Source organism: Nocardia sp. NPDC004604, assembly GCF_040609795.1.
In the GTDB taxonomy this organism is placed as follows: Bacteria; Actinomycetota; Actinomycetes; order Mycobacteriales; family Mycobacteriaceae; genus Nocardia.
Genome location: NZ_JBEXLC010000057.1, coordinates 1 through 53,504 on the forward strand (window position 1 = coordinate 1; position 53,504 = coordinate 53,504).

The window sequence follows — 53,504 nt, forward strand, 5'->3', positions numbered from 1 at the left end:
ATGAAAAAAAATGACGTAACAGAAGAAAACTTATTTTACATTTTAGATTTATTCGAAAACTTAGAAGTCACTTATTGGTTAGACGGTGGTTGGGGCGCCTGCTCATCGACGACGGCAAGGTCGGCGTCACGGTCACCCGGGTCGAGGGCAACGACGTCGTCTGCCGGGTGACCGAGGGCGGTCCGGTCAGCAATAACAAGGGCGTCTCGCTGCCCGGCATGGACGTCTCGGTGCCCGCGCTCTCCGAGAAGGACATCGAGGATCTCGAATTCGCGCTCAAGCTCGGCGTCGACTTCATCGCGCTGTCCTTCGTGCGCTCGCCCTCGGACGTCGAGCTGGTACACGACGTGATGGATCGCGTCGGGCGCCGCGTCCCGGTGATCGGCAAGTTGGAGAAGCCCGAGGCCATCGACAACCTCGAGGCCATCGTGCTCGCCTTCGACGCGGTCATGGTGGCCCGCGGTGACCTCGGTGTCGAACTGCCGCTCGAACAGGTGCCGCTCGTGCAGAAGCGCGCCATCCAAATGGCTCGGGAGAATGCCAAGCCGGTCATCGTCGCCACCCAGATGCTGGAGTCGATGATCGAGAACTCCCGCCCGACCCGCGCCGAGGCCTCCGATGTGGCCAATGCGGTGCTCGACGGTGCGGATGCGGTGATGCTCTCCGGTGAGACCTCGGTCGGCGCGTACCCGATCGAAACGGTGCGCACCATGGCCCGGATCGTGCACGCCGTGGAGACCGAATCCACCCGGGTACCACCGCTGACCCATGTGCCGCGCACCAAGCGCGGTGTCATCTCCTATGCCGCCCGCGATATCGGCGAGCGGCTCAATGCCAAGGCGCTGGTCGCCTTCACCCAGTCCGGCGATACGGTTCGCCGCCTGGCCCGTTTGCACACCCCGCTGCCGTTGCTGGCGTTTACCCCTCTTCCCGAGGTGCGCAGCCAGCTGTCGCTCACTTGGGGCACCGAAACCTTCATTGTCCCGACGGTGGACAGCACCGATGCGATGATCCACCAGGTGGATGTAGCACTGCTGTCCATGGAGCGATACCAAAAAGGTGATCTGGTGGTAATCGTGGCAGGCTCCCCGCCCGGTACTGTCGGCTCCACCAATCTGATCCATGTGCACCGTATCGGTGAGGAGGACCATTAGGTGAGTGCTTCGCTAGGTGGCGCCGTCGGCCTTGGTGCCGCAACGGCGGGTTCCGACCTGGATGTGCTGCTCGAACTGCTGGATCTGGAACAGGTCGACGAGGACGTCTTCGTCGGCCAGCATCCGGAGAAGGTCTGGAGCCGCACATTCGGCGGTCAGCTCGTATCGCAGGCGATCATGGCGGCCGGACGTACGGTCGACGGCGACCGGCCGCTGCACGTGGTCAATGCGCATTTCGTGCGCGGCGGCGATGTGAAGAAGCCGATCGAATACCGGGTCGACCGCCATCGTGACGGGCGTTCCCTGGCCAACCGCACCGTCACCGCGACCCAGGACGATCAGGAGCTGTTCGTCATGCTCGCCGCGTTCCAGGATTGGGGCAAGGGGCTCGAGCACGCGCACGCCCAGCCGGAGGTGCCTGATCCGGAGACGCTGCCGCGCGTCGAGGAGAGCTTCGAAGGCTTGGAGGACAAGCTGGAGATGTTCATCAAGGCGCCGCGTCCGATCGATATGCGCTACACCAATGACCCCGCCTGGATCCTGAAGGGCACGGGGGAGCGGCTCAACCACAACCGCGTATGGATGCGCACCGATGGCAGGCTGCCCGATGATCCGCTGATCCACGTTGCGGCGCTCGGCTATTCGTCCGACACCACAGTGCTGGATTCGATCATCACCACTCATGGCCTGTCCTGGGGTCTGGACCGCATCGTGGCCGCGACGATCAACCATTCGATCTGGTTCCACCGCCCGTTCCGCTTCGATGACTGGGCGCTCTACGCCACCGAATCCCCGGTGGCCGCCGGTTCACGTGGCCTGGCAACCGGCCGATTCTTCTCGCGCAGTGGCGAATTGCTCGCCACCACCGTGCAGGAAGGTGTCATCCGGCACTTCCCATCCCGCGGATGAGGCTGGTGCCCATGTGTTCGCGGACAGTGCCAACTGATTTCGCGAGCACATGGGTAACAATCGGGTACGCCCGAAACGCATGACCCAAAACGTATGACGCAGAGCCGGAATGGAACTGCGTGTCGTCCGACTTCTGCGTTCTAAGGCCCGGGTAGGCGGAATCGTTCGCGCTCGGTTTCGAAGTCGAAGCTGTCGCGGCGCTGCACCCGGATGGTTCGTGGTATCTCCAGATCCGTTGGGCAGCTTGCGGTTTCCAACATCAGTCGCTTTTCCAGCGCGGCCAGGCTCGGCGCGGTCAGATCGCGCGGGGCACCGACCAGGCTGAGTGCGATCTCATAGGTGTGCCGAGTACTGGGCTCCTGGCCGGGATGGTCTACCCGCCACTGGGTTTCGAGCAGGATGTGCTCGGGCGCATCGGGCTCGACGGGGAGGGTGAAGCGCCAGGCGAAGACATCGCGGTCCTGGAGGTGGTCGTCCACCACCTCGCGTACCGAATCGACGACGCGATCGAGGGTTTCCGGTGTGACATAAACATGGAGCGAAACATCCGAAATTCGTTTCGGCATGTCTGATTCCTGTCGTGTGTCGAACCATCAACGGCGGAAGCTATCCGTGGAAGCGGGCGCATGCGCGCAGGGGGAGTGTAGTCCCTCTCGCTATCACTTGGACACTGCGCCCTGCGTGTCACCTGATCCGCTGGGCGGCAAGAAAGGCTGCCAGCGGCGCGGGCGCCGACCCGGGTTGTACGACGAGGCCGCCGCGCTCGTCTTCGACCGGCCTGGCCTGCTCGTGCGGAGCCAACGCCAGCAGCAGTGGCACCAGCGCATCGGCGATCTGGTCACCAACTTGGCAGAACGCGGATTCCGACAGGCCGACCGGATCGGCGATGTTCTCCCGGCCGACCAGCGCGAGATCGTGGCGGGCGCGGTGCAGATCCGCGATCGTATCCGCCCCGGTCACCTTGGCGATGCGGTGCGCCTCCAGCAGTGTGAAAGTCCGTGACCCCGCGCCGAAGCCCATCCCCGCCGCCTGATCCCGGATCTGTTCGGTCATGGCGAGTACCAGGTCCGCACGGTCGATCAGCTCCGGCTTGAGCTTGCGCGCCCGGAAATTGTCGGCATTGGCCCCGAGTCCCTCGATGGCGCGTGCCGCGAGCGGTTCCACCGGAAATCCCACCAGCGCACGGGTTCCCGCGCTCTCGGCGGTGAGTCCGGGCAGATCGTATTCGACCGCTACGGCGCGGGTGAGCCGCTCGGCGATCACCGAACGGCAGACATTGCCGTTGCAGACGAACAGGACGTGCATGCCGATACGGTAAGCCGCGCGAGCGCCGACCAGAAGGCCGTCGACGCGGAATCACAGCCCGACGAGCACTTATTCATCTGCTGGTCAATTGCCGTACACGAAGTACGCCCCGGTATTCAGAGAGACGCTCGATGCGCGTTGCCGGTAGTCGGCCGATCGGTAATCGAGGTCTGGGCGTCGTGCTGAAGTTACCCCGGCACAACCGATTTCAACCATCACGGTATCGCCACGTTTGGGAACCGATTCGGCCCGTCTCAGTCGGACTCCGCTGAGTAGTAGGTGGATTCGGCAACCACCGGCGCCGCCTTGGCGTCTTCGTTGTTCACCCGCCCCCGGGTCGAGAACCTCCTGCCGCGCGAGGCGACGACGGGCGCGAATCGCGGCAGCCCCGAGGTTCCCGTCATATCGTCGTACATCGCATCGATCCCGCCGCGCATGAAGTAGGCCTCGTGCCAGAACCCGGTCCCACCGGAGTCGTGCAGGAACTTCTGCCACCAATCCCGGTGCGGCGCTGAGCGTGTCCAGCGTTCCAGCGAATCCAGGTCCCGCCAATACTGCCGCGCCCCCCAATGCGGCGGGAACAGCGACCAGATCACGTCCTCGTGCGATAACAGCCCATCCGGGCGATCCTGGTGCGACCGATAGAGTTTCGGGCCGAGGCCGAGCAATCGCAGCATGCCGCGTGGCTTGCGCACCCGCATCCCGAGATAGATGACGACCAGATCCGGATACCCGGACAGGTCGACGGTGGTCCTGTTCACCCGCATGTCGCAACCTCCGCAACCAGGGCGCCTACTTGCAACCCTATGCAGGAACAACGGCCCAGGCGAAGCTTCGGTTCGACGACCACCCCCGGGTAGCGGCCATGACCACCGCCAAAGAGAACGGCCCATGCTCCCTATGGGCATGGGCCGTTCTCGAGTTGGTGCCGATTGTGGGACTCGAACCCACACGTCCTTTCGGACAACGGTTTTTGAGACCGTCGCGTCTGCCAGTTCCGCCAAATCGGCGCACGGTGAGAAAGCATAGCGGGTGACTGTCGAAAAACACGAATGGGTTGGCTCGAGAGTGATCGTCGCCCCGTTTGCGCAGGGTATATGGGTTGTATGCGGAACTGAAAGGTAGTCTTTACAGCACTCGATAGCGACGGTGGGTCGATGGACCGGTACGACCACGGCCACCTTTTCGCGTGTCGGGGACACGGCATCGGAACCAGAGGGGTCTACCTATGAGCAACACAGCAGGGGGCGCCGGCACGAAGCGGGACGCCGGGGCCAAGCGGGTCGTCGTCGCGGAGGACGAGGCGCTCATCCGTATGGATCTGGTGGAGATGCTGACCGAAGAGGGCTATCAGGTTGTCGGTGAGGCGGGCGACGGCCAGCAGGCGGTCGATCTGGCGGTGGAGCACCGGCCGGATCTGGTCATCATGGATGTGAAGATGCCGCGCCGCGACGGTATCGACGCGGCGGCCGAGATCGCCTCGAAACGCGTTGCGCCGGTGGTGATTCTGACCGCGTTCAGTCAGCGTGACCTGGTCGAGCGGGCCCGCGATGCCGGTGCGATGGCCTATCTGGTCAAGCCGTTCACAAAATCGGATCTGGTGCCCGCCATCGAACTGGCGGCCAGTCGCTTCCACGAGATCACCGCTCTCGAGAGCGAGGTCGCCAATCTGGCCGAACGCCTGGAGACGCGCAAGCTCGTCGAGCGGGCCAAGGGCGTGCTCATGCAGACCCAGGGATTATCAGAACCGCAGGCGTTCAAGTGGATTCAGCGCACGGCGATGGACCGCCGCACTACCATGAAGGCGGTAGCCGAGGTAGTGCTGGAAAATCTCGCCCCGAAGTAGGACGGTCCGTGCGCCCCGGCCGATCAAGGTCGGAAATTTTACTTCCCGGAAACCGGATCGCGATGAAAAATTCGAAACGATGTCGATCGGATGACCCGAATGTGATGCGGAGCTAACGTACCAACGCTATGTTCTGACCGGGCTGACGTGGTCGGCCTCCTCGGAGAGAGCCCGGGGGAGCACAGGACGTAGAGGTGAAACGTGCTTAGTTCGACATGGCGCAGTCGTTCGATGCGGGGCGCATTGGCCATAGGAGCCGCCGCCGCGCTCGTGCTGACGGGGTGCAGCGATAAATCGACCGACAGCGGCTCGGGCGGCACCTCCGGCGCTGGTGGCGCCGGTGGTTTGAAGATTCAGCCGGTCATGCAGATCGACGCCAACGGCAAGCAGGTGCCGAAGTCGGACAGCTCCGCTGCCGCCGACCCGGCCGGTGATGGCAAGGCCACCTGTCCGGCCGGCACATCGATCGCCATGGCGGGCGCGCTGACCGGTCCGGACGCGGCCCTCGGCATCAACATTGTCGATGGCGTCAAGCTCGCGCTGGACAAGCACAACAAGGCCAACCCGGGCTGCAAGATCGAACTCAAGCAGTTCGACACCGAGGGCGACCCGCAGAAGGCCACCCAGGTCATCCCGCAGATCGTCAACGACAAGTCGGTCATCGGTCTGGTCGGTCCGGCGTTCTCCGGTGAGACCAAGGCGACCGGCAAGATCCTCAGCGACGCGGGCCTGGTCTCCACGACCTCATCGGCCACCAACGAGACGCTGACCCAGAACGGCTGGACCAGCTTCTTCCGCGGTCTGGCCAATGACGGCGTGCAGGGTCCGTCCGTCGGTAAGTACCTGGTCAACACCGCGGGCTACAAGAAGGTCTGCGTCATCCAGGACAACACCGACTACGGCACCGGTCTGGCCAAGTCGATCGTCGAGGGCCTCGGCTCCGCGAACGACGCGTCCTGCAATGCCAGCATCAAGAAGGGCGATAAGGACTTCTCCGCCACGGTCACCAAGATCGCGAGCGCCGCGCCCGACGCGGTCTTCTACTCCGGCTACTACTCCGAGGGTGCGCCCCTGGCCCAGCAGCTGAAGTCCGGTGGCGTGAAGGCGGTCTTCGTCTCCGCCGACGGCACCAACGACCCGCAGTTCGTCGCGCAGGCCGGTAGCTCGTCCAAGGGTGCGGTGCTCTCGTGCCCGTGTGGTCCGGCGCCGGACAAGTTCGCCGCGGACTACCAGGCCCTCAACGGTCAGGAGCCGGGTGTCTACTCGGTCGAGGGCTACGACCTGACCACGATCCTTGCCAAGGGCATCGACGGCGGTAAGCTGACCCGTCCCGACCTGCTGGAATACGTGCGGTCCTATGACGGCAACGGTCTGGCGCGTCAGTACAAGTGGAATCCGACCGGCGAATTGTCCAACGCGCTGATCTGGATCTACGAGGTCAAGTAGCCCCACAACCTGGACAGCGGCACGTACGAGGGTCGTGAACCCCCGTGTGTGCCGCTGTCCGGTGGGCGAATGAAGTATGAGGGCACAAGACGAATGAAATCAACGGCATTGGCTGGCGCTGTACAACTCGCCAGCGGATCGATCGACTTCAACTACCACGGGGTGATCGATAACTTCTGGCGACTGACCGTCGACGGGGTGACCTACGGCTCAATTTATGCCTTGGTCGCCGTGGGCTATACATTGGTCTACGGCGTATTGCGGCTGATCAATTTCGCCCATTCGGAAATATTCATGCTCGGCATGTTCGGTCAATTGATCGGGCTCATGCTGTTCGGCTTCGTGGCGAATCCCGACGTGTACACCCAGGGCATAGTCCTGACCGTCGTCTATCTCGCGCTCGCGATGATCATCGGCATGTTGGTATCCGGTGGCGCCGCAGTCGGATTGGAGCGCGTGGCCTATCGGCCGTTGCGTAAACGCGGGGCCAAACCGCTCAGCTTCCTGATCACCGCGATCGGCATGTCGTTCGTGATCCAGGAGTTCGTGCACTTCATCCTGCCGAAGATCAATCCCAAACTCGGTGGCACCAACGCACAGCAGCCGGTCAAATTGGTCGAGCCGAGCGTGCAGTTCAGCTTCTTCGGTGCCGACATCGACAACATCAAGGTGCTCATCGTGCTGGCCGCGATCGCGCTGGCGATTGTGACCGAGGTGTTGATCAACCGGACCAAATTCGGGCGCGGCATTCGCGCCGTCGCGCAGGATCCTGATACCGCAACGCTGATGGGCGTTTCGCGGGAGCGGGTCATCATGCTGACGTTCTTCATCGGCGGCGTGCTCGCGGGTGCGGCCGCGCTGCTCTACGCGATCAAGATTCCGCAGGGCATCATCTACTCCGGCGGATTCATCCTCGGCATCAAGGCATTCAGCGCCGCGGTGCTCGGTGGCATCGGCAATCTGCGCGGTGCGCTGCTCGGCGGCATCCTGCTCGGTGTGGTGGAACAGTACGGCCAATCGCTGCTCGGCTCGGAATGGCGAGATGTCGTCGCCTTCGTTGTGCTGGTGCTGGTGCTGATGGTGCGCCCGACCGGCATCCTCGGTGAGAGCCTCGGGAGGGCCCGCGCATGACCGACCTGACCAAGACACCCGATGCTCCGTCGCCGGAGACGCCGGAGCAGCCGAAGGCGGCAGCGCCGAGACATGGTGTCGGCGATTCGATTCGGACCTGGTGGGACGGCCTGAGCCGCCCCGCGCAATGGGGCGTCGGCGTGCCGATTCTCATTCTGCTCGCATTGCTTCCGCTGTTCCCGCCGCCGCTGCTCGATACGCCCGGCTATAACTTCGGCCTGGTCATGGCGCAGGTCGCGATGTACGCGCTGATCGCCATCGGCCTGAATGTCGTCGTCGGACAGGCGGGTCTGCTCGACCTCGGCTACGTCGGCTTCTACGCCATCGGCGCCTATACCGTCGGCCTGCTCACCAGTCCCAACAGTCCGTGGAATCAGACCGATGGCGGCTGGCTGAATCCGACCTGGGCCTGGATGGCCTGTCTGCCGATCGCGGTCGCGGTGACGGCCATCTCCGGCATCATCCTCGGCACCCCGACGCTGCGGCTGCGCGGTGACTATCTGGCGATCGTCACCCTGGGCTTCGGTGAGATCGTCCGGTTGCTCGCCGACAATCTCTCCGACATCACCAATGGCAGCCTTGGTCTGTCCGGTGTCGCCTTCCCGCACTTCGGCGAATCCGACAGCAAGCCGGAGGGCGTCTTCTCCGGCGGTAACAGCGGCAATGCCGATAGCGCGAATCTGCTGGACCGGGCCAGCTATGGCACCTGGTGGTACTGGTTCGCGATGGTGCTGGTGATCATCGTGCTGCTGATCGTCGGCAATCTGGAACGCAGCCGGGTCGGCCGCGCCTGGGTGGCCATCCGCGAGGACGAGGATGCCGCCGAGATCATGGGCGTGCCGACCTTCAAGTTCAAGCTGTGGGCCTTTTTGATCGGTGCCGCGGTCGGCGGCATGTCCGGTGCGATCTACGCCGGACAGGTTCAGTTCATCAGCCCGACCGGGTTCAACATCATCAACTCGATGCTGTTCCTGTGCGCGGTCGTCATCGGTGGTCAGGGCAATAAGCTCGGCGTCATCTTCGGCGCGTTCATCATCGCCTATCTGCCGGCGCGGCTGCAGTCGGTGAAATTGGTGAGCAATGAGTCCACCGGATACATCCTGTTGGCGATCGATGTGCTGGTCTTCGTCGGGTTGGTCGTCGTCTGGAAATACAAGAGCGACGATCTGAGCCCGTGGCCGCGGCGCGGCTGTATCGCGGGCATGGTGGTCACCGGCGTCATGGGAGCGCTGCTGCTCGGCAGCGTATTGCTGTTCCGCGTCGGCGGTGCGCAGTCCCTCGGTGACCTCAAGTACATGTACTTCGGAATTACCTTGGTGGTCATGATGATTCTGCGGCCACAGGGTCTGTTCCCGGTGCGGCAGAAGCTGCTCACCTTCGGTAGGCAGGTGTATCAGGCCGTGCGCAAACCGGCCGAGCGTGAATTGATCGGAGCAGGACAATGACCGGGCCCGGCGCGGGTGACGCCCTGTTCGACAATGAGGATATGGCGGCCGGCTATGCGGCTCCGCCGGAGGTCGAGAGCGCGGGTGAGGTCGATGTCACCGCCGTGATCCCGGTGCTCGCCGATGCCGAGGTCGTCGCGGATGTGGTTGCGCCACACCGCGAAATCGAAACCGCGGTGGGTGCGCCTCTGCTGCGCACCGATGAGCTCACGGTGAAGTTCGGCGGTCTGACCGCATTGGACAAGGTCAGCTTCGAGATCCGCCGCGGCGAAATCCTCGGACTGATCGGACCCAATGGCGCGGGCAAGACGACCTGCTTCAACGCCATTACCGGTGTCTACAAACCGGCCTCGGGGCTGGTGTATTTCGACGGCAAACCGCTGACGAAGACCAAGCGCAATGAGATCACCCGGCTCGGAATCGCGCGCACCTTCCAGAATGTGCGGCTCTTCGGTGAGATGACCGCGCTGGAAAATGTGGTGGTCGGCACCGACGCCAGGCATAAGACCTCGGTGCCCGGTGCCATCTTCCGCACCCCGCGGCATCGCAGCGAGGAGAAGGACGCGATCGAGCGCGGCATGGCCCTGCTCGAATTCGTCGGTATCGCACCGCGTGCGGTGGAGAAGGCACGCAATCTCTCCTATGGCGATCAGCGCCGACTGGAGATCGCCCGCGCGCTGGCCACCGAGCCGAAACTGCTCTGCCTGGACGAGCCCGCCGCCGGGTTCAATCCGAGCGAGAAGTCGGCGCTGATGGATCTGATCCGCAAGATCCGTGACGACGGGTTCACCGTGCTGCTGATCGAGCACGATATGCGCCTGGTCATGGGTGTCACGGATCGAATCGTGGTGCTGGAGTTCGGTCGCAAGATCGCCGATGGGCTGCCCGCGGAGATCCGCGACAACCCGGATGTGATCGCGGCCTACCTCGGTGTCCCCGATACCGAGGGTGCCGCGGCCGAAAAGGTCACCGCCACAACCGAAGTGGTCGAACCGGAACCGCCCGCCGCCGAACCGGCCGCACCCGTCGAGCCCGCGGCCCGTGACTTCAGCCAAGCGCCGCCGCTGCTCGAGGTCGACGATATGGTGGTCAACTACGGCAGAATTCAAGCGCTGCACGGGGTTTCGCTGCGTGTGGCGGAGGGTGAGCTGGTCACGCTGCTCGGTGCGAATGGTGCGGGCAAGACCACCACCATGCGTGCGCTGTCGGGTCTGCTGCCGCTGACTCGCGGCAAGATCAAGTTCGAGGGCCGCGATATCACCCAGATGAAGGCGCACGAGCGGGTCACGCACGGGTTGATCCAGGCACCGGAGGGCCGGGGTGTCTTCCCCGGTATGACGGTCCAGGAGAACCTCGATATGGGTTGCTACGGTAGGGCTTTCAAGCAGAAGGTGGAATACGGTCAAACGCTGGAATGGGTCTTCGAACTGTTCCCGCGGCTGTCGGAGCGGCGCAAGCAGGTCGGCGGCACGCTCTCCGGCGGTGAGCAGCAGATGCTGGCCATCGGCCGCTCGCTCATGGCCCGCCCGCGCCTGCTGCTGCTCGATGAACCGTCGATGGGCCTGGCGCCCATGGTGATTCAGCAGATCTTCCGGATCATCAGCGAGATCAACCAGCAGGGCACCACCGTACTGCTGGTGGAGCAGAACGCCCAGCAGGCGCTGACCCGTAGCGATCGCGCCTACATCCTGGAGACCGGTGGGGTCACCAAGAGTGGTATCGGCGGGGAGCTGCTCACCGATCCCGCGGTGAAGTCGGCCTACCTGGGCGTGGGATAAGAGTCGGCGACAAGTCGGGCCCGTCCATGGACGCCTCGAGGCATGATGGCGATCATGGACGGGCACGACGAACTCACGAATCTGGCCGACCGCTACTGGGACAGCGTGCTGGCGGCCGCGCCGAGCACGGCTACTCTGCTCGGCGACCACCGCTTCGATGACCGCATCGAGGACTTGTCGTCCGAGGCCCAGCAGCGGCTGCTGACGACCCTGCGCGAGCTGCGCGATCAGGTCGTCGGCCTCGATGGCGAAAGGCTGAGCGGTGACGACCGGGTCACCCGCAGCCTGCTGCGGACCGAATTGGATACGGCCATCGATAATTTGGCGTGGCGGCCGACCGAACTGGCCTCGGACCAGATGGACGGCGTGCACGCCGGAATGCTCATGATGGCCCCCCAGACCAACGCGCCGCAGCCGGAAAACGCGCTCGCCCTGGTGCAGCGGTATCGGCGATTCGGCACGATGTTCGACCAGGCGGTCCAGCAGTTCCGCAACGGCCTGGCCGCGGGCCGCGCACCCGCGCGCATCACCATCGAGCGCTCACTCAATCAGCTCGACGGCTACCTCGCCTCCGATCTCGCCACCGACCCGTTCACCACCTTCGCCGGACCGGCGGATTGGCCTTGGGAGGCGGCCTGGCGCGCCGAACTCACCGAGGTCGCCCGCGATGTGATTCGCCCTGCCTTCCAACGTTATCGGGACGTACTGGCCGACGAACTGCGTCCGGCCGCCCGTTCCGATGACAAATGCGGTCTGTGCTGGCTCGGTGCCGACGGCGAGGATATCTACCAGCGACAGTTGCGCCGCCACACCACCCTGCCCGACCTGGGCGCGGAGGAGATCCACGAACTCGGCTTATCCGAATTGGTGATGCTGCGTGAGGAATACGCCGCCGTGGGCACCCGGTTGTTCGGCACCACCGATACCACCGAGATCTTCACCCGGCTGCGCCGGGATCCGGAGCTGCGTTACGTCAGTGGCGAGGAGATCATGGCCGATGCGCGACGCGCGCTCGGTGCCGCGGTCGCGGAGATGGGCAACTGGTTCGGCCGCCTGCCCAAGGAAACCTGCGATATCGTCGCGGTGCCGGACTTCCTGGCCGCGGATGCGCCCGCGGCGTACTACTTTCCGCCCGCCGCGGACGGCTCCCGGCCCGGCACCTACTTCGTCAACCAGCACGAACCCACCGGCCGCAGCCGCTACGAGACGGCGGCGGTGGCCTACCACGAGGCGATTCCGGGACATCATCTGCAGCTGACCATCGCCAATGAGCTCGATCACCTGCCGCGCTTCCAACGGCAGTCCTTCGCCAATACCGCCTTCGTCGAAGGCTGGGCGCTCTACACCGAACGTCTGGCCGACGAAATGGGCTTGTACGCCAACGATTTGGATCGTGTCGGGATGCTCGCGGCCGACTCATGGCGCTCGTGCCGACTCGTCGTCGACACCGGCATCCACGCCAAGGGCTGGAGCCGTCAGCAGGCCATCGACTTCATGGTCGCCAACGCGCCGGTCGGGCTGGCCGAGATCGAGGTCGAGGTCGACCGGTATATCGCCATGCCGGGGCAGGCCGTCGCGTACAAGGTCGGCCAGCTCGAGATTCGCGGTCAGCGCCGCGAGGCCGCCGAGCGGCTCGGTGCTGCCTTCGATATCAAGGCATTCCACGATGTGGTGCTCGGCTCCGGGTCGGTCAGCCTGCCGGTGCTGCGTGAACTTGTGGCCACACTGTGACCCGCTGACCCCGTTCCCGAGTTGCGTGCGCGGTGGGGCGGGGTTCCAATGAAGGTGCGGTGATCGAGCTCCACAGGGGAATCATGAACAGCACGTTCAGCTCTCGGCTCGGTCCGTTGCGCGGCAGGCGGCTGGTGCTCGCCTGGGTGGTATTCGGTGTGGTCGGCGCGCTGACGGCCGTAACACTGCTCGTGGTGCACGGACGGGCCGCCGACGCCGGTGAAATGCGTACGGCGCGTGTGATTTCCGATAATTCGATGATGCCGGGATTCGCCGGTGCACTGCCCGGGTCGGCGAATCCGGTGGGCGACGGCGCGCCGCCGGTCGCTGCGGCACCGCTGGCCGGAGCGGCCCCGGCCGGGATGCCGGTGGCGTCGAGTCGCCCGGTGCAGGCGCTTGCCGACCATCCGCTCTTCGCCCAGCATGCGGGCCTCGGCAGGGTCGATTGCAAATTGCCCGCCTGGCGCGACGATCCGGAGGCGGCGCGGGCGTTCTATCGGGCCGCGATCGCCTGCCTCGACGCATCCTGGGAACCGACACTGCGCGGCGCCGGACTGCCGTTCCATCCGCCGCGGCTACTCGCCCCCACACAATCCCGTGACGTCACCAGTCAGTGTGTGCAGCGGCTGCGCAACGGCCCGACGACCTTCTACTGCGCCCTCGACGAAACTTTGGTCCTGCCGTACGACGCGATGCGCCCGCTGGCCAGCGGCTCGCGCCGCGGTGCCCAATTGGCCGTACTCACCACCGAATACGGACACCATGTGCAGAACTTGATCGGCGTCATGCAGGCCTACACCGAAAAACGGTCGACCCTCGGCAAGGACAGCTCTGCGGGCCAGGAACAAAGCCGTCGCATGGAACTGCAGGCCCGCTGCTTCTCCGGAATGTTCCTCGGCACCAACTTCGGTCGCGCCGATATCGACGAACAAACCTGGAACGAGGCCTCCCATACCGTCCGCAGCACCGGCGAGACCGGCAATCCGCGCATGCAGGGCACCGAGGAAAACGTGTGGGGCTGGTGGAAATGGGGCTCCGACAAGGGCGACACCTGGGAGTGCAACACCTGGTACAGCTCCCCGGCCCACGTCGAATAGCCGCGCTGCTGAGCGGCGGATTCGACTACTGCGCTGCGGGTCGATCCTCGGTCAGCACCTCGAGTACGGCCGCGGTATCCAGATAGAACGGCCGGATCTCGGTGATCAGACCGTCGCGGAAGGTCATCAGCTGCATTACCGAGGTCTCCAGCATCCGGCCCGTGGCGCGGGCCAGCAGTCGGCCGCGGTTGTAGATGACCACCGTCTCGCCGTCGACCACGAACCGCTGCTCGATGAATTCCAACGACCCCCAGGTCCGGCTCATTGCCGCCATGAACTTCTCGATGCCATCGGGGCCGTGCCATTCGCCGCCATAGGGGAGATGGTCGGCCTGGTACATGACGACATCGGGGGCCAAGCAGGCGGCCATCGCATCGAAGTTCGCGCCCTCGGTGATGTAGGCGGCTTCGGCGGCGAAGAAGTTCTGCAGTGCTGCGCGGGTTGTGGTCACCGGGAAATCATGGCCGCCGAGCCGAACCGCTTCTGGCGGAAATCAGACGGCTCGCTGGACTCGCATCACTAAGGGGTGCCGCAGCTGTGGATTGTCGGTGGGGCTCCCTAGACTCTTGCACGTGACCCCAGCGACTACTGATCAGCGTTCCAGTGCCCCAAAGGCGGCGGGTACAGCCGTGGCAGCCGGTGAGCAGCCGACGTTGTTGCTGTTGGATGGGCATTCGATTGCCTATCGCGCATTCTTCGCATTGCCCGCGGAGAACTTCAAGACGGTCACCGGGCAGACCACGAATGCGGTGTACGGATTCACCGCAATGCTGATCAACCTGTTGCGGGACGAGAAGCCGACGCATATCGCGGCGGCCTTCGATGTCAGTCGCAAGACTTTCCGTACCGAGGCATATCCGGAGTACAAGGCGGGGCGCAGTGCCACGCCCGATGAGTTCCGCGGTCAGGTCGAACTCACCAAGGATGTGCTCGGCGCCATGGGCATCCCGGTGATGGCGATCGACGGCTTCGAGGCCGACGATCTGATCGCCACCATCGCCACCCAGGCGGTGTCCGAGGGGTTCCGCGTCCTCATCGTCTCTGGTGACCGCGACGCCATCCAACTCGTCAGCGATGACGTCACCCTGCTGTACCCACGCAAGGGCGTCTCCGATCTCACTCGCTTCACCCCCGATGAGGTGATGGCCAAATATCAGCTCACCCCGGCCCAGTACCCGGACTACGCGGCGCTGCGCGGCGACCCGAGCGATAACCTGCCCGGCATTCCCGGGGTCGGGGAGAAGACGGCCGCCAAGTGGATTCGCGAATACGGCGACCTTGCCACCCTTGTCGACAAGGTGGACGAGGTGAAGGGCAAGGTCGGCGACGCGCTGCGCGCCAATCTCAGCAGTGTGGTGCTCAACCGCCAGCTCACCGAGATGGTCCGCGATGTCTCGCTGCCCTACACCCCCGAACAACTGGCCCAGCAGCCGTGGGATCGCAATAAGATCCACCAGCTCTTCGACGATCTGGAGTTCCGGGTACTGCGCGACCGGCTCTTCGAAACCCTCGCCCCGCCGGAGCCCGAGGCCGAATCCGGCTTCGAGATCAGCGGTGGCGCGCTCGAAGTCGGTGCGGTCGCCGCCTGGCTTGCAGAGCATGCGAAAGCCGGTGTCCGCCATGGTATTTCGGTCGTCGGCACCAGCGCGCCGGGCAACGGTGACGTGCGTGCGCTCGCCATTGCGGGCGCGGACGGTGAAAGCGGCTATATCGACGTCGCCGTGCTGACCCCGGAAGACGAAGCCGCCCTTGGCGCCTGGCTCGCCGATGTCGCCGTGCCGAAGGCGCTGCACGAGGCCAAAGCCGCGATGCACGCGCTGCGCGGGCGCGGCTGGACCCTGGCCGGTCTCACCAGCGACACCGCCCTGGCCGCCTACCTGGTCCGCCCGGGCCAGCGCAGCTTCAACCTCGACGATCTGTCACTGCGCTATCTGCACCGCGAACTGCGCGCCGAGACCGACGAAACCCCGCAGCTGTCGCTGCTCGACGATGCGGACACCGTCGACGTCGAGGCCGCGCGGACCGAAATGCTACGTGCCAGGGCGGTGCTCGACCTCGCCGATGCGCTCGACGGCGAACTGCGCCAGATCGAATCCAGCGCGCTGCTCGACGATATGGAGCTGCCTCTGCTCGGTGTGCTCGCCGAACTGGAGAATGCGGGCATCGCGGTCGATATCGACCAGCTCGAGACCCTGCAGCGGCAATTCGCCGACAAGGTCAGCGATGCGGCCAATGCCGCCTATGGGGTGATCGGCAAGCAGATCAACCTCGGCTCGCCCAAGCAGCTGCAGGTGGTGCTGTTCGACGAACTCGATATGCCGAAGACCAAGCGCACCAAGACCGGCTACACCACCGACGCCGATGCACTGGAATCGCTGTTCGAGAAGACCGAGCATCCATTCCTGCGGCATCTGCTCGAACACCGTGATGCCACCCGGCTCAAGGTCACCGTCGATGGTCTGCTCAAATCCGTCGCCGACGACGGTCGCATCCACACCACCTTCAACCAGACCATCGCCGCGACGGGACGACTGTCCTCGACCGAACCGAATCTGCAGAACATCCCGATCCGCACCGACACCGGCCGCCAGATCCGCGACACCTTCGTCGTCGGCCCCGGCTACCAGTCGCTGATGACCGCGGACTACAGCCAGATCGAAATGCGCATCATGGCCCACCTCTCCGGCGACGAGGGTCTGATCGAGGCCTTCAACTCCGGTGAGGATCTGCACACCTTCGTCGCGTCCAAGGCGTTCGATATTCCGCTGTCCGAGGTCAATCCGGAGATGCGCCGCCGCATCAAGGCGATGTCCTACGGTCTCGCCTACGGTCTGAGCTCCTACGGCCTGTCCACCCAGCTGAAGATCAGCACGCAGGAGGCCAAGGAGCAGATGGACGTCTACTTCGATCGCTTCGGCGGCATCCGCGACTACCTCTACGAGGTCGTCGAACAGGCCCGCAAGGTCGGCTACACCGAAACCCTCTTCGGCCGCCGCCGCTACCTGCCCGATCTGGACTCCAGTAACCGCCAGCGCCGCGAGGCCGCCGAACGCATGGCCCTCAACGCACCCATCCAGGGCACCGCCGCCGACATCATCAAGGTAGCGATGATCAACGTGCACAAGGCGATTCGGGAGGCGGGCCTGCGCTCGCGGATGCTGCTGCAGATCCACGACGAGTTGGTTTTCGAGGTCGCCGAGGGGGAGAAGGACACCCTGGACACATTGGCTCGCGAACAGATGTCCTCGGCGATCACCCTGTCGGTCCCATTGGATGTGTCCGTCGGTACCGGCCGCAGCTGGGACGCCGCCGCCCACTGAGTGCGGTTGTGCGGCACACCGGATATTCGGTGTGCCGCACCGCGTTTCACGATCGAATGGTCACCGCTCGCGCCGCACCAGCTTCGCCGAGCCCGCACCGAGATCGATCTCGTCGCGCGGCGGCGCGCCATCGGATTTGTCCTCTTTGTGCATCAACGCCGTCTGCCGCTGCTCGAACTCGTAGTGCTTGGAGCCCTGGAAGACCGCTGTCACTTGTTCGAAGCCGGTCATAGCGACCGGTGTGTGCTTGCGGTGGCGGAACCACGGCAGGATCCGGCTTCCGGTGAGCCGATTCCACAGCACCTCGACGAACGCGAGGCCGATCAGCAGAATTGACAACCCGGGGATGGTCATGGCGACAAGGGCACCCATGTGACCGAAGGTACCTTCGCCGCTGCCGCCCGCCATCCTCGCTGTAGATGACACCTCTGAGCTGCGAAAATGATACTGGCGAGTAGACAATACGGGGTGCCAAATGTGGTTGCTATTGCGTCAAGATGGACATATTCTGGTCCGCGTGCCGAATCCCGCCGACCGCCACAGCGCAGCGCTGAATGTCGCAGACCGCGACAGCGTTGTGCTAATTCCGCTTACCGCGATGGTGGCAGCCCGGCGACTTCTCGTAGTAACCCGCCGTAGCGGGGTCTGATTCGGACCGGCCCCCTCGCTGCGGGCTACTGATTACTTACTGCTGGTCCCCTCTGTCAATTGAGAAGACAATCCTCGGGAAGACCTACGCGCAATGACCATGCTGACTCTCGACACCAAGACGTTCATCGCCGCCGCGCCCAAGGCGCTGCGCGCCGAATGCGCCGATCTGACACCTGCGCAGTTCCACGACCGCTATTGCGAGCTCACCGGCCCGATCCGGGTCGGTGACTGGTCGCCCGCGGGCAAGCGGAGCGCGGAGTTCACCGCGACCCTCGAGTTCGCCGACCACCTGCGCACGGTGATCGCCACCGGCAGTCCGGTCGCGGCGGTGACCTCCGCTCTCTACGACGAGGGCTATCCGGTCGAAATCCTGCAATTCCACCAGCGCCGCACCGAGGCGGGCACCGCCACCTTCGTGCAATGCGAATGCAACGGCAGGCGGGGCTGGGGCGCGGCGCTGGCCGACGACAGCGCCGAATCCACCCTCCGCGCCATGATCGCGGGCGTGAACCAGCTGGGCGCCTGAACCGAATACTGAGACCGAAACACAACGGGCCGTTCACATTTCGAAAGAATGTGAACGGCCCGTCGGTTCAGTTGTCCGAGCGGGGGAGCTACTTCTCGGCCTGCTGCTCGGCGAGCTGCTTGCGCACCTCGTCCATATCCAGCGCCTTCACCTGGGTGACCAGATCCTCCAACGCGGCGGGCGGCAATGCGCCCGGCTGCGCGAAGACCAGCACGCCCTCGCGGAACGCCATGATGGTCGGGATGGAGCGGATATTGGCGGCGGCGGCCAGGCCCTGTTCGGCCTCGGTGTCGACCTTGCCGTGCACGACATCGGGATGCTTGTCCGAGGATGCCTCGTACGTGGGCGCGAAGCTCTTGCACGGACCGCACCAGTCGGCCCAGAAATCGACGAGTACCACGTCGCTTCCGGTGACTACCTCATCGAAATTCTGCTGGTTCAGCGTCTGGGTGGCCATGACGTCCTCTCGTGTCGTATGTCGCCAGCTGTAACGCCCGGCGCTGCGCTTATCTTCCCCGGGCGACCGGCCACTCGCGGCGCTGATCGCCATCCCAACGCCGGATACCCACCACGGTCGCCGGGAAATCGCGGTCCCTGGCGACCGCGTGGATCGCTTCCCCGAGATGGTGCGTCGGCACCCGCCTGGCCAGTGTGACATGGGGCGTCCACTCGTCGGGCTGCAGATTCGCCGGAACCCCGGGACACGGCGATACCGCGTTGAAAATGCGCCGTTGTAGAGCGAGCAGCTGCTCCGAGGGCACCACCAGCCGGACCAGGATCGGATGGCGCGCACCGAAGACCAGCAGTCCGCCCAGCCGCACCGGAATCGGCCGGAAGGTCAGCTGCTCGAGCGCGTGATCGATACGCGGCCAGATCTGCCTGGCCACCGCGACGGTGATATGCGGCCGGTTGGTCTCGGTTTGCTTCCCGGCCAAACTCGGGATGCCGGCATCCGCGAGCAATTGCCACTGCCGCCGGATCTCCGCATCGGCCGCGTCGTCCAACAACAATTCGACCGACTGCACCATGTTCACGAGAGGTTAGCCGTCCTTGCCGCGCCGTGCGCGGCGAAACGCGCATAGCCTCGGCCCGGATGACGGCCTATGAACCATGTCGCGGGAAGATGACCCAGTGACTGCTGCGAGGGAACGTGACACGTCGTCCGTGCGACTCGGCCTTATCGAGGGCGATGGCATCGGCCCCGAGGTGGTCGAGGCCACTCGGGTCGTGGTCGACGAAGCGCTCGCCGCGGCGGGCGTGGGCGCCGTCGAATGGGTTTGCCTGCCGATGGGACACCGTGCCATCGAGGAATTCGGTGCTCCGCTTCCCGAGCAAACTCTCGCGGCTCTCGACGATCTCGACGCCTGGATCCTCGGCCCGCACGACAACGCCTCCTACCCGGCCGAGCACCGTATCGCTCCCGGCGGGGCCATCCGCAAACGCTTCGGTCTCTACGCCAATATCCGCCCGGCCCGTGCCTTCGGCGGAATCAAGGCGAGCGCCCCTGATATCGACTTGGTGATCGTCCGCGAGAACAGCGAGGGCTTCTACGCCGACCGGAATATGTTCGCGGGATCCGGTGAGTTCCGGCCGACCTCCGATATCGCGATGGCGGTCGGCGTGATCACCCGGCAGGCCTGCGAGCGGATCGCGCACGAGGCCTTCCGGCTCGCGGCCGGGCGACGCAAGCGGGTGACGATCGTGCACAAGGCCAATGTGCTGCCCATGACCATGGGTCTGTTCCGCGACGTCTGCTATGACGTCGCACGGGCCTATCCGGGCGTCGAGGTCGATGACGAGCACGTCGACGCGACGGCAGCCCATCTGGTCCGCGCCGCCCACGACTACGACGTGCTGGTGACCGAGAACCTCTTCGGCGATATCCTCTCCGATCTCGCGGGGGAGCTGAGCGGATCGCTCGGCATGGCCGCATCGCTGAACTGCTCGGCGACCAAGGCGATGGCCCAGGCGGTACACGGCGCTGCACCCGCCCTGGCCGGACACAACCGCGCAAATCCGGCGGCGCTACAGCTCTCGGCCGCAATGTTGTTGCACTGGTTGGGAATTCGCCACAACAACCACGCCCTGGTGAGCGCAGGCGAACGCATCGAACGCGCCATTGCGGCCACCTTCGCCGCCGGAATCGCCACCGCCGACCTAGGCGGTCTCGCCTCGACGAGCGAATTCACCGAACAGGTCCGCGCGCGCGTGCATCGCCGCTGAGGTCGGTGTCGTAGGTTGCGCACGGTGGCGGCGCGCCAACCGCAGTGAGGCATCGCGAGGAACTGAGGTGTCGCGCCGACGGAGATCTGTCATGCGGTCAACGGCACCGTAACGGTGCGGTTCTTACGCGTGGTGCCGAAGCCCTTGTCGGCGAAGGTCCGCTCGCGCGGCACCGCGAGCGTGAGCTTTTTTCGACGCTGGTAGGGCTCAGGCCGGTCGTCGTTGCACGGCGTCGGAGATGACCGCTGCCACGAACTTTTCGACTGCTGATGTAGTCGGTGGGCCGGCGTCGCGGTCTGTGAACAACAGGTGCCCGCCACCGACCAGGGAGAGGGTGAGTGAGTCGATGTCGGCGTCGGCTGCGATGCGGCCCAGTTCACGCTCGTCGGTCAGGTAAGTGGAGATCGCGGTTGTCGCCTCGGCCAGGATCGCCATGCCGCCGCCGGGCCTGGCCTGCCGCAGTCGTGCGCGCAGCTCGTCACGGAAGGTGATGAGCGGGATGATCGCCACCGGAACCGGCCCGAACAGAATGGTCAGCGCGCTGGTCAGATTGGCGGCCACCGTGTCGGCGCCAGCGGCGGCGCGCAGCGCACTCGCCTGCGCTTCGAGCTGCGCGGCCCGGTCGAGCACCAGGTCGGTGAGGAAGGTGTCGAAGTCGGTGAAGTGCCGATGCAGAACGCCTTTGGCACAGCCCGCCTCGTCGGTGACAGCCCGGCTGGTCAGCCCGTTCGGTCCGTCCCGCAGCAGCACACGGTCGGCAGCGTCGAACAGTTGCTGCCGCGCGTCGCGAAGGTGCACCCCAGTCGGCACTCACAGATCCTTTCGTGCGTCGATCCAACGGCATTATTGCTCAGTGGGCACGTGCCCACTAAAGTGGGCGCATGACCATTATGTCGCGAGAGCAACCGGAACCCTCCCCAGCGCAGTCGGGGCAATTCCAGCGGATGGCCGTGTCGTTCGGCGTGGACACGCAGCGCTACGACCAGGCCCGGCCCGGCTACCCCGACGCATTGGTGACGCGGATCCTCGCCGAGACTCCCGGGACGGATGTGCTCGACGTGGGTTGCGGTACCGGCATCGCGGCCCGCCAGTTCCAGGCCGCGGGGTGCACAGTGCTCGGCGTCGAACCCGATGCGCGGATGGCCGACTTCGCGCGAGCCCGCGGCCTGCCGGTCGAGGTGGCAACCTTCGAGGCGTGGCAGCCGGGTGACCAGACGTTCGATACGGTCATCGCCGCTCAGTCGTGGCATTGGGTGGACCCGGTGGCCGGCACCGCGAAGGCGGCCGGCGTGCTGCGTCCAGGGGGACGGCTGGCGATCTTCGGTCACGTGTACGAGCCACCCGCCGAGGTGGCAGAACCATTCGCCGCCGCCTACCAGCGGGTGGCGCCGGACTCCCCGCTCAGCGGCCAACCTGCTCGGCGTCCCCTCGAGCTCTACCAAGCGGGATACGCGAAAATCGCCGACCAGATCCGCGAGACCGAACAATTCGGAGATCCCGAACAGTGGCGATTCGACTGGCAGCAGTCCTATACACGCGACCAATGGGTCGAGTTGCTCCCCACCACAGGTGGCCTCACCCGACTCCGCCCTGATCAGCTGGCCGAGATACTGGACGCGGTCGGCAACGCCATCGACTCGCTGGGCGGATCCTTCACGATGGACTACACCACCCTGGCCGCGACCGCCGCACGCGCAGGCAATTCCTGACGGCCGCGCCCGGCACCAAAGCCGGTCCAGGGCGGTGGTGGCCGAGCGCCGCCCCGACCGGCCGGTACCGCCGATGGCCGGTACCGCCGCGGTCGGGGCGGATGTGCATCTGCTGGCCACCGCCATCGAGGAGGGCGCGGACCTGTCCTCGATGAGCGGCATCCTGGCCGACAGCTCCTATCGTCTGCTGCCGGCCTGACGGCCGGGCCTCACTTCAGGTGCCGGGCGAAGAACCGGTTCCCGTCCTCTCCTGCGTACTGCGGGACGCCGGTGTGCCCGCCCATATTGGCGTGCAACGTCTTCTCCTTGGAGCCGAAGGCGTCGAACAGGTCCAGGGCCATCTGCCGGTCGTTTCCTTCGTCGTCCCACTGCAGCAGGACATGCAGCGGAATGGTGACCTGCCGGGCCTCCTCGAGTATGGCGCGGGGCACGAAACTACCGGCGAACAGAACGGCGGCCACGATGCGCGGCTCGACCACCGCCAGCCGAGTGCCGATGGAGATCACCCCGCCCGAGTAGCCGACCGGGCCGCCGATCTCGGGCAGCGCGAGCAGGGCGTCCAGGGTGACCCGCCATTCCGGGGCCGCCTTGTCGACCAGCGGGAGGATGAGCCGGTCGACGATCTCGTTGTCGACCGGCCCGCCAGCCGCCAGCGCCCGGTGCAGGTCAGTGAGGGCCTGATCGGCGGCGGCCGAACGGGGCCGGTCACCGCTCCAGGGGAGCTCGATGGTGGCCACGGCGTAGCCCTCCGCCACGGCCTGCCGGGCCCTGGCCAGCAGTCGCGGGTACGCCTTGCGCAGCCCGAGGGGAGGGGGGCTGACCAGGATCAGCGGCATCGGTTTGGATGCGGATCCGGGCGTCCACAGGATGCCGGGGATCTCGCCGAGGGTGAATTCGCGTTCGAGGACGCCGTCGTCGAGGCGCTGTTCGGTAATGAATTGCACAGTCGTGCCTTTCGGGAGTGCTCTTGAACGGCGCTCCCGGACGACCTATCGCCCGACCGTGACCCCGGAGGGGAGCACCCATGTCGATACTGCGTTCACGGGTACCACCTCCTCGTTCTCTTGCACGGCCTCCGGAAAAGTAGCAGTGGTCGCCGTGGTCCGGCAACGGGTTTTTGCGGAGGCTCCAGGGCCGGATGCCACGGAGATACTCGCCTGCAGGCCGAGGCCGCCGGTTCTTCTCGTGCGCCTGGTCGCGGCGATACAGCGCGGTCAGCACTGCGCGGTCACGCTCCGTCAGCGACTATCGCAGGTGATTGTTCATTGTCTGCGGTAACTCCTTGGTGCCACTTTTCTCGCGGATGTTCCCGGACCCCTACTCCTGTCCTGGCTCGGTCAATCTGATGCACGGGGATTGATTCGACCTGCGCTGCATCACATTGAACGAGACAACGAAGTTGCCTTGACCAGCGGTGGAGGCGGTCGTCTGTGCCGAGCGCGACGATGTAGCCGGGGCGGTGTCCGGCTCACCTTCCGGGGTCTCCGGCGACGACTCGGCTGAGCAACTGCGCCACGATGTGCTGGTACGCCCGGACACACTGCTGACCGACTTGGTTTACTGGCGCGAGGAACTGGCCGACCCTTGATGGCTGCGGGTGCGCGTGGAAATCGCCCCCCGGCCGCGCATTAGGGTCTGACCGCATGGCAGTCCTCTCCCGCCTCATCAGAAGCCTGGCAATCGTACTCGGTGTGGCCGTTGCGATTCCGATGTTCGCGACCCTGGCCTTCGCGGCCATCGGCCACCCCGAATGCGCGACCATCCCGGAAGATGTTGGCCCCTGCGGATACTGGGCCCGCGTGGCGGAATACGGGCCGTTCATCATGCTGTGGGGAACGGTCGTCACCGCAGGCTTCGGGGCAACGGTGTGGCTGGTGGTCGTCGCTGTACTCGGTCTCTTCGCAGCGCTACGGCCTCGCCGCGAGTAGTACATCCGGTACCGGCTCAGCGGACCCGATCCTGATCGGCCGTCAATCTGCTCGTCCAGCTGAGGGCGGCGCACCTGCTGGCGGAAGTCCTCCAGCGGACGCGGCGGCAGGGCCGTGGTCGCGGAGTCGAACTTGGGGGTCGACCAGAAATCCGGCGTTGCAGTGAGGCCTGGCGAGTAGGGGCGTCCGAGGAATTTGTTCGGGATCGGGAGCGGGCAGGCCTTCGGTTTGCCGCGGAGTCAGCGCACGGAGAACATCGTTGCCGAGTACGCGAGACCGATGTCTAGCTGTGGTGTCTCATTACGTTGGATTCACGGCACTGAAATCTTCGCCGGTATCCGGCCGACACCGCTATGGTGCCGACGCCGGGTGCACTATGTCGTAGAGCCCGCGCGCCTTCTGTAGATCAACTTTTCGGGCGTCGTCGAGATCGAGAAAGTAGTCGCACTGCCACTTCTGGGACCGCATCGCTTGACTGTTCTGGGTCGCGGACCACGGCGGATACACGCGGAACCCGCGCTTCCCACCCCGACCTGCCACGGAAACGATGCCGTGCTCGATCAACGCGGCCTTGGGGAATACGAACTGGCCGAAGCGCTGCCCCTCTCGGGCGGTGATCACCAGCAGATCGATGTCGTCCTCGGCGGCGTACGGCTCGCCCGCCCCATCTGCCGCACGTTTCCACACTGTCACGAACAGCCCCACCTTCGTCGGCGTCAGCTTGCCCACCCGGAACCTGACCGATCCGCGACCCACACGGGAGACGAACGCCCCGTACTCAGCGTTGTCCGTCTCGGGAACCGCAGCCGAAATCTCCAAACCCAGACCGCCGAGAAGATGCCTCGCCTCGGCCACATCGGGATGCACACCAACGGAAACCAAACCAACTCCTCACCGAACAGGACCGAAGTGTCTCTCTCCCACCGCATCCGACCAGTGCCCGAGGCGGGGTGATGGCGCGGAATCTGCAGTGATGACAGGCCCGGCGGTGGTGGTGAGGTAGCGGAGGTCGCAAAGACGACTCAGAAGTTACCGCACATAGTAGGTCGCTATGTGTGCTAACTCCGTAGTGCCGGATTGGGCGGATTTGCTCCTCGACCCCCTGGACCTGGCCGATCGGTTATCGCTGCTATCTCCAGCGGGCAATGGACCTGGAAGACCGTGGGCTATGTCGCCGTCGTCCCACCCTTCTTGGTTGCCACGGCGATGGCGCTGTACGTCGTGGTCGGCCCGCTCGTTTCCGGTGACGCTGCAGGAATCACTGGCGCGGCAGTAGGAACCAGAACGCTGCTCCGAAGCACGGAGGAGGTGTTCGCCGGAGGTTCGCCTTCCCGGGCCAATCGCGGCGATGCCGCAGGCGGCGGTTCATGCGGAGGACCTGTCTGGAATGCTCGGCGGGGTCGGCGCGCGCGCTGTGTCGGAAGACACGGCTGTCACCACCCCGCCGAGCAATTGGCTAGCGAACGAGAGGGTAGGGTATTCCGGCGGCGAAACGGCACCTGGGCGGCAGTGAGCTCGCAACGACTTCGTGTCGCACTTTCACTACTGTCCAGCACGAAACGGCTCGATCGCTTAGATTGCCAAACGGGTGGTGACACCCGGGTTTCTCGTATCCGAAATGTGGAGGGCTGCTGTGTCTGTTCGATCGGTTCTTGGCAGGCGCGCCCTGCAAGCAATGTGTGTGCTCGCAGGCGGTGCCCTGGTGCTGACGGGCTGTAGTAACTCCGAGGACAACTCGCCCGCGGTCGCGAAGGTTTCCGGTATCGAGAAGGTCGATACCGCCGCCGCGCTGCTCCCGGACAAGATCAAGCAGGAGGGCAAGCTCGTCGTCGGGGTCAATACCCCCTATCAGCCCAATGAGTACAAGGACCCGAGCGGCAAAATCGTCGGCTTCGATGTCGATCTGATGGACGCCGTCGCCGCCACTCTCGGCCTCAAGGCCGACTACCAGGAATCGTCCTTCGAGAAGATCATTCCCGCGATCCAGGCGGGCACCTACGACGTCGGCATGTCCTCCATTACCGACTCCAAGGAACGCGAACAGAGCGTCGACTTCACCACCTACTTCAACGCAGGCAGCCAGTGGGCGCAGCAGTCGGGTAAGCCGGTCGACCCGGATAACGCCTGCGGTAAGCGCGTCGCCGTGCAGGCCACCACGGTTCAGGACACCGATGAGATCCCGGCCCGCAGCAAGAAGTGCGAGGCGGCGGGTAAGCCCGCCATCGATAAGAAGTCGTTCGACGAGCAGAGCGCGGCGACCAATGCCCTGGTGCTCGGCCAGGTCGACGCGATGTCGGCGGATTCGCCGGTGACTGCGTACGCCATCAAGAAGAGCGACGGCAAGATCGAGGCGGCCGGTAAGGTCTTCGACTCCGCGCCCTACGGCTGGGCCATCCCCAAGGGTTCGGCGCTCGGCAAGGCGCTGCAGGCCGCCGTCCAGCACCTGATCGACAACGGTAAGTACCTGGAGATCACCAAGAACTGGGGTGTACAGGAAGGCGCGATCACCAAGTCGGTCATCAACGGCGCTGCGAGCTGATCGATGTCCACACCTGAGACCACGTCGGCGCCCGGCGACAACACCGGGCCCGGCGGGCCGATCGACTCGGCAGAACCGGAGCCGATCAAGGCCGTTCCACTGCGCAGGCCGGGCCGATGGATCACCGCGGCGATCATCCTCGCCCTGCTCGGGCTCTTCATCTACGGCGCGGCCACCAACCCCGCGTATGGGTGGGGGACCTATCGAAAGTACTTGTTCGACAGCCGGATCGCCTCCGGCGCGGTCGTCACCCTGGAGCTGACGGTACTGGCGATGGCGATCGCCGTCGTACTGGGGACACTGCTCGCGGTGATGCGCCTGTCGCCGAATCCGGTGCTGCGCTCGGTGGCCTGGGTATATCTCTGGATCTTCCGTGGCACACCGGTTTTCGTGCAGTTGGTGTTCTGGGGTCTGTTCCCGTCGCTGTACAAATCGATCCAGCTCGGTGTGCCGTTCGGGCCCGAGTTCGTGCGGGTCGACGTGCAGGGGTTGCAGGCCGCGTTCACCTTCGCGGTGATCGGCCTCGGTCTGAACGAGGCCGCGTATATGGCCGAAATCGTCCGTGCCGGAATCAATTCCGTCGGTGAGGGGCAGCGCGAGGCCTCGACGGCGCTGGGCATGTCGTGGTCGCAGACCATGCGCAGGACCGTCTTGCCGCAGGCGATGCGGGTGATCATCCCGCCGACCGGCAATGAACTCATCGGCATGCTGAAGACCACCTCGCTGGTGACCGCGATTCCATTGAGCACCGACCTGTACGGCCGAGCCCGCGATATCTACGGCGTGAACTTCCAGCCGATTCCGCTGCTCCTGGTCACCGCCACTTGGTATCTCGCGGTCACCAGTGTGCTGATGATCGGGCAGTACTACCTGGAGCGCTACTACTCGCGGGGCGCGTCGCGGCAGCTGACCGCCAAGCAGCTGCAGGAATTGGCCGATGCGCAGACGATTGTGAAGGCGAAATGAGCGCGAGTCCGGATAAGAACGATGCGACTCCGATGATCGTCGCGGATCGGGTATGCAAGAACTTCGGCGCGCTGCAGGTGCTCAAGGGCATTTCGCTCGAGGTGGGGCGCGGCGAGGTGCTGTGCCTGATCGGACCGTCGGGTTCGGGTAAATCGACCTTCCTGCGCTGCATCAACCACCTCGAGCAGGTCAATGCGGGGCGGCTCTACGTCGACGGCGACCTCATCGGCTATCGCGAAAAGGGCGGCAAGCTCTACGAACTGCATCCGCGCGACGCCGCCAAACAGCGCCGCGATATCGGCATGGTGTTCCAGCACTTCAATCTGTTCCCGCACCGGACGGCGTTGGAGAACATCGTCGAGGCGCCCACACAGGTGAAGGGCATTCGCAAGGCGGATGCGGTGGCCCGCGCACACGAACTGCTGGACCGAGTCGGCATGGCGGACAAGGCGAATGCCTATCCGGCCCAGCTGTCGGGCGGTCAGCAGCAGCGCGTCGCCATCGCCCGTGCGCTGGCCATGGATCCCAAGCTGATGCTCTTCGACGAGCCGACCTCGGCGCTGGATCCGGAGCTGGTCGGTGAGGTGCTCGGGGTCATGCGCGAACTCGCCGCCGATGGTATGACGATGGTGGTCGTCACGCACGAAATGGGCTTTGCCCGTGAGGTCGCCGACCAGCTGGTGTTCATGGACGGCGGTGTCGTTGTGGAGGCGGGCAATCCGCGTGAGGTCCTTGCCGAGCCGAAACATGAACGCACCAAAGCGTTCCTGTCGCGGCTGCTCTGATTCAGTAGCTACCCAACCCGATACGGAGCTGCCCCAGTAGAACTTTCGCGGCCGGGCTGCCGGGGCGATCCCGGCGCCAGGCCAGTGCGAGCCGACCATGTAGCTCCGGCTCGATGATCGGTCGCACCCGCACACCGAATGCCGCGGCCTCCGCTGCCGTCAGCGCGGGTACCACCGCGATGCCGAGGCCGCGGGCGGCCAGCCGCAGCAGCAGCGGGGGAGCGGCGGCCTCGAATGCGATGTCGGGCTCGAATCCCGCTGCGGCACAGGCGCGATCGAATACACCTCGGATTCCGGTGCCGCGCGGCAGACAGATCAGCGGGTGCTCGCGGAGTTCGGTGAGTGCGATCGCGGTGTGGCCGTTGTCGTCCGCCGTGTTGCTCGACCGGTCCGCCGCGACCACCGGTGTATCGAGCACCACATCGATACCGATATCGGCGCCGATCTCCGCCCCGGTCAGCCCGATCAGCGCGATATCCAGTTCACCGTTGCGCACCGCCGCCAGCATGCGTTCGGAGGTGTCCTCGGTCAGGCTGATGCCGACCTGCGGGTGGTCGTCGTGAAAATCCGCCAGCACCGCGGCGATATCGAAATCCTCGGTCGCGGTGCCGGAGATACTGCCGACGCGGACGTGTCCACGCAGCAGTCCGGTGAATTCGTCGACCGTCGCGGTGATCCGTTCGGTCGCCGCGAGCGCGGCCCTGGCATGCGACAGCACCGCGGCGCCCACTTCGGTCGGCGTCACCGCGCGGCTGCCGCGATCGAGAAGTTGTTGTCCCAGTTCACGTTCCAGCTGGCGGATCTGTGCGCTCAGCCCGGGCTGGGCCAAGTGCAGCCGGGCGGCGGCGCGGGTGAAGTTGGCCTCCTCGACCACGGTCACGAAGTAGCGGAGCTGGCGCAATTCCATAACTGTCGATTATAGCTGCGATCAGAACTATCTGTTGTACTTCTGATTCGAGTGCGGGCATCGTCTAAGACATGGCAAACACGGCAGAGCAGATCATCGACATCGACACCTTCACCGGCCCCGTTTTCCGCCCCGGCGACACCGGATACGACGCGGAGATCGCTGGCTTCCAGGCCGCGTACACCCATCGTCCCGCGCTGGTCGTCGGCGCGGTGCACGCCGAGGATGTGCGCAGCGCGGTGGAATACGCGGCGCGCAATGGACTTCCGGTAGCGGTTCAGGCGACCGGGCACGGGCTCTCGGTTGCGGCCGACGGTGGTGTGCTGATCAGCACCCGCAGAATGACCGATATCCGGATCGACCCGCAGACCCGGACCGCCCGCGTTGGCGCGGGAGTGCGTGCGGGCGCGTTGGTCGAGGCCGCCGCGCAGTATGGGCTCGCACCGCTGAACGGGTCCTCGCCATCGGTCGGCGTGGTCGGCTACAGCTTGGGTGGCGGATTGGGCCTGCTGGCAAGGCAATTCGGCTATGCGGCCGAACATGTGCACGTCATTGAAATCGTCACCGCCGATGGCCGGGTGCGCACCGTGACACCCGGTGACGAACTCTTCGGTGCGGTGCTCGGCAGCGGCGGCAACTTCGGCGTGGTGACCGCGCTGGAACTGGAGCTCGTGCCCGTCGCCAGCGTTTACGGCGGCCAGCTGGTCTTCGACACTCCGCTGGTCGAGCACGCCCTGGAAGTGTGGAAGGACTGGACCGCAACGCTTCCCGAGGAGCTGACCTCGACGGTCACCGTCATGACCTTCCCGCCCATCCCGCAGATTCCGGAACCGCTGCGCGGGCGCTACGTCGCCTCGATCCGAATCGCCTACAACGGATCCGGCGAGGACGGGGAGCGGCTGGTGGCCCCGCTGCGTGCGGTCGGGGATCGGCTGAAGGACGACCTGCGGGTCATGCCGTACACCGAATCCCACACCATCCACAGCGATCCGGATCATCCGCATGCCTACGCCGCCACCAATGCGCTGCTGGGTGAGTTGACCGGAGAAACGTTGTCGGCCTTGCTCGCCGCCACCGGACCCGAATCGCCGATCGAGGCGGTTGTCGATATCCGGCATCTCGGCGGAGCGCTGCGCCGCGGCGGCTCCGCGCGCATCGCAGTGGACAATCGTGACGCCGAGTACATCGTCCGCGTCATCACCATGCCCGGACCGGATGCGGGCGACGCGGCCCCCGAGGATCACGCGGTGGTGCGCGCGGCACTCGCGCCGTGGACCGTCGGCCACAGTCTGAACTTCCTCTACGGCGCGGGTGCCGCCGCCGACGAAGCGCAGACCCGGGGTGGCTATGCGCCGGATACCTATGCGCGACTGACCGCGCTGAAGGCGAAGTACGATCCGCGCAACATGTTCCGCTTCAACCGCAATATCAAGCCCGCGAATTGACGCGTGGGCCGTTCCGGCGGCTGCACCAACCGAAGCCCCGCATGGGTCGAATCCGTGCGGGGCTTCGTCATTGCCGCGAACGCACGAAAGCGGGTGTGCGCGGCACCCGCTTCGGTGCTATCTTCGTGATATCACTTTGATACTCGGAGGATGTCATGGAGCTTCGGTCGGCATTCCACACCAACGGCTTTGCCGTGCTGGTGTCCTGGTTTGTGCTCACGCTGCTGATCGGTGGCGGAGCCATCGCTGGCTATGCCGCGGCGGCGAACCACGACAATGTGCCCGCTCTGGTCGGCGCGATCGTCGCAACCGTTGTGGTGGTGGTGCTCCTGCTGTTGGCGACCGGGCTCACCGTGGTGAATCCGAATGAGGCCAAGGTCGTTCAGTTCTTCGGCCGCTATATCGGTTCGCTCAGCGAACCCGGCTTCTTCTCCGTGGTGCCGCTGACGGACCGTCGCAGCATCTCGCTGAAGGTGCGCAACTTCGAGACCCAGAAGCTCAAGGTCAACGATGCCGACGGCAACCCGGTGGAGATCGCCGCCGTCGTGGTCTACCGGGTGGTCGACAGCTTCAAGGCCGCGTTCTCGGTCGACGACTACACGGAGTACGTGGAGACCCAGTCCGAGGCGGCGGTGCGGCATCTGGCGACCACCCACCCGTACGACGCGCACGACAAGGACACCACCAGCCTGCGTGACGGCACCGAAGTGGCCGAGGAATTGACCATCGAACTGCGCGAGCGCACCGACTTGGCGGGCATCGAGGTCATCGAGGCCAGGATCACCCACCTCGCCTACGCGCCGGAGATCGCCCAGGCCATGCTCGTGCGGCAGCAGGCGGCGCAGGTGGTCGCCGCGCGCACCCGGATTGTCGAGGGTGCGGTCGGCATGGTCGGTCTGGCACTGGACCGGCTCGCCGAACAGGGCGTTGTCGAACTCGACGAGGAACGCAAGGCTGCCATGGTCTCCAACCTGCTGGTCGTCCTCTGCGGTGACCGAGCCACCCAGCCCGTCGTCAATACCGGCTCGCTCTACGCCTGAGTCGCGCATGGCCGAGCGCAAGAAGATCCTGCTACGCCTCGACCCGTCGATACACGAGGCCATCGCCCAGTGGGCTGCCGACGACCTGCGCAGCATCAACGCCCAAATCGAATACGCATTGCGTCTGGCGCTGAAACAGGCTGGTCGCGGTCCGAAGACGAAGCCGGTCGAGGAGTAGCCGGGGTAGCGAAATATGCTCTGGCGCAACGATGCCGAACACCGACCGGTGTTCGGCATCGTCGGTATTCGCATCCGGTGATGCGTCAGCGCGTGAGCTCGCCGAGCAGTTCCAGGCTGTCGGTGTACAGCGCATGTTGCGCGGCGCGGTCATAGGAAGCCTTCGATGACGGCTTCGCGGTGTGGCCGACGAAATACTGACCGGTCACCTCGGCGAGTGCCGGATCGGTGACGAGTCGGGCCAGATCGGCGCCCGAGCGGCGCGGCGTATTCACGCCGGGCAGTAGCACCAGACCCCGGGCGACCGTGCGCCACAACAGTTGTGCGGCCGCCCCGGCATCCCTGGCGAGACCGGTGCCCGGCATCAGTCCCGGATCGAACGCATTCACCGTGATACCGCGCGCCCTGAGCTGCCGGGCCAATTCGTAGGTGGTCTGCACGTTGGCCAATTTCGAGGTGGTGTAGCGGCGGCGGCCGTCGCGCTGCGCGGATTCGGTCGGTTCGGGCGGATAGGCGAGTCGGTGAACGTTGGTTTCCAGCGGATGCGGCATGCCGGTGAACTGATCCGGATCATGCGTGCCCGAGCTGACGAAAACGATGCGGGCGGGGGCGATCAGGTCGTCCAGCAGCGCTTGGACCAGTGCGAGGTGTCCGAGATGGTTGACGCCGAAGGTTGCCTCGACGCCGTCCTCGGTGTAGCTGCGCTGGGTGAACTGGAGTCCGGCATTGCACACCAGCGCGCGCAACGGCGGCAGCCCGCCACGGCCCAATTCGTCGGCGAAATGCGCCACCGAGGTGAGTGCGCCGAGGTCGAGCGCCATTCCGCGCGCGCCGATGGTGGCGGCTTCGGCTCGTGCCCGGTCGGCGTCGCGTCCGGTGACGACGACTGTCCACCGCGGATCGGCGGCGAGCGCCCTGGCGCATTCGCGGCCGAGCCCGCTGGTGCCACCGGTGATCAAGACAGTTCTGTCGCTTGTTGTCATATGGCACAGTCTGCCATATGGCGTGACATGCAACAATGTTTGCATGTCACTGCGGGATCGGAAGAAGGAGCGGACCAGGCGGGCGATCGCCGTTGCCGCGCTGCAGTTATTCGTCGAACACGGCTACGACGCCGTGACCGTTGCGGATATTGCCGCCGAGGCCGACGTCGGGACGCGCACCCTGCACCGCTACTACCCGAGCAAGGACGAACTGCTCTTCGCTGAGGACGACGAGCATCGCGCGGAACTGGCGCGGCTGCTGGCCGCCCGCCCCGCCGAGGAATCCCCCGAGGAAACCATGGCCGCGGTCATCGGTCCGCTGGTCGAACGCTTCGGCGACCGCCTCGTCGACATGCGGGCGCGCGACGCGCTGATCGCGGCCACCCCGGCCCTGCAGGCGCGTGAACTTGCCAAGCGAAACGCGGTGGAATCCCTACTCGCCGAACACCTTGCGCGCCGGATGGGCGTGGAGGTCGGCACCGATGTGCGGCCGCTGCTGTGGGCCAAGGTCGGCATGGCGAGTTTCTTCGCTGGCTACGAAATCTGGCTGAACACCGGCGGTGACCTGGGCTCGCACATCAGCGACGCGCGTGCCGCACTGCTCACCGAAGTTCGTTCGGCCGCTATCTGATCCGGGCGCTCCCGAACCGTAGGAAACGCCGGATGCGGGGTATTCGGCGTCGTCGCATTGCGTGCGCTAGGCGATGCAGAGCACGAGCGACAGCAGGGGCGGCGCACCGCATTTGGCCGGTATCGCCGCACGTGATCGTTGCCGCCGACTCCGGCGTGTGGACCCGGGTAACGTGATCGCGTGCCAATATCGTTCGACACCAGTGGATTACAGCAGCTCGATACCAGTGCCTGGCGCGATCCTGCGACCGGGAACATCGTTCAACTGTCCTACTTCGATCTGGTGCCCGACCTGCCCGCACCGCTGACGGATCTGGATACGTTGCGCCGCAGACTCGCCGAGATCCACGCCGAAAGCGGCTGTCTCATCGAGGCTTTCATTGTCGGAGTCGATTCGCAGCCCGCCCTGCTGCGGCTGCAGAAGATGCGGCTGCCCGATCAGCCGACGGGGCTCGTCTTCGCCGCATCGCTCACCGTGCCGAAGGCGAACTGCAGTGCGGTCCTGCAGATCCTGTGCCCGGAGACCGGCACCACCGGAATCCGCGAGGCGGTGCTGGCGCTGGAGATCGGCTTCGACAATATGTACCCGCCGCATCCGTACGCACCCGGTCTCCAAGGTGCACTGCCCTTTAACGCGGCCGATGACCACCGCTGGGACGACCGGTTCCCCGAGCACCCGCTCTCCCGCGCCCGCCGGTGGGTGGCGCGGACCTGCCCCGCCGCCCGCATCGATCCGAATTTCGCGGCCCTGCCCGCGTTCCCGGGGTGAGCCTCAGTCGCGAGCCGGTTTGTGGGTGACGAAGATGGCGGTTCCGGGGAACAGTTCGCCGCGCAGTGGACTCCACTGCCCCCACTCGCGGTCGAGCCATTCCGGCCAATCCGGTTCCACGATGTCATCCAGCACCAGCCCGGCGGCCACGATCTCGCGCACCCGGTCACCGATCGTGCGGTGGTGTTCGACGTAGGTCGGCGTGCCATCGTCGTCGACCTCTACATAGGGCGTGCGGTCGAAATACGGAATCGATGCGGTCAGCCCCGCGGGGCCGGGATCGTCCGGAAAAATCCACCGCATCGGATGGTTCACCGAGAACACCCACCGGCCACCGGGCCGCAACACCCGCGCGACCTCACCCATCACCAATTCGGAATCCGCGACGAACGGCACCGCGCCGAAGGCCGAACAGGCGATATCGAACGATGCGTCGGCAAAGGGCAATGCCTCCGCCCCCGCCTGTACCAGCGGCACCTGCGGCCCGCCGCATGCCATTGCCGCCAGCCCCCGCTCGAGCATCCCCATCGAGAGGTCCAGCCCGATCGCCTGCGCCCCCTGCCCGGCCAACCAGCGCGAACACGGCGCGGATCCGCACCCGATCTCCAGGATCCGTTTACCCGCGATCTCGCCGAGGAAGTGGTGATCGCCCTCGTGCAGGCCCTCCGGGCACCAGATGAATTCGCCGCCCGGAGAGTCCACGCCGAGAAAATCGGCGTGCGTTTCGTGATACTGGGTGGCATCGGCGTCCCACCAGCGGCGGCTGGCCTGCTGGCTGGCAACCGAGCCGATCCGGGTCCGCGCGGTTCCGGTGGTCCCGAGCAGTGCATTTGCTTGCGCATGGCGATCTTCCGACACGCCGATAGCCTAGTGCGGCGTGGCGTGTAGACCGGTTTGCCCGGCTGGACCAAGGTCGCGTACGCTGAACCAGCGAGTGTCCAGGGTACTGCCGTACCGGTGTCGTTGCAGTAACAGTCTGCGACGGCGACTGTACTGAAGTAACAGAGCGCTCGTGCTGAGTTTCACAAGCGTTTGCGTGCGGTACGTTCATTATGTCCGTCACGTCGCGTCATCGCGGTGAGTTCGCAGCGTACCGAAAGTTCCAATGTCCGCAACCGACCACAATCCGTCCGGAGCAAACCGACATATGCCCACCACCGTCACCTCGCCGCAGGTAGCCGTCAACGACATCGGCTCCGCCGAGGACTTCCTCGCCGCCATCGACGCCACGATCAAGTACTTCAACGACGGCGACATCGTCGAAGGAACCATCGTCAAGGTCGATCGTGACGAGGTCCTGCTCGACATCGGTTACAAGACCGAAGGCGTCATCCCCTCTCGCGAACTCTCCATCAAGCACGATGTCGACCCTAACGAGGTCGTTTCCGTGGGCGATGAGGTCGAGGCTCTTGTTCTCACCAAGGAGGACAAGGAAGGCCGCCTGATCCTGTCGAAGAAGCGGGCGCAGTACGAGCGTGCGTGGGGCACCATCGAGGAGCTCAAGGAGAAGGACGAGGCCGTCAAGGGCACCGTCATCGAGGTCGTCAAGGGCGGCCTGATCCTCGACATCGGTCTGCGCGGCTTCCTGCCCGCCTCGCTGGTCGAGATGCGTCGCGTCCGCGACCTCCAGCCGTACGTCGGCAAGGAGATCGAGGCCAAGATCATCGAGCTGGACAAGAACCGCAACAATGTGGTCCTGTCCCGCCGCGCCTGGCTCGAGCAGACCCAGTCCGAGGTCCGCAGCGAGTTCCTGCACCAGCTGCAGAAGGGCCAGGTCCGCAAGGGTGTGGTCTCCTCGATCGTCAACTTCGGTGCCTTCGTGGACCTGGGCGGCGTCGACGGTCTGGTGCACGTCTCCGAGCTGTCCTGGAAGCACATCGACCACCCGTCCGAGGTTGTCGAGGTCGGCAACGAGGTCACCGTCGAGGTGCTCGACGTCGACCTGGACCGCGAGCGGGTTTCGCTGTCGCTCAAGGCCACCCAGGAAGACCCGTGGCGTCAGTTCGCCCGCACCCACGCGATCGGCCAGATCGTGCCGGGCAAGGTCACCAAGCTGGTTCCGTTCGGTGCGTTCGTGCGCGTCGAAGAGGGCATCGAGGGCCTGGTGCACATCTCCGAGCTGGCCGAGCGCCACGTGGAGGTGCCGGACCAGGTTGTCGCGGTCGGCGACGACGCGATGGTCAAGGTCATCGACATCGACCTGGAGCGTCGCCGGATCTCGCTGTCGCTGAAGCAGGCGAACGAGGACTACCACGCCGAGTTCGACCCGTCGAAGTACGGCATGGCCGACAGCTACGACGACCAGGGCAACTACATCTTCCCCGAGGGCTTCGACCCCGACACCAACGAGTGGCTCGAGGGCTTCGACAAGCAGCGCGAAGAGTGGGAAGGCCGCTACGCCGAGGCGGAGCGTCGCCACAAGATGCACACCGCGCAGATGGAGAAGATGGCGGCCGACGCCGCGGCCGAGGCCGCGAACGGCGGCGGCGCGTCGAACTACTCCTCCGAGAGCGGTGCGCAGTCCTCCTCGTCCAGCCAGGCCGAGCCCGCTGGCGGTTCGCTGGCCAGCGACGCCCAGCTCGCGGCCCTGCGGGAGAAGCTCTCCGGCAACGCCTGATTCGGGTAGAGCACTAACAAAGGCCCCGGTCCGATCGGACCGGGGCCTTTGCTATTCGGTGCGCGACGGCTTTCAGCGATGGCTGGTGCGGTCGTTCCCGGCCCTGCACGTTGGTTGTGCGTCAACTGAATTCGCCAGGTAGTTCACTGGATTCGCCGGTAATGTGCCCGGTCATGGGGAGCAATCCGGGCAAGAATGACTATCTCGACCAAGTGGTGGCGCAGCAGGCGGCGCTGGCGGGGGATCTGCGTACGCGCAAGCCCGCGGCCGCACCGGCGCCGCTGGCGGCCCCGGGGGCACCGGCCGCGTCGGGTGGTCCGGTGCGACGCGGTGCGATGGCGAAACGGGCCGATCGGGTCGGGCCCACACCGCAGGGCAGCGGTCCCGGCCCGGTGGAGGTCCGGGTCACCGGATTCTGGCGCTGGCAAACGGTTTTGGTGCCGCCCAATGCCTTTGTCGTGCACACCCGCCGCGGTCGCGCCGAACCGCTGCATATCGGGCTCGGCGTATCGTTTCGCTTCAACCCCGCGACGGACTCGTATCTCGTTGTGCCGGGTGCGATGCAGACGATTCTCATCAATGCCTACTGCATCTGCAGCGAATTGCAGGGTGTGCTGGTGCAGGGCTATGTGCAGTGGATCATCGAGGATTTCGGCACGGCCTACCGCAAGCTCGACTTCTCCGATGACGAAGATCCCATGCGGCTGGTCAATATTCAGCTGCGCGAGCAGGCCGAGGCGGCGATCAAGGACAAGGTCTCCACGATGGGCGTGCGCGATGTGCTCAGCGATAAGCAGCCCATCATCGAGGAGCTGACCGCACGCCTGCGCGCGGTCGCCGAAGGCAGCGCCGATCGAAATGCCAAGGCGGACAGCGATCGTGGACTCGGCTTGCGCATTGTTACGGTCCAGATCAAGGAGGCGGTGGTCAGCTCCTCGACGCTGTGGGAGAACATGCAGAAGCCCTACCGCAGTGCACAGAACCAGATCGCCCGGCTCGCGGAACTCGCTGCGCAAGAGGTGCTTTCGGCTCGCGAAACCGAAGCGAATCGGGTTGCCGAAGAGCGCAGGATCGAGAACGAACGCGAACTGGCCGAACTGCGGGCACGCAACGAGGCCGCGCGATTCGACCGGGAGACCGCGGAACGGTTGCGGCGCACGACCCGTGAGCACGATGATGAACGCGCGGTCGCCGATCTCGCACAGGAGACCGCGCTGCACGCCTTGCGGTTGGAGCGCGACCAGCATGCGGAGCGGGCCGAAAATCTGTGCAGGACACTGGAATTGCGACAGCTCGAGCTCGACGGTGAAATCGCCGTCACGGCCAGGCGTTCGCGGGCGGCCCATGATGACGCGCTGCTCGATCTGGAACGCGATCGGATTCGGATCGAGAACACCAATCAGCGCTCGGCCTCGGCGACTCGAGCGCAGCTGGTCGATTCGCTGCCGCAGATCGTCGCGCAGTTGCCGACGCCCGCCGAACTCGAGACCTATCAGCTGGGCGGCGACTTGTCCGGGCTGTCCGCGCTCATCGGTCAGTTGACGGGGGTACTCGAAGCGTGGTCGTCGGGACGATCCGTCACCGAGTCCAGCAAGCCCCAGCTCGACAAATAGGTTGTGCCGCAGATCGTCTCGACTGCCCGGTCCGGCCGTCGGCTGCGTGCGCAACGCCGACTGGAATCGCGTCGTTCGACATCGGCTCACGTAGGCTCCGGCGCACGTAAGCGGCGTTATAGCGATATGTCGGACGATTGACCAACTTCACCGGGAAGCGTGATCTACTTCGCGGTAGGGTGCAGGCGGATAGGCGGCGCCCGGCTCGATCGAGCCCGTCGGACCTGGTCACGAGGGAAGGAACAGCACGCATGTGCGCAGCGAGTCCGTTCAGCGGTCTCAACCGGAGGCAGTTCCTGGCGAAGGCTGCCGCGGCCGGAGCGGTCGGCGCATTGGCGTCCTGGGCCAATCCGATCATCGAGCGTGCCTATGCCGCCGATCCGGCGGGCACCGGCGGGCTCGGCGATATCGAGCACTTCGTCCTGCTCATGCAGGAAAACCGTTCCTTCGATCACTATTTCGGCACCATATCCGGTGTCCGCGGCTTCGGCGAGGCGTCGAAGGCCTGGCAGCAGTACGGCTGGACGCCCGGTGTCGGCCCCAGCGCGGACGGCTTCGTCAACCCGTTCCGCCTGGACACCACGCGTGGCGCGACCCTCGACGGCGAATGCATCAACGATCCCGACCACACCTGGGCTGGTATGCACCGGGCCTGGAACGGCGGCGCCAATGACCAGTGGATGCCGATGTCCATCGCCAGCGTAGGCCCGGCCAACGCCCCCGCGGCCATGGGCTACTACCTGCCCGAGGATATTCCGATCCACCACGAACTCGCGGATGCGTTCACCATCTGCGATAACTACCACTGTTCGGTCCTGGGCCCCACCGACCCGAACCGTCTGTACTGGATCAGCGCCACCATCGACCCGGACGGGGTGGCGGGCGGACCGCTGCTGGAAACGCCCACCCTGATCCCGCAGCACGTGTACAGCTGGCGGACCTACCCGGAGAATCTGTCCGAGGCGGGTGTCAGCTGGAAGATCTACAACAACCGCGATGTCGGCCCGCTGTCCTCGGTGATCCTGGACGGCATGCTCGGCTGCTTCACCCAATCGGCGGATCCGAATTCCGAACTGGCGCGGCGTGGTCTGGCACCGGTGTACCCCAACGACTTTCAGGCCGACGTCGCCAACGACACCCTGCCCGCCGTCTCCTGGGTGATCCCGTCGCTGATCAACTGCGAACATCCCGCCCTGCCCGCGGCCTTCGGCGCGTACGGCATCGTGCAGCTGCTCGATATCCTCACCTCCAATCCGAAGGTGTGGGAGAAGACCGCGCTGATCATCAGCTACGACGAGAACGGCGGCTTCTTCGACCATGTCACCCCGCCGACCGCACCGGCGGGTACGCCGGGTGAATTCGTCACCGTGCCGTTGGATCGGGTGAAGGCGTCGAATGGCATCGCGGGTCCGATCGGTCTGGGCTATCGCGTTCCCGGCCTGGTGATTTCGCCCTACAGCCGGGGTGGGCTCGTTGCCTCGGAGACCTTCGACCACACCTCCCAGCTACGACTGCTGGAAACCCGGTTCGGCGTCGAAGTGCCGAATCTGACGCCATGGCGGCGCAGTGTCACCGGCGATATGACCTCGACCTTCGACTTCGGTTCGACACCCAATGCGACCAAGCCGGTGCTGAGCGATCCGAAGCCGAAGATGGATGCCGCGGTCGCCCAATGCGGGCCGAATGTGGCGCTGGGCACCGCGACCACCGGTGTTCCGTATCCGGTGCCGCCCAACCAGATGCCGACCCAGCAACCCGGCACGCGACGCAGGCCGAGCGGCATCGTGCGGGGGTAAGCCGCGGGTATTCTTGCCCTGATGTCGGAGTCCGCCGTGGAGTATCCCTCGACCGCCTGGGAGCGCAGGAAGATCGAGGCGATGAGCCGCATCCAGCAGGTGGCGCTGGATCTGTTCGACGAGCACGGGTACCGCAATGTGACGGTGGAGCGGGTCGCGGCGGCGGCCGGTGTGTCGCCGAGTTCGGTCTACCGGTATTTCGGCACCAAGGAAATGCTGGTTCTCTACGACGAGGCCGATCCCCGGGTGCTGGATGTGATGCGGACCGCGGGCGGTGGCGAAATCGTCGAGCCCGCCGAGTTGGTGCGGGTCGCGCGGCTGATCGTGCCGGTGCTGATCGAGTCGTTGCTGACCCCGGAATCCGAACTTCGGATCCGCAGGCGCCTGCAGTATGTTGTCTCGATTCCGGAGATCCGAGATGGCCAAACCCGCCAGATGCGGGATATGGCAGACCAATTCCGACTGCTGTTCGCCGAGCGGACCGGCCGCAGCTCCGACGATCTGGCCATCGGCATCGCGGCGGCAGCCGGGGTGTGGGGTTGTGTCGCGGCCCTGGACCATTGGGCCGCAACGGGTTTCGCCGAACGTCTCAAGGATGTCTATACCAAGGCCATCGGATCGATCGTCGATTCGATCGAGGTCATGTTCCGCTAGTCGCGCTGGCTGCCAGCGCGCGCGGGACCGGACGCTTGCCGAACCGCGGCAGCCACCAGTTCCACCGGCCGAACAACTGCATGAACGCGGGCACCAACACCAGCCGGACCAGCACCGCATCGATCGTAATGGCCACGGCCAGTGCGAACCCGATCTGCTTCAGCTCCAGCACATTCGCGGTCAGGAAGCTGGCGAAGACCGCGACCATGATGGCGGCCGCCGCGGTGATCGGCCGCGCGGTGCGCTGCAGCCCATCGGCGACCGCGGCGGTATTGTCGCCGGATTCGTTCCAGTGCTCCTTCATCCGCCGGATCAGGAATACCTCGTAATCCATGGACAGGCCGAACAGCACCGCGAAGACCAGCATCGGCAGATACACCTGCAGGAATCCGGTGCTGTGGAATCCGAGCGCGGATTCGCCGATGCCATGCTGGAATACCGCGACGGTGAGGCCGAGCGCGGCGCCGGTGGCGAGCAGATTCAGCAGAATCGCCTTGAGCGCCAATACGATACTGCGGAACGCGACGATCAGGAATGCCAGCGATACCGTCAGCACGAGTGCGATCACCCATGGGAAGCGGGCGGTGATCCGGTGCGACACATCGGCGAACGATGCGGAAGTCCCGCCGACCCGAACCTCGACACCATCGAGAGCCGCTGCACGAGAACGAATATCGACGACCACATCGGTGGCCGCAGTCGAATCGAATGCGGCCTTGGGGACAACGACGGCGAGCGCTCTGCCATCCGCCTGCTGCGGCAGCACCGTGGCAATGCGCGGATCACGGGCCAGCTCGGCGCCGAATCGGTTGGTGTCGGAACGGGTTTCGTCGCTGAGCGGTCCGCCGTCCGGGCCGGTGAGGACCACTTCGATCGGTGCGAGCAGACCGGGCCCGAAGTTCTGCTGGACGAGTTCGGTTGCCTGCCCAGTCGGTCGATCCGCCAGCGAGCTGAGCCCCATATCGACGCCGTAGCGAATGCCGGTGATCGGTGCCGCCGCGGCAAGCAGCAGACCGACACCGATCGCGCCGAAGAGCACGGGGCGTCCCATTACGGTATGCGCCCACCGGGCCCACGCACTCGATGCCGCCGCGGATCGGACCTCGGCCGGTCGCAGCCGGACCGGCAGCGCGCCGCGATTCACCGCCGGACCCAATGTCGCCAGCAATGCGGGCAGCAGGGTGAATGCCGCGATCAGGGTGGCGATGACCGCGACCACCACGCCGGTCGCGACGCCGTTCAGCATCGGCAGTCCGACCACCGACAGCGCGCACAGCGAGATCATCACGATGAATCCCGACGCCAGGATGGTGCGGCCGGTCGTATCGATGGCGGTGCCGACCGCCGCCGCGATGGCCCCGGTGGATTTTCGGTCGCGCACGCCGCGACGGGTCAGCTCCTCGTTGAATCGGCTGACGATGAACATCGCGTAGTCGATCGCGGTGCCGGTCGCGATCATGGTGGCCACCGAGAGCACCAGCGAATCGAAGGTGAGGAAGGTGGTCAGGCCGAATAGCGCCCCGACAGCGACCGCGATGCCCGCCGCGGTGACCGTAATGGGCAGGGTGGCCGCGACCACCGCGCCGAGGGCGAGCACCAGCACCGCGGTCGCCACCGGCAGGCCGATGGCTTCGGCGCGCTGCATATCGGCGGTCTCGATCTCGATGAGGTCGGCCTGTGCTGGCGCGAATCCGGTCATCATGACCTCGACACCGGAACCCGATGCGGCCGCCAGCTCGGTTTGCAGCTCTCTGGCGATCTCGACGCGTTCGGGTGTCTCGCCGTTCACGCCGACAATGCCGAAGGCGGTATGCCGGTCGGCCGAGATCTGGGCCGCCGCATTGCCTTCGAACGGGCCGATTGCCCCCGCTACCCCCGCGGTAGCGCGGGTTGTGCCGAGCGCCCGATCCAGCACCGCACGGAATTCCGGTGTGTCGACTGTGTGCTGGGCGGAGTGGAAGACGATGAGGTCCTGTTCGGTGCCGAAGCGCGCGAAGTGTTCGGCCACAAGGTGATCGACGGCAACCGATTCGGAGCCGGGGACGGAATAGTCGGGGGTACTGAGGCGGTCGTGCAGGGCCGGATAGGCCGATCCGCAGGCAATGACGAACAGCAGCCATGCGCCGAGCACGATGCGCCGATGGCGGGCCATCAGGACTCCCCACCGGCCGACCGCGCCCGGTTTCCCTGAGCTGACGGACTCCGCTGCGCCAGGTCCGGTTGCGGTCAGCTGAGCCATCGCCCCTCCAGAAGATAGCAACCTGAGAGTCACTCTCAGACATTTTCAGCCATCGTAAGGAGGGGTGCGGAGAAAGTGCAAGTGACTGTCAGGATGGTGCGGCTGGTGACGGCAGCACAAAGTGACCCAGCTCCGATTGGGCTGGGTCACGGGAAGTCTTTGGCCGGATGGGCGGCTGGGCTCAGGTGGCGGTCGCAGGTGCCCAGTACGCCGTCGCCGCAGCGGAGCGTTTTCGCATGGCGGCGAAGCTGTGCCGCGCGGGGCTGATCAGCGCGGTGAACCATGAACGGCGGTGCTCAGCGAGCGCGGCCGCGACGGCGGGGTGCTTGATGCAGTGCATGCCCCCCGCTCTTCCCAGACGGTGGCGACCCGCCTGGTTGATTTCGGTGCCCAATGGTGGTCCTTTGCTTTGCTGGTACTGGCCTGGATCGCCTCGGCGAAGATTAGCCGAACGAAAGTGCTCGGCAGAGTATTTTGCGCAAGTAATTGCCTTGGCGTGTCGGAAAGTTGTCGCTCGTGTCCGCGATTCGACCGGAAATGTTGCGAGATGGTCTCGACGGAGTCACGGATCGGGCAAATGGCGTTTCAGATGGTGGAATGCGCGGCGCGAGTGGGTATTCACCCCGATTGGGTGCGGTTCGCGGGCCAGGGCGTTCGTTCGGTGGGTGCTCGCGGATGCGAGACTGGTCGAATGTTGCGGATCGGCCTCACCGGAGGCATGGGAGCGGGCAAGTCGACGGTGGCGCGGATTCTCGCCGAGCTCGGCGCGGTGATCGTCGACTCCGACGTGATCGCCAGAGAGGTCGTCGAACCGGGTACCGAGGGCCTTGCGGCGTTGGTCGAGGCGTTCGGGCCCGATATCCTCGCCGCCGACGGGACCCTGGACCGCCCCGTCCTGGCGGCCAAGGCATTCGGGAACGACGAGGCGCGCGCGACGCTGAATTCCATTGTCCATCCGTTGGTCGGTAAACGCACCGCGGAATTAATTGCCGCCGCACCGGCGAATGCGATTCTTGTTCAAGATATTCCGCTGTTGGTCGAGAACGGCCTCGCACCGCTGATGAATCTCGTATTGATTGTCGACGTGCCCGCGGAAATTCGGATAAGGCGCCTGGCGGAATTCCGGGGCGTTTCCGAATCGGATGCGCGGGCGCGTATTTCGGCCCAGGCCACCGATGAACAGCGGCATGCCGCCGCGGATGTGCTGTTGGACAATAGCGGCGCGCCGGGGGAGATCGAACCGGTGATCCGGCAATTGTGGGCGGAACGGCTGGTGCCGTTCGAGGCCGGTCTGCGCACCGGGACACCGGCGCGGCGGAAAGAGGTGCGCTTGGTGCCCGCCGATCCGGAGTGGGCGGCACAGGCGCAGCGGCTCATCGCCCGGCTGTGGGTGGCCTGCGGTCCGGTGGCGTCGCGGATCGATCACATCGGTTCGACCTCGGTGCCCGAATTGCCCGCCAAGGATGTGATCGATCTGCAGATCACCGTCGCGGATATGGCGGCCGCCGACGGACTGCGGGATGCGTTGGGTGCGGCTGGTTTTCCGGTTCGTCCGGATACCACCGGCGATAATCCGAAACCGACGGCGACAGATCCGGCGGGTACCGATACGGCATTGTGGACCAAGCGATTTCACCAGAGCGCCGATCCGGGGCGACTGGCCAATGTGCATATTCGAGTCGCGGGCTCACCCGGTCAGGAGTTCGCATTGCTTTTTCGGGACTGGCTGCGCGCCGACGCGGCGGTGCGCGCGGAGTATCTGGAGATCAAGCGCGAGGGTGCGGCCAAGGCAGCCGGGTTGACCGGGGAGGCGGCCACGCTGGCCTACCTGGATGTCAAGGAGCCGTGGTTCGACGCTGCCTACACTCGGGCCGCGGTCTGGCGGGACAGCGTCGAACACTGATCTGCGCGAAGGCTTTTCGGGCGATCAGAACAGTGTGGCCAGTCGGTCCAGGCTCTGCCCCCAGCCCCGCTTCGCGTCGTCCTCGGGACTCAGCGGTCCGGGGGCCAGCAGGTGGAAGGTCATGGTGGTCTTGGCGTCAGCGGTTTCGTCGAAGGTCACCGTGATCACCGATTCGCGCTCGGCGCTGCCGTCGCCGGTCGGATCGCCCCAGGTGAAGACCAGGCGTTCGGGTTCGGTGATCTCCCGGAACACCCCCGCGCTCGGGAAGCTGGTGCCATCGGCGTCGGCGACCATGGCCGACGCATAGCGGCCGCCGACTCCCGGCTCCACCACGATGCTGTCGCGTGGTGTCGAAAAGCCCTCCGGCCCAGCCCATTCGACCAGCTGATCGGGATCGAGCCAGGCCTGGAAGACCAGCTCGCGCGGGGCGTCGAAGACTCGGACGATGGTGAATTCGCGCTCGGCTGTGTTGATGGATCGCTCGCTCATGACAGTGTCGTCTCCTCGTGTTCGGGGTGGGGTGCGCGGCTGTCGGCACCGGTCATCCAATCGGGGGCGCCCTCGGGGAATCTGGTGCGGAAGTCCATCAGGCCGACCCAGTTGGGCCGCACCACGATTCGCTCCATCCGCGGCGCCAGTTCGGTCAGGAAGGTGAGGTAGTCGGCGACCGTATCCGCGCCGCCCTTGCGCATGGCGGCCGCGTATTCCGGTGCGAGCCCGTCCATTTCGGACACCTCGGCGCGTCCCCTGATCAGTAATGTCTCGGGCGGTGCGGAATTGGTGTCGATGGTGATGGCGACATCGGGTCTGGCCCGCAGCATCTTCGCCTTCTTCGACGGTGCGAAACCGGCCATGACCACCTCGGTGCCGTTCCACCAGAAATTGATCGGCAGCACTCGCGGTGTGCCGTCGGCCGCGGTGCAGGCCAGCCGTGCCGGGATATTCGCCGCCAGTAGCCGCTGGGCCAATTCGGTATCGAGCAGGCGCACATCGCCCTGGGGCAGCGTTGCGAGATCGGGTGGCTTCGAGGTCATGGGGTGTCCTTTTGCTGTATTCGTCGCAGATGTTCGTCGAGCCGATCGAAACGGGCGTCCCAGAATTTCCGATACCGGTCCAGCCAATCGGTGGCCGCACCGAGCGGCGCCGCCTCCAGTCGGCACGGGCGCCATTGCGCGTGCTGGCCACGGGTGATGAGCCCGGCGCGCTCGAGCACCTTCAGGTGTTTCGAGATCGCGGGCAGGCTCATGGCGAACGGTTCCGCGAGTTCGGTGACGCTCGCTTCGCCCTCGGCGAGCCGGGCGAGGATGGCTCGCCTGGTCGGGTCCGCGAGTGCGGCGAAGGTTCGGCTGAGGTCGTCGGCCTTGGAGCTGTCCGTCATGGTCCGGTCGTCCGTCATGGATGTATTAAACCAGTTGGCTAATTAACTGATTGGTTAAATGGTGCGCCGACAGGCACCGGCCTGTCAAGGGGCTGGCGAGGAATCCGGTCAGTGCCGGGAGGGCCGTGCGGTTACAGCCAGGTCAGGGTGATGTCGAGCGTGTCGAGCCAGCGCTCGAGTGAGTAGCCATTGGCGGCGATGCCGTCGATGGCGATCGATGCGTTGTCGATCGCGGCCGTGGCCTCGGCGAGGGTGATCAGGCCAGCGGCGTGCGCGGCCAGCAATTCGTCGATATCGAGCAGTTCGGTCTCGCGCTCGGAGCGCACCACGATATCGAGGTAGTGGTCCACCGCCTTCCACTTCTTCGGCTCGACCTGGGTGAATTGGCCGATATCGAGGTAGTAGTCCTGATCGCGCCGGTGTGCCGGGTTGTAGTGGAAGACCGTTACTCGGATGGAAAGTCCGGGCAGCAGCCACGATTCCATGTAGTGGAACTGTGGATGGTCCGAGGTGCGTGCCATGTACAGGCCCCATGGTTCGGCGCGGTAGCGCTCGACCGGCCGGATGAAGCCCTTCGGGTCCGTGTTGGTCAGTTCCGCGAGGTTGAAGTACTCGACCTTGGGCCTGTGCACGTCCACTGATGGTGCCTGTGTCATGCAAACAGAATCTACCGCCGTTGCGGCCACGTCGAGTGGTATGGCGGCGGGGCTGCTGGGCTACATCCAGGTCAGTGTGATCTCCTGAGTGGCGAGCCAGGGCTCCACCTCGTGGCCGTGCGCCGCCACACCCGCCATTGTCTTGGCCGCTCGGTCGAGGGCGTGGTGCGCATGGGTGGTATCGATCAGACCGGCCGCATGTGCGGTCAGCAACTCGTCGACGCCACGCAGTTGGGCCGCTCGGCCGTGCCGCACCGCGATCTCGAGGTACTGGTCCATGGACTTCCAGCGCTTCGGCTCGATCCGGGTGTACTCGCCGATATGCAGGCAGTAGTCCAGGTCGCGGTGATGCCCCGGCTGGTAGTGCGCGATCGTCACGCGCAACCAGAGTTCGGGCAGCAGCCAGGTCTCCAGGTACTGGATCCGCGGACCGTTGACGGTGCGTGCCACGTACAGACCCCACGGTTCGATGTGCACCCGGTCTATCGGCCGCACATAACCCTTGGGGTCGGTCATGGTCAGTTCGGCGATATTGAAGTGTTCTATCTGCGGTCTCAGTTGGGTTGTCATCGGTGATCCCGGTGCGGCGGTCGAAGTTGTGGGGTTCGCGGGAGCCAGCCCGCGTAAGTCTCGCGCGACATAACCGGCGATTCCGGTCACGGCGGGCGCAGCGGCAAGCAATGGAATCAGAGCGCTCATGGCCTCATCCTCAGTTCCGACAACCAAACTAGGCTACACCCGGAACCAGCGGTGCGCGCTCGACGAATTTCGTTGCGGCAACGGACATTTAGGACAGGTAACGGCCTATGCATCGGCGCTGGTCCGAGGCGGTGCGATAGAGCGCGTAACGGCTATTCGATCGTGATCCAGAGGTGGTTCGGCAACCTCGGCCGGCCACGGATGGGAATAGCGGCGGTCGATCACCATTTGAAGGTCGCGGGTGGAAACGTCACCGTGGGCGGCCAGGTGTACCGAGCGGGATCAGAGCCGATTCCCCACAGTTCGGCTGGTGGATCCGCAGGGCCGCGAATCTGTCGGTGCCTGGGCCTAGGCTGGGGACCATGGCATTCGCAACCGAAATCCCGGCGGAAGGCTACGAGGACCGGGGCACTCCGCTGGCGCATTCGGAATTTCGGCCGGTCGGGGAGATCGAGCGGGCCGATGGGCAGTTCCAGGTTGTCAGCGAACATCGCCCCGCGGGCGACCAGCCCACGGCCATCAATGAACTCGAGCGCCGCATCAAGGCGGGCGAGCGCGATGTGGTGCTGCTCGGTGCCACCGGTACCGGTAAGTCGGCGACCACCGCGTGGCTCATCGAGCGGTTGCAGCGGCCGACGCTGGTAATGGCGCCGAACAAGACCCTCGCCGCGCAGCTGGCCAATGAGTTGCGAGAGATGTTGCCCAACAATGCCGTCGAGTACTTCGTCTCGTACTACGACTACTACCAACCCGAGGCATATATCGCGCAGACCGATACCTATATCGAAAAGGACAGCTCGATCAACGACGATGTCGAGCGGTTGCGGCATTCGGCCACCTCGAGCCTGCTCTCGCGCCGCGATGTCGTTGTGGTGGCCTCGGTGTCGTGCATCTACGGTCTCGGTACGCCGCAGTCGTATCTGGATCGGTCGGTGCAGTTGGAGGTCGGCACCGAGATCGATCGGGACGCGCTCCTGCGGCTGCTCGTCGACGTGCAGTACACCCGCAACGACATGTCCTTCACCCGCGGTTCGTTCCGGGTACGCGGCGATACCGTCGAGATCATCCCGTCCTATGAGGAACTCGCGGTCCGCATCGAATTCTTCGGCGACGAGATCGATGCGCTGTACTACCTGCATCCGCTCACCGGCGATGTGGTGCGGCAGGTCGATACCGTGCGGATCTTCCCGGCGACGCATTACGTGGCAGGTCCGGAGCGGATGGAACGCGCCGTCGGCCATATCGAGACCGAACTCGAGGAGCGGCTGGCGGAGCTGGAGCGCCAGGGCAAGCTGTTGGAGGCGCAGCGATTGCGGATGCGCACGCAGTACGACCTGGAGATGATCCGGCAGGTCGGGTTCTGTTCGGGCATCGAGAACTACTCGCGTCATATCGACGGGCGTCCGGCGGGTTCCGCGCCCGCGACATTGCTGGACTATTTTCCGGAGGACTTCCTGCTCGTCATCGACGAGTCGCATGTCACCGTCCCACAGATCGGCGGCATGTACGAGGGCGATATGTCGCGCAAGCGCAATCTGGTCGAGTACGGGTTCCGGCTGCCCTCGGCCATCGACAATCGGCCGCTGACCTGGGAGGAGTTCGCGGAGCGGATCGGGCAGGCGGTCTATCTGTCGGCCACGCCGGGGCCGTATGAACTCGGCCAGGCCGGTGGTGAGGTCGTCGAGCAGGTGATCCGGCCGACGGGTCTGGTCGATCCGCAGGTGGTGGTCAAGCCGACCAAGGGGCAGATCGATGATCTGGTCCATGAGATCCGGCTGCGGACCGAACGCGACGAGCGGGTGCTCGTCACCACACTGACCAAGAAGATGGCCGAGGACCTCACCGACTACCTGCTCGGCCTGGGTGTGCGGGTGCGGTATCTGCACTCGGAAATCGATACGCTGCGCCGGGTCGAGCTGCTGCGGCAGTTGCGGCTCGGTGAGTACGACGTGCTCGTCGGCATCAACCTGCTCCGCGAGGGCCTCGACCTGCCCGAGGTGTCATTGGTCGCGATCCTGGACGCGGATAAGGAGGGCTTCCTGCGCAGCAGTACCAGCCTCATCCAGACCATCGGCCGCGCGGCCCGCAATGTCTCCGGTGAAGTGCACATGTACGCGGACAAGGTCACCGACTCGATGCGTCATGCCATCGATGAGACCGACCGCCGCCGGGCCAAGCAGGTCGCCTACAACGAGTCGATGGGCATCGATCCGCAGCCGCTGCGTAAGAAGATCGCAGACATCCTGGATCAGGTGTATCAGGAGGCCGACGACAGCGAGGTGGCCGTCGGCGGATCGGGCCGCAATGTCAGCCGCGGCCGCCGTGCCCAGGGCGAGCCGGGGCGGGCGGTGAGCGCGGGGGTCTACGAAGGGCGCGATATCAAGTCGATGCCGCGGGCCGAATTGGCCGATCTGGTCAAGGAACTCACCGCACAGATGATGAATGCGGCGCGGGAGCTGCAGTTCGAGTTGGCCGGGCGGCTGCGCGATGAGATCGCGGATCTGAAGAAGGAACTGCGCGGAATGGATGCCGCGGGGTTGAGTTGAGCGGCGGCGTCTTTCGACGCCGCCTGGCTCGGCGTTGCTCAGCTCTGGGTGGCCATCCATTCGTTGACGCGACGCTCGGCCTCGTCACGGGAGACGTTCTCGACCTTGGTCAGCACCGCCCAGCGGTGGCCGAAGGGGTCGATCACCACGCCGAAGCGGTCGCCGGTGACAAAGGTCTGCGGCTCCTCCGCATTGCGCGCACCGTTGTCGATGGCGCGTTTGATGACCGCGTCGACATCGGGGCAGTAGTGCACGATCGAGGTGTGCACCCATTCACCATTGGGGGCCAGGACATTGTTGTCCGGAATGGGCATGCCCAGTTGCAGGGTCGAGTCGCCGATCTTCAGTTCGGCATGCGCGGGCTGACCGTCGGGAAGATCGTTGCGGCTGATCACCTCGGCCTCGAAGACGTTGGTGTAGAACTCGATTGCCTTGTTTCCATCGGGAACCGCCAGGAAGCAGGTGATCGAGTGATAGCCATCGGCAATGGGGTTCACGGTCTCGGTGTTCACGGTTTCGCTCATGCCGATAAGCCTGGTCGTTCGCGACCGCGTGGTCTTGTAAGAAAGCGACAGCCGTGACCGGGACCCACGACGAGCCGGTTTCGGTGCCCGCGCCCGACAATGTGAAGGGCATCTTGCATCCGGTCGAGCAGGCCAGGCATCGGTCGCTGGCTCGTCTGTCCGCCGGACCCGAGGTCGGCCGATTCGTCGAGTGGTATTGGTCGGTGCGCTGGGATCTGACCGGCAGACCACCGTATTACGCCGAGGTGCTGCCGTTCCCGTGCATGAACGTCACCTTCGAACGCACCGAATCCCGAACCGGCGGTTTCGTCAACGGTGTCTGCACGACGAAGTACGTCCGCGAGCTCAGTGGTATGGGGGAGACCTTCGGCGTACGGTTCCGCGCGGGTGGGTTCGGCGCGTTCACCGGTCTGGATGTCGGTGCCTTCCGGGACGCCGCGGTGCCGCTCACCGAGGTGCTGCCCGAGGCCGAAGACCTGACCGACCGCGTGCTCGCCGAACCTTCGGATACTCAGCGCCGCAGCATCATCGAGGACTTTCTGATCGGCCGACAGGCCGCGGCGGATCCCAACTATCGGCTGGTGCTGCGCATCGTCGCGGCGATGGAACAGGATCTAGAACTGACCCGGGTCGATCAGGTCACCGACCGGTTCGATATCCCGATCCGCACACTGCAGCGGATGTTCCGGCGGTATATCGGGGCCGGGCCGAAATGGGTATTGCGCCGATATCGGCTCCAGGACGGCGCCGATCTACTGGCGCGCGGTCGCACGCGAGATCTCGCTGCGCTGGCCACCGAGTTGGGCTATTTTGATCAGGCACATTTCTCACGTGAGTTCACGGCCGAAGTCGGAATGGCTCCCCTGGAATATGCCAAGAATTCGCTACGCTCCCGCAATGAGGTGACTTCGAAGGTCGTTCCGACCAGGATGTAGTTGCAGGACCGATCGCGTTCGACCACTCGAACACGAGGTCGAGAATCGGCCTCCGCATCAGCGAATGAGGAGTTGGCCATGGATGTCTTGGTGTTGATCGGGCGGGTGCTCTTCTCAGTGTTGTTCTTGAGTTCGGCGGCAGGACATTTCACACAGACCGAGGTGATGGCGGACTACGCCAAGAACCGGGGCCTGCCGCTGCCGAGGATCGCGGTACTGGCCTCGGGCGTGATGTTCGCGCTCGGTGGCCTCAGTGTGCTGCTCGGCGTATGGGCGGACCTGGGGTCGCTGCTGCTGGCGATCACGCTGCTTTCGACGACGGTGCTGATGCACCAGTTCTGGAAGGAGTCCGATCCGCAGGCCAAACAGGGCGAGATGATCCATTTCAATAAGGATCTCGCCCTCACCGGTGCTTCGCTGATGCTGTTCGCATTCTTCGCGCATGTCGACGAACTCGGATTGACCATCACCGGTCCACTATTCACCGGTCTGTAGATTCGGCGCGGCCGGATTTGTGTCGAGCGTGCCGATACTGTGCGCTTTTTGGCTCGATTGCATTTATCGGGCTGACCGAGCCGCAGCACGATAGCTGCGGAATCGGATGGAAGGAGTGCGGCGAGATGAGTGCGCTCCGCGCTGTCCTCGGTCGGGACCGTGTTCCTGCCGGATAGCGGCCATAACTGCGATATGTGATGAATATCCCAGGGGCACAAGAACGTTCGCCACGGGTTGTGATGGATCACAGCTCGCGGACCCGGAAATTAGATCCGCCCAGGTCGCAAAGGCCGTTCCCGGCATTCGCCGGGTGAACCCGTGTCGGTAAAGCCGGAACATCCCGGAGTGTGATGTGTTGCGATTTCTGCTATTTCCGGCCGATTTGCCGCTATGGTCGACCCCAGTCGCCGCATGGGTGCCACGACTCCAGAGTGGCACCGAGGCAGGCACCCGACACCACAGTTGGAGGAAAGATGACCGCCTACCGGACCATTGTCGTCGGTACCGATGGCTCGGACTCGTCGTATGTCGCCGTCGATAAGGCCGCGGCGCTGGCCGGGGCCGCGGGTGCGACCCTGGTCGTGGCCTGCGCGTACTACCCGACCGACGATCGTGACGTCGCCGCGGCCGCCGATGTGCTCAAGGATGAGGCCTACCAGGTGCGCGGCTCCGCGCCCACCAATGAGATCCTGCGCACCGCCCGAGACCGCGCGGTCGCGGCGGGGGCCGAGGAGATCGTCGAGCGGGCAATCGTCGGTGAGCCCGTCGAGTCGCTGCTCGGGCTCGTCAAGGAGGTCGAGGCCGATCTGCTGGTCGTCGGCAACCGGGGGCTGAACACCCTGGCCGGACGGCTCCTGGGATCGGTGCCCTCGGATGTGGCGCGCAAGTCGCGTTCGGATGTGCTGATCGTGCACACCGTCAGGTAGGTGAAACCCGCTGCGGCAGCCGGCCCTCCCACGAGCAGGTGGCTGTTGAGGCTCTTGTGTAAGGTGTAGTTGCATAATGCAGT

General features: G+C 65.2%; 53 protein-coding genes, 1 tRNA gene and 3 pseudogenes. 35 read left to right on the plus strand and 22 right to left on the minus strand.

Annotated features, from left to right (window positions below; genetic code table 11):
- The 3 genes and pseudogenes from ABZW16_RS21195 to ABZW16_RS21205 form a co-directional block, all read left to right on the plus strand.
- Positions 1-96, plus strand: a pseudogene (locus tag ABZW16_RS21195) (lincosamide nucleotidyltransferase Lnu(A)); the annotation flags it as partial.
- Positions 96-1,154, plus strand: a pseudogene (pyk, locus tag ABZW16_RS21200) (pyruvate kinase); the annotation flags it as partial. The pseudogenes ABZW16_RS21195 and pyk, both read left to right, overlap by 1 nt.
- Entirely contained in the window at positions 1,155-2,063 is a 909-nt protein-coding gene (locus tag ABZW16_RS21205) for an acyl-CoA thioesterase II (RefSeq protein WP_354957659.1), read from the plus strand. It abuts the pseudogene before it with no gap.
- Positions 2,064-2,203: 140 nt separating this feature from the next.
- On the opposite strand, the gene ABZW16_RS21210 is transcribed toward ABZW16_RS21205, so the two are convergent.
- From ABZW16_RS21210 to ABZW16_RS21225, 4 genes are all read right to left on the minus strand, one after another.
- Positions 2,204-2,629, minus strand: a complete 426-nt coding sequence (locus ABZW16_RS21210) for a hypothetical protein (protein ID WP_354957660.1) — start codon at positions 2,627-2,629, stop codon at positions 2,204-2,206.
- A 118-nt stretch (positions 2,630-2,747) separates the two neighbouring features.
- A complete protein-coding gene (locus tag ABZW16_RS21215; protein ID WP_354957661.1) occupies positions 2,748-3,368 on the minus strand; it encodes a low molecular weight phosphatase family protein in 621 nt (206 codons plus the stop codon).
- Between the two features lie 254 nt (positions 3,369-3,622).
- Positions 3,623-4,135, minus strand: coding sequence for a DUF4188 domain-containing protein (locus ABZW16_RS21220; RefSeq protein ID WP_354957662.1), 513 nt, complete (start codon positions 4,133-4,135; stop codon positions 3,623-3,625).
- Positions 4,136-4,291: 156 nt separating this feature from the next.
- Positions 4,292-4,378: transfer RNA gene (locus ABZW16_RS21225), tRNA-Leu, on the minus strand.
- A gap of 218 nt (positions 4,379-4,596) precedes the next feature.
- Here ABZW16_RS21225 and ABZW16_RS21230 point away from each other — a divergent pair.
- The 8 genes and pseudogenes from ABZW16_RS21230 to ABZW16_RS21265 all read left to right on the plus strand — a co-directional run bounded on the left by ABZW16_RS21230 (position 4,597) and on the right by ABZW16_RS21265 (position 13,842).
- Positions 4,597-5,214 (plus strand): ANTAR domain-containing response regulator, encoded by a 618-nt coding sequence (locus tag ABZW16_RS21230; RefSeq protein WP_354957663.1) that lies wholly within the window; start codon positions 4,597-4,599, stop codon positions 5,212-5,214.
- Between the two features lie 231 nt (positions 5,215-5,445).
- Complete coding sequence (locus tag ABZW16_RS21235; RefSeq protein WP_354957664.1) at positions 5,446-6,660, plus strand: branched-chain amino acid ABC transporter substrate-binding protein; 1,215 nt, start codon at positions 5,446-5,448, stop codon at positions 6,658-6,660.
- Positions 6,661-6,753: 93 nt separating this feature from the next.
- A complete protein-coding gene (locus ABZW16_RS21240; RefSeq protein WP_354957707.1) occupies positions 6,754-7,791 on the plus strand; it encodes a branched-chain amino acid ABC transporter permease in 1,038 nt (345 codons plus the stop codon).
- The gene (locus ABZW16_RS21245) at positions 7,788-9,236 is read left to right on the plus strand and encodes a branched-chain amino acid ABC transporter permease (protein ID WP_354957665.1); all 1,449 of its coding nucleotides are present in this window, start codon (positions 7,788-7,790) and stop codon (positions 9,234-9,236) included. The genes ABZW16_RS21240 and ABZW16_RS21245 overlap by 4 nt, the downstream gene beginning before the upstream one ends.
- A pseudogene (locus ABZW16_RS21250) lies at positions 9,233-10,189 on the plus strand (ABC transporter ATP-binding protein); the annotation flags it as partial. The gene ABZW16_RS21245 and the pseudogene ABZW16_RS21250, both read left to right, overlap by 4 nt.
- A gap of 129 nt (positions 10,190-10,318) precedes the next feature.
- The gene (locus ABZW16_RS21255; RefSeq protein ID WP_354957708.1) at positions 10,319-11,014 is read left to right on the plus strand and encodes an ABC transporter ATP-binding protein; all 696 of its coding nucleotides are present in this window, start codon (positions 10,319-10,321) and stop codon (positions 11,012-11,014) included.
- Positions 11,015-11,068: 54 nt separating this feature from the next.
- Positions 11,069-12,745 carry a DUF885 domain-containing protein gene (locus ABZW16_RS21260; protein WP_354957666.1) on the plus strand — a complete coding sequence of 559 codons (1,677 nt, stop codon included), beginning with the start codon at positions 11,069-11,071 and terminating at the stop codon, positions 12,743-12,745.
- 83 nt (positions 12,746-12,828) lie between these two features.
- The gene (locus tag ABZW16_RS21265) at positions 12,829-13,842 is read left to right on the plus strand and encodes a neutral zinc metallopeptidase (RefSeq protein WP_354957667.1); all 1,014 of its coding nucleotides are present in this window, start codon (positions 12,829-12,831) and stop codon (positions 13,840-13,842) included.
- 25 nt (positions 13,843-13,867) lie between these two features.
- Here the strand turns inward: ABZW16_RS21265 and ABZW16_RS21270 are convergent, their stop codons facing one another.
- On the minus strand, positions 13,868-14,293 hold the full coding sequence (locus ABZW16_RS21270) for a nuclear transport factor 2 family protein (RefSeq protein WP_354957668.1): 426 nt from the start codon (positions 14,291-14,293) through the stop codon (positions 13,868-13,870).
- A 121-nt stretch (positions 14,294-14,414) separates the two neighbouring features.
- Here ABZW16_RS21270 and polA point away from each other — a divergent pair, with 121 nt between their 5' ends.
- Complete coding sequence (polA, locus tag ABZW16_RS21275) at positions 14,415-17,162, plus strand: DNA polymerase I (protein WP_354957669.1); 2,748 nt, start codon at positions 14,415-14,417, stop codon at positions 17,160-17,162.
- Positions 17,163-17,222: 60 nt separating this feature from the next.
- Here the strand turns inward: polA and ABZW16_RS21280 are convergent, their stop codons facing one another.
- A complete protein-coding gene (locus ABZW16_RS21280; protein WP_354957670.1) occupies positions 17,223-17,534 on the minus strand; it encodes a DUF6191 domain-containing protein in 312 nt (103 codons plus the stop codon).
- Positions 17,535-17,904: 370 nt separating this feature from the next.
- On the opposite strand from ABZW16_RS21280, the gene ABZW16_RS21285 reads away from it, so the two are divergent.
- Positions 17,905-18,339 carry a 2-keto-3-deoxygluconate kinase gene (locus ABZW16_RS21285; protein WP_354957671.1) on the plus strand — a complete coding sequence of 145 codons (435 nt, stop codon included), beginning with the start codon at positions 17,905-17,907 and terminating at the stop codon, positions 18,337-18,339.
- 88 nt (positions 18,340-18,427) lie between these two features.
- Here the strand turns inward: ABZW16_RS21285 and trxA are convergent, their stop codons facing one another.
- Together trxA and ABZW16_RS21295 are read right to left on the minus strand one after the other, a co-directional pair.
- The gene (gene trxA, locus ABZW16_RS21290; RefSeq protein ID WP_354957672.1) at positions 18,428-18,796 is read right to left on the minus strand and encodes a thioredoxin; all 369 of its coding nucleotides are present in this window, start codon (positions 18,794-18,796) and stop codon (positions 18,428-18,430) included.
- Between the two features lie 49 nt (positions 18,797-18,845).
- Positions 18,846-19,367 (minus strand): 2'-5' RNA ligase family protein, encoded by a 522-nt coding sequence (locus ABZW16_RS21295; RefSeq protein ID WP_354957709.1) that lies wholly within the window; start codon positions 19,365-19,367, stop codon positions 18,846-18,848.
- Between the two features lie 82 nt (positions 19,368-19,449).
- On the opposite strand from ABZW16_RS21295, the gene ABZW16_RS21300 reads away from it, so the two are divergent.
- Positions 19,450-20,562 carry an isocitrate/isopropylmalate family dehydrogenase gene (locus tag ABZW16_RS21300; protein ID WP_354957673.1) on the plus strand — a complete coding sequence of 371 codons (1,113 nt, stop codon included), beginning with the start codon at positions 19,450-19,452 and terminating at the stop codon, positions 20,560-20,562.
- Positions 20,563-20,769: 207 nt separating this feature from the next.
- Here the strand turns inward: ABZW16_RS21300 and ABZW16_RS21305 are convergent, their stop codons facing one another.
- Positions 20,770-21,372, minus strand: a complete 603-nt coding sequence (locus ABZW16_RS21305; protein ID WP_354957674.1) for a TetR family transcriptional regulator — start codon at positions 21,370-21,372, stop codon at positions 20,770-20,772.
- A 134-nt stretch (positions 21,373-21,506) separates the two neighbouring features.
- Between ABZW16_RS21305 and ABZW16_RS21310 the strand changes: the two genes are divergently transcribed.
- Together ABZW16_RS21310 and ABZW16_RS21315 are read left to right on the plus strand one after the other, a co-directional pair.
- On the plus strand, positions 21,507-22,271 hold the full coding sequence (locus tag ABZW16_RS21310; protein WP_354957710.1) for a class I SAM-dependent methyltransferase: 765 nt from the start codon (positions 21,507-21,509) through the stop codon (positions 22,269-22,271).
- 37 nt (positions 22,272-22,308) lie between these two features.
- Positions 22,309-22,470, plus strand: a complete 162-nt coding sequence (locus ABZW16_RS21315) for a hypothetical protein (protein ID WP_354957675.1) — start codon at positions 22,309-22,311, stop codon at positions 22,468-22,470.
- 10 nt (positions 22,471-22,480) lie between these two features.
- Here ABZW16_RS21315 and ABZW16_RS21320 read toward each other — a convergent pair whose 3' ends face one another.
- Complete coding sequence (locus tag ABZW16_RS21320; RefSeq protein ID WP_354957676.1) at positions 22,481-23,215, minus strand: alpha/beta hydrolase; 735 nt, start codon at positions 23,213-23,215, stop codon at positions 22,481-22,483.
- A gap of 515 nt (positions 23,216-23,730) precedes the next feature.
- On the opposite strand from ABZW16_RS21320, the gene ABZW16_RS21325 reads away from it, so the two are divergent.
- Both ABZW16_RS21325 and ABZW16_RS21330 read left to right on the plus strand, forming a co-directional pair.
- The gene (locus ABZW16_RS21325; RefSeq protein WP_354957677.1) at positions 23,731-23,859 is read left to right on the plus strand and encodes a hypothetical protein; all 129 of its coding nucleotides are present in this window, start codon (positions 23,731-23,733) and stop codon (positions 23,857-23,859) included.
- Between the two features lie 55 nt (positions 23,860-23,914).
- Entirely contained in the window at positions 23,915-24,199 is a 285-nt protein-coding gene (locus tag ABZW16_RS21330; protein WP_354957678.1) for a hypothetical protein, read from the plus strand.
- Between the two features lie 351 nt (positions 24,200-24,550).
- Here the strand turns inward: ABZW16_RS21330 and ABZW16_RS21335 are convergent, their stop codons facing one another.
- On the minus strand, positions 24,551-25,081 hold the full coding sequence (locus ABZW16_RS21335; protein ID WP_354957679.1) for a MepB family protein: 531 nt from the start codon (positions 25,079-25,081) through the stop codon (positions 24,551-24,553).
- 793 nt (positions 25,082-25,874) lie between these two features.
- On the opposite strand from ABZW16_RS21335, the gene ABZW16_RS21340 reads away from it, so the two are divergent.
- The 3 genes from ABZW16_RS21340 to ABZW16_RS21350 are packed head-to-tail and all read left to right on the plus strand — an operon-like array spanning position 25,875 to position 28,489.
- Complete coding sequence (locus ABZW16_RS21340; RefSeq protein ID WP_354957680.1) at positions 25,875-26,738, plus strand: ABC transporter substrate-binding protein; 864 nt, start codon at positions 25,875-25,877, stop codon at positions 26,736-26,738.
- A gap of 3 nt (positions 26,739-26,741) precedes the next feature.
- A complete protein-coding gene (locus ABZW16_RS21345; RefSeq protein ID WP_354957681.1) occupies positions 26,742-27,704 on the plus strand; it encodes an amino acid ABC transporter permease in 963 nt (320 codons plus the stop codon).
- Between the two features lie 32 nt (positions 27,705-27,736).
- Positions 27,737-28,489 carry an amino acid ABC transporter ATP-binding protein gene (locus ABZW16_RS21350; protein WP_354957711.1) on the plus strand — a complete coding sequence of 251 codons (753 nt, stop codon included), beginning with the start codon at positions 27,737-27,739 and terminating at the stop codon, positions 28,487-28,489.
- A 1-nt stretch (position 28,490) separates the two neighbouring features.
- Here the strand turns inward: ABZW16_RS21350 and ABZW16_RS21355 are convergent, their stop codons facing one another.
- On the minus strand, positions 28,491-29,396 hold the full coding sequence (locus ABZW16_RS21355) for a LysR family transcriptional regulator (RefSeq protein WP_354957682.1): 906 nt from the start codon (positions 29,394-29,396) through the stop codon (positions 28,491-28,493).
- Positions 29,397-29,467: 71 nt separating this feature from the next.
- Here ABZW16_RS21355 and ABZW16_RS21360 point away from each other — a divergent pair, with 71 nt between their 5' ends.
- From ABZW16_RS21360 to ABZW16_RS21370, 3 genes are all read left to right on the plus strand, one after another.
- Positions 29,468-30,841, plus strand: coding sequence for an FAD-binding oxidoreductase (locus ABZW16_RS21360; protein WP_354957683.1), 1,374 nt, complete (start codon positions 29,468-29,470; stop codon positions 30,839-30,841).
- A gap of 155 nt (positions 30,842-30,996) precedes the next feature.
- Entirely contained in the window at positions 30,997-31,881 is an 885-nt protein-coding gene (locus ABZW16_RS21365; RefSeq protein WP_354957684.1) for an SPFH domain-containing protein, read from the plus strand.
- 7 nt (positions 31,882-31,888) lie between these two features.
- Positions 31,889-32,059, plus strand: a complete 171-nt coding sequence (locus ABZW16_RS21370) for a toxin-antitoxin system HicB family antitoxin (protein ID WP_354957685.1) — start codon at positions 31,889-31,891, stop codon at positions 32,057-32,059.
- An 85-nt stretch (positions 32,060-32,144) separates the two neighbouring features.
- Here the strand turns inward: ABZW16_RS21370 and ABZW16_RS21375 are convergent, their stop codons facing one another.
- On the minus strand, positions 32,145-33,041 hold the full coding sequence (locus ABZW16_RS21375; RefSeq protein ID WP_354957686.1) for an SDR family NAD(P)-dependent oxidoreductase: 897 nt from the start codon (positions 33,039-33,041) through the stop codon (positions 32,145-32,147).
- A 43-nt stretch (positions 33,042-33,084) separates the two neighbouring features.
- Between ABZW16_RS21375 and ABZW16_RS21380 the strand changes: the two genes are divergently transcribed.
- A complete protein-coding gene (locus ABZW16_RS21380; protein WP_354957687.1) occupies positions 33,085-33,672 on the plus strand; it encodes a TetR family transcriptional regulator in 588 nt (195 codons plus the stop codon).
- 180 nt (positions 33,673-33,852) lie between these two features.
- Positions 33,853-34,440 (plus strand): hypothetical protein, encoded by a 588-nt coding sequence (locus ABZW16_RS21385; RefSeq protein WP_354957688.1) that lies wholly within the window; start codon positions 33,853-33,855, stop codon positions 34,438-34,440.
- A 3-nt stretch (positions 34,441-34,443) separates the two neighbouring features.
- Here ABZW16_RS21385 and ABZW16_RS21390 read toward each other — a convergent pair whose 3' ends face one another.
- Complete coding sequence (locus ABZW16_RS21390; RefSeq protein WP_354957689.1) at positions 34,444-35,298, minus strand: class I SAM-dependent methyltransferase; 855 nt, start codon at positions 35,296-35,298, stop codon at positions 34,444-34,446.
- A 289-nt stretch (positions 35,299-35,587) separates the two neighbouring features.
- Between ABZW16_RS21390 and rpsA the strand changes: the two genes are divergently transcribed.
- The 4 genes from rpsA (at position 35,588) to ABZW16_RS21410 (ending at position 41,120) form a co-directional block, all read left to right on the plus strand.
- A complete protein-coding gene (rpsA, locus tag ABZW16_RS21395) occupies positions 35,588-37,057 on the plus strand; it encodes a 30S ribosomal protein S1 (protein ID WP_354957690.1) in 1,470 nt (489 codons plus the stop codon).
- 173 nt (positions 37,058-37,230) lie between these two features.
- The gene (locus ABZW16_RS21400) at positions 37,231-38,670 is read left to right on the plus strand and encodes an SPFH domain-containing protein (RefSeq protein ID WP_354957691.1); all 1,440 of its coding nucleotides are present in this window, start codon (positions 37,231-37,233) and stop codon (positions 38,668-38,670) included.
- Between the two features lie 251 nt (positions 38,671-38,921).
- Positions 38,922-40,466 carry an alkaline phosphatase family protein gene (locus tag ABZW16_RS21405; RefSeq protein WP_354957692.1) on the plus strand — a complete coding sequence of 515 codons (1,545 nt, stop codon included), beginning with the start codon at positions 38,922-38,924 and terminating at the stop codon, positions 40,464-40,466.
- 21 nt (positions 40,467-40,487) lie between these two features.
- On the plus strand, positions 40,488-41,120 hold the full coding sequence (locus ABZW16_RS21410; RefSeq protein WP_354957693.1) for a helix-turn-helix domain-containing protein: 633 nt from the start codon (positions 40,488-40,490) through the stop codon (positions 41,118-41,120).
- On the opposite strand, the gene ABZW16_RS21415 is transcribed toward ABZW16_RS21410, so the two are convergent.
- Together ABZW16_RS21415 and ABZW16_RS21420 are read right to left on the minus strand one after the other, a co-directional pair.
- Positions 41,107-43,359 carry an MMPL family transporter gene (locus ABZW16_RS21415; RefSeq protein ID WP_354957694.1) on the minus strand — a complete coding sequence of 751 codons (2,253 nt, stop codon included), beginning with the start codon at positions 43,357-43,359 and terminating at the stop codon, positions 41,107-41,109. The genes ABZW16_RS21410 and ABZW16_RS21415 overlap by 14 nt on opposite strands.
- 181 nt (positions 43,360-43,540) lie before the next feature.
- Positions 43,541-43,699, minus strand: a complete 159-nt coding sequence (locus tag ABZW16_RS21420) for a hypothetical protein (protein WP_354957695.1) — start codon at positions 43,697-43,699, stop codon at positions 43,541-43,543.
- A 351-nt stretch (positions 43,700-44,050) separates the two neighbouring features.
- Here ABZW16_RS21420 and coaE point away from each other — a divergent pair, with 351 nt between their 5' ends.
- Complete coding sequence (coaE, locus tag ABZW16_RS21425) at positions 44,051-45,262, plus strand: dephospho-CoA kinase (protein WP_354957696.1); 1,212 nt, start codon at positions 44,051-44,053, stop codon at positions 45,260-45,262.
- 24 nt (positions 45,263-45,286) lie between these two features.
- Here the strand turns inward: coaE and ABZW16_RS21430 are convergent, their stop codons facing one another.
- From ABZW16_RS21430 to ABZW16_RS21450, 5 genes are all read right to left on the minus strand, one after another.
- Positions 45,287-45,751, minus strand: coding sequence for an SRPBCC domain-containing protein (locus ABZW16_RS21430; protein ID WP_354957697.1), 465 nt, complete (start codon positions 45,749-45,751; stop codon positions 45,287-45,289).
- Positions 45,748-46,296: a pyridoxamine 5'-phosphate oxidase family protein gene (locus tag ABZW16_RS21435; protein WP_354957698.1), complete on the minus strand. Its 549-nt coding sequence runs from the start codon at positions 46,294-46,296 to the stop codon at positions 45,748-45,750. The genes ABZW16_RS21430 and ABZW16_RS21435 overlap by 4 nt, the downstream gene beginning before the upstream one ends.
- Positions 46,293-46,658, minus strand: coding sequence for a metalloregulator ArsR/SmtB family transcription factor (locus ABZW16_RS21440; protein ID WP_354957699.1), 366 nt, complete (start codon positions 46,656-46,658; stop codon positions 46,293-46,295). The genes ABZW16_RS21435 and ABZW16_RS21440 overlap by 4 nt, the downstream gene beginning before the upstream one ends.
- Positions 46,659-46,771: 113 nt before the next feature.
- Positions 46,772-47,296 carry a DUF402 domain-containing protein gene (locus tag ABZW16_RS21445; protein WP_354957700.1) on the minus strand — a complete coding sequence of 175 codons (525 nt, stop codon included), beginning with the start codon at positions 47,294-47,296 and terminating at the stop codon, positions 46,772-46,774.
- A gap of 60 nt (positions 47,297-47,356) precedes the next feature.
- Positions 47,357-47,995 (minus strand): hypothetical protein, encoded by a 639-nt coding sequence (locus tag ABZW16_RS21450; RefSeq protein WP_354957701.1) that lies wholly within the window; start codon positions 47,993-47,995, stop codon positions 47,357-47,359.
- 362 nt (positions 47,996-48,357) lie between these two features.
- On the opposite strand from ABZW16_RS21450, the gene uvrB reads away from it, so the two are divergent.
- Positions 48,358-50,541, plus strand: a complete 2,184-nt coding sequence (gene uvrB, locus ABZW16_RS21455; protein ID WP_354957702.1) for an excinuclease ABC subunit UvrB — start codon at positions 48,358-48,360, stop codon at positions 50,539-50,541.
- A gap of 38 nt (positions 50,542-50,579) precedes the next feature.
- On the opposite strand, the gene ABZW16_RS21460 is transcribed toward uvrB, so the two are convergent.
- Positions 50,580-51,065 carry a VOC family protein gene (locus ABZW16_RS21460; RefSeq protein WP_354957703.1) on the minus strand — a complete coding sequence of 162 codons (486 nt, stop codon included), beginning with the start codon at positions 51,063-51,065 and terminating at the stop codon, positions 50,580-50,582.
- A gap of 53 nt (positions 51,066-51,118) precedes the next feature.
- Here ABZW16_RS21460 and ABZW16_RS21465 point away from each other — a divergent pair, with 53 nt between their 5' ends.
- From ABZW16_RS21465 to ABZW16_RS21475, 3 genes are all read left to right on the plus strand, one after another.
- Complete coding sequence (locus tag ABZW16_RS21465) at positions 51,119-52,000, plus strand: AraC family transcriptional regulator (protein ID WP_354957704.1); 882 nt, start codon at positions 51,119-51,121, stop codon at positions 51,998-52,000.
- 78 nt (positions 52,001-52,078) lie between these two features.
- Entirely contained in the window at positions 52,079-52,495 is a 417-nt protein-coding gene (locus ABZW16_RS21470) for a DoxX family protein (RefSeq protein WP_354957705.1), read from the plus strand.
- A 473-nt stretch (positions 52,496-52,968) separates the two neighbouring features.
- The gene (locus tag ABZW16_RS21475; protein ID WP_354957706.1) at positions 52,969-53,421 is read left to right on the plus strand and encodes a universal stress protein; all 453 of its coding nucleotides are present in this window, start codon (positions 52,969-52,971) and stop codon (positions 53,419-53,421) included.
- Positions 53,422-53,504 lie beyond the last annotated feature (83 nt).

Coding starts and splice junctions, on each gene's coding strand:
- ABZW16_RS21210 (WP_354957660.1), bottom strand. CDS start 2,629: ATGCCGAAACGAATTTCGGATGTTTCGCTCCATGTTTATGTCACACCG.
- ABZW16_RS21215 (WP_354957661.1), bottom strand. CDS start 3,368: ATGCACGTCCTGTTCGTCTGCAACGGCAATGTCTGCCGTTCGGTGATC.
- ABZW16_RS21220 (WP_354957662.1), bottom strand. CDS start 4,135: ATGCGGGTGAACAGGACCACCGTCGACCTGTCCGGGTATCCGGATCTG.
- ABZW16_RS21230 (WP_354957663.1), top strand. CDS start 4,597: ATGAGCAACACAGCAGGGGGCGCCGGCACGAAGCGGGACGCCGGGGCC.
- ABZW16_RS21235 (WP_354957664.1), top strand. CDS start 5,446: ATGCGGGGCGCATTGGCCATAGGAGCCGCCGCCGCGCTCGTGCTGACG.
- ABZW16_RS21240 (WP_354957707.1), top strand. CDS start 6,754: ATGAAATCAACGGCATTGGCTGGCGCTGTACAACTCGCCAGCGGATCG.
- ABZW16_RS21245 (WP_354957665.1), top strand. CDS start 7,788: ATGACCGACCTGACCAAGACACCCGATGCTCCGTCGCCGGAGACGCCG.
- ABZW16_RS21255 (WP_354957708.1), top strand. CDS start 10,319: ATGGTGGTCAACTACGGCAGAATTCAAGCGCTGCACGGGGTTTCGCTG.
- ABZW16_RS21260 (WP_354957666.1), top strand. CDS start 11,069: ATGGACGGGCACGACGAACTCACGAATCTGGCCGACCGCTACTGGGAC.
- ABZW16_RS21265 (WP_354957667.1), top strand. CDS start 12,829: ATGAACAGCACGTTCAGCTCTCGGCTCGGTCCGTTGCGCGGCAGGCGG.
- ABZW16_RS21280 (WP_354957670.1), bottom strand. CDS start 17,534: ATGGGTGCCCTTGTCGCCATGACCATCCCCGGGTTGTCAATTCTGCTG.
- ABZW16_RS21285 (WP_354957671.1), top strand. CDS start 17,905: ATGACCATGCTGACTCTCGACACCAAGACGTTCATCGCCGCCGCGCCC.
- trxA (WP_354957672.1), bottom strand. CDS start 18,796: ATGGCCACCCAGACGCTGAACCAGCAGAATTTCGATGAGGTAGTCACC.
- ABZW16_RS21295 (WP_354957709.1), bottom strand. CDS start 19,367: ATGGTGCAGTCGGTCGAATTGTTGTTGGACGACGCGGCCGATGCGGAG.
- ABZW16_RS21300 (WP_354957673.1), top strand. CDS start 19,450: ATGTCGCGGGAAGATGACCCAGTGACTGCTGCGAGGGAACGTGACACG.
- ABZW16_RS21310 (WP_354957710.1), top strand. CDS start 21,507: ATGGCCGTGTCGTTCGGCGTGGACACGCAGCGCTACGACCAGGCCCGG.
- ABZW16_RS21330 (WP_354957678.1), top strand. CDS start 23,915: ATGGCAGTCCTCTCCCGCCTCATCAGAAGCCTGGCAATCGTACTCGGT.
- ABZW16_RS21340 (WP_354957680.1), top strand. CDS start 25,875: ATGTGTGTGCTCGCAGGCGGTGCCCTGGTGCTGACGGGCTGTAGTAAC.
- ABZW16_RS21345 (WP_354957681.1), top strand. CDS start 26,742: ATGTCCACACCTGAGACCACGTCGGCGCCCGGCGACAACACCGGGCCC.
- ABZW16_RS21350 (WP_354957711.1), top strand. CDS start 27,737: ATGATCGTCGCGGATCGGGTATGCAAGAACTTCGGCGCGCTGCAGGTG.
- ABZW16_RS21355 (WP_354957682.1), bottom strand. CDS start 29,396: ATGGAATTGCGCCAGCTCCGCTACTTCGTGACCGTGGTCGAGGAGGCC.
- ABZW16_RS21360 (WP_354957683.1), top strand. CDS start 29,468: ATGGCAAACACGGCAGAGCAGATCATCGACATCGACACCTTCACCGGC.
- ABZW16_RS21365 (WP_354957684.1), top strand. CDS start 30,997: ATGGAGCTTCGGTCGGCATTCCACACCAACGGCTTTGCCGTGCTGGTG.
- ABZW16_RS21370 (WP_354957685.1), top strand. CDS start 31,889: ATGGCCGAGCGCAAGAAGATCCTGCTACGCCTCGACCCGTCGATACAC.
- ABZW16_RS21375 (WP_354957686.1), bottom strand. CDS start 33,041: ATGACAACAAGCGACAGAACTGTCTTGATCACCGGTGGCACCAGCGGG.
- ABZW16_RS21380 (WP_354957687.1), top strand. CDS start 33,085: ATGTCACTGCGGGATCGGAAGAAGGAGCGGACCAGGCGGGCGATCGCC.
- rpsA (WP_354957690.1), top strand. CDS start 35,588: ATGCCCACCACCGTCACCTCGCCGCAGGTAGCCGTCAACGACATCGGC.
- ABZW16_RS21400 (WP_354957691.1), top strand. CDS start 37,231: ATGGGGAGCAATCCGGGCAAGAATGACTATCTCGACCAAGTGGTGGCG.
- ABZW16_RS21405 (WP_354957692.1), top strand. CDS start 38,922: ATGTGCGCAGCGAGTCCGTTCAGCGGTCTCAACCGGAGGCAGTTCCTG.
- ABZW16_RS21410 (WP_354957693.1), top strand. CDS start 40,488: ATGTCGGAGTCCGCCGTGGAGTATCCCTCGACCGCCTGGGAGCGCAGG.
- ABZW16_RS21415 (WP_354957694.1), bottom strand. CDS start 43,359: ATGGCTCAGCTGACCGCAACCGGACCTGGCGCAGCGGAGTCCGTCAGC.
- ABZW16_RS21420 (WP_354957695.1), bottom strand. CDS start 43,699: ATGCACTGCATCAAGCACCCCGCCGTCGCGGCCGCGCTCGCTGAGCAC.
- coaE (WP_354957696.1), top strand. CDS start 44,051: ATGTTGCGGATCGGCCTCACCGGAGGCATGGGAGCGGGCAAGTCGACG.
- ABZW16_RS21430 (WP_354957697.1), bottom strand. CDS start 45,751: ATGAGCGAGCGATCCATCAACACAGCCGAGCGCGAATTCACCATCGTC.
- ABZW16_RS21435 (WP_354957698.1), bottom strand. CDS start 46,296: ATGACCTCGAAGCCACCCGATCTCGCAACGCTGCCCCAGGGCGATGTG.
- ABZW16_RS21440 (WP_354957699.1), bottom strand. CDS start 46,658: ATGACGGACGACCGGACCATGACGGACAGCTCCAAGGCCGACGACCTC.
- ABZW16_RS21445 (WP_354957700.1), bottom strand. CDS start 47,296: ATGACACAGGCACCATCAGTGGACGTGCACAGGCCCAAGGTCGAGTAC.
- ABZW16_RS21450 (WP_354957701.1), bottom strand. CDS start 47,995: ATGAGCGCTCTGATTCCATTGCTTGCCGCTGCGCCCGCCGTGACCGGA.
- uvrB (WP_354957702.1), top strand. CDS start 48,358: ATGGCATTCGCAACCGAAATCCCGGCGGAAGGCTACGAGGACCGGGGC.
- ABZW16_RS21460 (WP_354957703.1), bottom strand. CDS start 51,065: ATGAGCGAAACCGTGAACACCGAGACCGTGAACCCCATTGCCGATGGC.
- ABZW16_RS21470 (WP_354957705.1), top strand. CDS start 52,079: ATGGATGTCTTGGTGTTGATCGGGCGGGTGCTCTTCTCAGTGTTGTTC.
- ABZW16_RS21475 (WP_354957706.1), top strand. CDS start 52,969: ATGACCGCCTACCGGACCATTGTCGTCGGTACCGATGGCTCGGACTCG.